Source organism: Bradyrhizobium nitroreducens (assembly GCF_002776695.1).
In the GTDB taxonomy this organism is placed as follows: Bacteria; Pseudomonadota; Alphaproteobacteria; order Rhizobiales; family Xanthobacteraceae; genus Bradyrhizobium; species Bradyrhizobium nitroreducens.
Genome location: NZ_LFJC01000003.1, coordinates 6612671 through 6669410, shown reverse-complemented (window position 1 = coordinate 6669410; position 56740 = coordinate 6612671). Strand labels below are relative to the sequence as shown.

General features: G+C 65.5%; 52 protein-coding genes (1 of these 52 only partly in view). 21 read left to right on the top strand and 31 right to left on the bottom strand.

The window, feature by feature from the left end:
- From TSA1_RS31680 to TSA1_RS40135, 3 genes are all read left to right on the top strand, one after another.
- Positions 1 to 199: the final stretch of a molybdopterin molybdotransferase MoeA gene (locus tag TSA1_RS31680; RefSeq protein WP_100179755.1), read on the top strand. 1013 nt of this gene lie to the left of the window's left edge; the window shows 199 of its 1212 coding nt (coding positions 1014-1212); its start codon lies off the left edge, out of view; its stop codon occupies positions 197 to 199.
- Between the two features lie 175 nt (positions 200 to 374).
- Complete coding sequence (lexA, locus tag TSA1_RS31675; protein ID WP_100181444.1) at positions 375 to 1076, top strand: transcriptional repressor LexA; 702 nt, start codon at positions 375 to 377, stop codon at positions 1074 to 1076.
- 556 nt (positions 1077 to 1632) lie between these two features.
- Positions 1633 to 2067, top strand: coding sequence for a hypothetical protein (locus TSA1_RS40135; RefSeq protein WP_174719157.1), 435 nt, complete (start codon positions 1633 to 1635; stop codon positions 2065 to 2067).
- A gap of 6 nt (positions 2068 to 2073) precedes the next feature.
- Here TSA1_RS40135 and TSA1_RS31665 read toward each other — a convergent pair whose 3' ends face one another.
- Both TSA1_RS31665 and TSA1_RS31660 read right to left on the bottom strand, forming a co-directional pair.
- Positions 2074 to 4353 (bottom strand): ComEC/Rec2 family competence protein, encoded by a 2280-nt coding sequence (locus TSA1_RS31665; RefSeq protein ID WP_100179754.1) that lies wholly within the window; start codon positions 4351 to 4353, stop codon positions 2074 to 2076.
- A 95-nt stretch (positions 4354 to 4448) separates the two neighbouring features.
- Positions 4449 to 4682, bottom strand: coding sequence for a DUF2171 domain-containing protein (locus tag TSA1_RS31660; RefSeq protein ID WP_015685840.1), 234 nt, complete (start codon positions 4680 to 4682; stop codon positions 4449 to 4451).
- 94 nt (positions 4683 to 4776) lie between these two features.
- Between TSA1_RS31660 and TSA1_RS31655 the strand changes: the two genes are divergently transcribed.
- Positions 4777 to 5469: a hypothetical protein gene (locus TSA1_RS31655; protein WP_145984407.1), complete on the top strand. Its 693-nt coding sequence runs from the start codon at positions 4777 to 4779 to the stop codon at positions 5467 to 5469.
- 12 nt (positions 5470 to 5481) lie between these two features.
- Here TSA1_RS31655 and TSA1_RS31650 read toward each other — a convergent pair whose 3' ends face one another.
- Both TSA1_RS31650 and TSA1_RS31645 read right to left on the bottom strand, forming a co-directional pair.
- A complete protein-coding gene (locus TSA1_RS31650) occupies positions 5482 to 5868 on the bottom strand; it encodes a nuclear transport factor 2 family protein (RefSeq protein ID WP_100179752.1) in 387 nt (128 codons plus the stop codon).
- A gap of 8 nt (positions 5869 to 5876) precedes the next feature.
- Positions 5877 to 7553, bottom strand: a complete 1677-nt coding sequence (locus TSA1_RS31645; RefSeq protein ID WP_100179751.1) for a glutamine--tRNA ligase/YqeY domain fusion protein — start codon at positions 7551 to 7553, stop codon at positions 5877 to 5879.
- A 154-nt stretch (positions 7554 to 7707) separates the two neighbouring features.
- Here TSA1_RS31645 and gltX point away from each other — a divergent pair, with 154 nt between their 5' ends.
- The 8 genes from gltX (at position 7708) to TSA1_RS31605 (ending at position 16979) form a co-directional block, all read left to right on the top strand.
- The gene (gene gltX / locus TSA1_RS31640; protein WP_100179750.1) at positions 7708 to 9135 is read left to right on the top strand and encodes a glutamate--tRNA ligase; all 1428 of its coding nucleotides are present in this window, start codon (positions 7708 to 7710) and stop codon (positions 9133 to 9135) included.
- A 146-nt stretch (positions 9136 to 9281) separates the two neighbouring features.
- On the top strand, positions 9282 to 10586 hold the full coding sequence (gene gltA / locus TSA1_RS31635; protein ID WP_100179749.1) for a citrate synthase: 1305 nt from the start codon (positions 9282 to 9284) through the stop codon (positions 10584 to 10586).
- Between the two features lie 214 nt (positions 10587 to 10800).
- Positions 10801 to 11979 carry an ROK family transcriptional regulator gene (locus TSA1_RS31630; RefSeq protein WP_174719156.1) on the top strand — a complete coding sequence of 393 codons (1179 nt, stop codon included), beginning with the start codon at positions 10801 to 10803 and terminating at the stop codon, positions 11977 to 11979.
- Between the two features lie 59 nt (positions 11980 to 12038).
- The gene (locus tag TSA1_RS31625; protein ID WP_100179747.1) at positions 12039 to 13325 is read left to right on the top strand and encodes an ABC transporter substrate-binding protein; all 1287 of its coding nucleotides are present in this window, start codon (positions 12039 to 12041) and stop codon (positions 13323 to 13325) included.
- Positions 13322 to 14245 (top strand): carbohydrate ABC transporter permease, encoded by a 924-nt coding sequence (locus TSA1_RS31620; protein ID WP_100179746.1) that lies wholly within the window; start codon positions 13322 to 13324, stop codon positions 14243 to 14245. Before TSA1_RS31625 ends, TSA1_RS31620 begins: the two co-directional genes overlap by 4 nt.
- The gene (locus tag TSA1_RS31615) at positions 14238 to 15095 is read left to right on the top strand and encodes a carbohydrate ABC transporter permease (RefSeq protein ID WP_174719155.1); all 858 of its coding nucleotides are present in this window, start codon (positions 14238 to 14240) and stop codon (positions 15093 to 15095) included. Before TSA1_RS31620 ends, TSA1_RS31615 begins: the two co-directional genes overlap by 8 nt.
- Positions 15096 to 15105: 10 nt before the next feature.
- A complete protein-coding gene (locus TSA1_RS31610) occupies positions 15106 to 16215 on the top strand; it encodes an ABC transporter ATP-binding protein (protein WP_100179744.1) in 1110 nt (369 codons plus the stop codon).
- Positions 16212 to 16979, top strand: a complete 768-nt coding sequence (locus TSA1_RS31605) for an SDR family NAD(P)-dependent oxidoreductase (RefSeq protein WP_100179743.1) — start codon at positions 16212 to 16214, stop codon at positions 16977 to 16979. The genes TSA1_RS31610 and TSA1_RS31605 overlap by 4 nt, the downstream gene beginning before the upstream one ends.
- A gap of 28 nt (positions 16980 to 17007) precedes the next feature.
- Here the strand turns inward: TSA1_RS31605 and TSA1_RS31600 are convergent, their stop codons facing one another.
- Both TSA1_RS31600 and TSA1_RS31595 read right to left on the bottom strand, forming a co-directional pair.
- On the bottom strand, positions 17008 to 17319 hold the full coding sequence (locus tag TSA1_RS31600; RefSeq protein WP_100179742.1) for a P-II family nitrogen regulator: 312 nt from the start codon (positions 17317 to 17319) through the stop codon (positions 17008 to 17010).
- A 7-nt stretch (positions 17320 to 17326) separates the two neighbouring features.
- Positions 17327 to 18295 carry a sodium-dependent bicarbonate transport family permease gene (locus tag TSA1_RS31595; RefSeq protein ID WP_210248350.1) on the bottom strand — a complete coding sequence of 323 codons (969 nt, stop codon included), beginning with the start codon at positions 18293 to 18295 and terminating at the stop codon, positions 17327 to 17329.
- Between the two features lie 97 nt (positions 18296 to 18392).
- Here TSA1_RS31595 and TSA1_RS31590 point away from each other — a divergent pair, with 97 nt between their 5' ends.
- Positions 18393 to 19250 carry a LysR substrate-binding domain-containing protein gene (locus tag TSA1_RS31590; protein ID WP_245448455.1) on the top strand — a complete coding sequence of 286 codons (858 nt, stop codon included), beginning with the start codon at positions 18393 to 18395 and terminating at the stop codon, positions 19248 to 19250.
- Between the two features lie 261 nt (positions 19251 to 19511).
- On the top strand, positions 19512 to 19976 hold the full coding sequence (locus tag TSA1_RS31585) for a fasciclin domain-containing protein (RefSeq protein WP_100181442.1): 465 nt from the start codon (positions 19512 to 19514) through the stop codon (positions 19974 to 19976).
- 142 nt (positions 19977 to 20118) lie between these two features.
- Here the strand turns inward: TSA1_RS31585 and lpxB are convergent, their stop codons facing one another.
- From lpxB to lpxA, 3 genes are read right to left on the bottom strand one after another with little or no spacing between them, the layout of a single operon-like run.
- Positions 20119 to 21303, bottom strand: coding sequence for a lipid-A-disaccharide synthase (gene lpxB / locus TSA1_RS31580; RefSeq protein ID WP_100179740.1), 1185 nt, complete (start codon positions 21301 to 21303; stop codon positions 20119 to 20121).
- Positions 21300 to 22157, bottom strand: a complete 858-nt coding sequence (locus TSA1_RS31575) for an LpxI family protein (protein ID WP_161497289.1) — start codon at positions 22155 to 22157, stop codon at positions 21300 to 21302. The genes lpxB and TSA1_RS31575 overlap by 4 nt, the downstream gene beginning before the upstream one ends.
- A gap of 20 nt (positions 22158 to 22177) precedes the next feature.
- Positions 22178 to 22969, bottom strand: coding sequence for an acyl-ACP--UDP-N-acetylglucosamine O-acyltransferase (gene lpxA, locus TSA1_RS31570; protein WP_100179738.1), 792 nt, complete (start codon positions 22967 to 22969; stop codon positions 22178 to 22180).
- 175 nt (positions 22970 to 23144) lie between these two features.
- Here lpxA and TSA1_RS31565 point away from each other — a divergent pair, with 175 nt between their 5' ends.
- Positions 23145 to 23468: a KTSC domain-containing protein gene (locus TSA1_RS31565; protein ID WP_100179737.1), complete on the top strand. Its 324-nt coding sequence runs from the start codon at positions 23145 to 23147 to the stop codon at positions 23466 to 23468.
- Between the two features lie 17 nt (positions 23469 to 23485).
- On the opposite strand, the gene fabZ is transcribed toward TSA1_RS31565, so the two are convergent.
- The 15 genes from fabZ to TSA1_RS31490 all read right to left on the bottom strand — a co-directional run bounded on the left by fabZ (position 23486) and on the right by TSA1_RS31490 (position 43952).
- Entirely contained in the window at positions 23486 to 23947 is a 462-nt protein-coding gene (fabZ, locus tag TSA1_RS31560; protein WP_100179736.1) for a 3-hydroxyacyl-ACP dehydratase FabZ, read from the bottom strand.
- Positions 23944 to 25011, bottom strand: a complete 1068-nt coding sequence (gene lpxD / locus TSA1_RS31555) for a UDP-3-O-(3-hydroxymyristoyl)glucosamine N-acyltransferase (protein WP_100179735.1) — start codon at positions 25009 to 25011, stop codon at positions 23944 to 23946. The genes fabZ and lpxD overlap by 4 nt, the downstream gene beginning before the upstream one ends.
- A gap of 128 nt (positions 25012 to 25139) precedes the next feature.
- Positions 25140 to 27668, bottom strand: coding sequence for an outer membrane protein assembly factor BamA (gene bamA, locus TSA1_RS31550; RefSeq protein ID WP_100179734.1), 2529 nt, complete (start codon positions 27666 to 27668; stop codon positions 25140 to 25142).
- Between the two features lie 187 nt (positions 27669 to 27855).
- Positions 27856 to 29007, bottom strand: coding sequence for an RIP metalloprotease RseP (gene rseP / locus TSA1_RS31545; protein ID WP_100179733.1), 1152 nt, complete (start codon positions 29005 to 29007; stop codon positions 27856 to 27858).
- A 44-nt stretch (positions 29008 to 29051) separates the two neighbouring features.
- Complete coding sequence (dxr, locus tag TSA1_RS31540) at positions 29052 to 30275, bottom strand: 1-deoxy-D-xylulose-5-phosphate reductoisomerase (protein WP_100179732.1); 1224 nt, start codon at positions 30273 to 30275, stop codon at positions 29052 to 29054.
- Between the two features lie 4 nt (positions 30276 to 30279).
- Positions 30280 to 31122, bottom strand: coding sequence for a phosphatidate cytidylyltransferase (locus TSA1_RS31535; protein ID WP_100179731.1), 843 nt, complete (start codon positions 31120 to 31122; stop codon positions 30280 to 30282).
- Positions 31119 to 31877: an isoprenyl transferase gene (locus TSA1_RS31530; RefSeq protein WP_100179730.1), complete on the bottom strand. Its 759-nt coding sequence runs from the start codon at positions 31875 to 31877 to the stop codon at positions 31119 to 31121. The genes TSA1_RS31535 and TSA1_RS31530 overlap by 4 nt, the downstream gene beginning before the upstream one ends.
- A gap of 11 nt (positions 31878 to 31888) precedes the next feature.
- A complete protein-coding gene (gene frr, locus TSA1_RS31525) occupies positions 31889 to 32452 on the bottom strand; it encodes a ribosome recycling factor (RefSeq protein ID WP_100179729.1) in 564 nt (187 codons plus the stop codon).
- A gap of 67 nt (positions 32453 to 32519) precedes the next feature.
- Positions 32520 to 33236: a UMP kinase gene (gene pyrH / locus TSA1_RS31520; RefSeq protein WP_097662471.1), complete on the bottom strand. Its 717-nt coding sequence runs from the start codon at positions 33234 to 33236 to the stop codon at positions 32520 to 32522.
- A gap of 60 nt (positions 33237 to 33296) precedes the next feature.
- Positions 33297 to 34220, bottom strand: coding sequence for a translation elongation factor Ts (tsf, locus tag TSA1_RS31515; RefSeq protein WP_100179728.1), 924 nt, complete (start codon positions 34218 to 34220; stop codon positions 33297 to 33299).
- A gap of 133 nt (positions 34221 to 34353) precedes the next feature.
- Positions 34354 to 35349, bottom strand: a complete 996-nt coding sequence (locus TSA1_RS31510) for a 30S ribosomal protein S2 (RefSeq protein ID WP_097662473.1) — start codon at positions 35347 to 35349, stop codon at positions 34354 to 34356.
- A 230-nt stretch (positions 35350 to 35579) separates the two neighbouring features.
- On the bottom strand, positions 35580 to 38072 hold the full coding sequence (locus tag TSA1_RS31505; RefSeq protein WP_174719154.1) for a caspase family protein: 2493 nt from the start codon (positions 38070 to 38072) through the stop codon (positions 35580 to 35582).
- 323 nt (positions 38073 to 38395) lie between these two features.
- On the bottom strand, positions 38396 to 39139 hold the full coding sequence (locus TSA1_RS31500) for a carbonic anhydrase (RefSeq protein ID WP_100179726.1): 744 nt from the start codon (positions 39137 to 39139) through the stop codon (positions 38396 to 38398).
- Between the two features lie 117 nt (positions 39140 to 39256).
- Positions 39257 to 42760, bottom strand: coding sequence for a DNA polymerase III subunit alpha (gene dnaE, locus TSA1_RS31495; protein ID WP_100179725.1), 3504 nt, complete (start codon positions 42758 to 42760; stop codon positions 39257 to 39259).
- Positions 42761 to 43229: 469 nt separating this feature from the next.
- The gene (locus TSA1_RS31490) at positions 43230 to 43952 is read right to left on the bottom strand and encodes an outer membrane protein (protein ID WP_100179724.1); all 723 of its coding nucleotides are present in this window, start codon (positions 43950 to 43952) and stop codon (positions 43230 to 43232) included.
- 254 nt (positions 43953 to 44206) lie between these two features.
- On the opposite strand from TSA1_RS31490, the gene TSA1_RS31485 reads away from it, so the two are divergent.
- The 3 genes from TSA1_RS31485 (at position 44207) to TSA1_RS31475 (ending at position 46229) form a co-directional block, all read left to right on the top strand.
- A complete protein-coding gene (locus TSA1_RS31485) occupies positions 44207 to 44515 on the top strand; it encodes a DUF3551 domain-containing protein (protein WP_100179723.1) in 309 nt (102 codons plus the stop codon).
- Between the two features lies 1 nt (position 44516).
- Entirely contained in the window at positions 44517 to 44789 is a 273-nt protein-coding gene (locus TSA1_RS31480; protein WP_100179722.1) for a DUF3551 domain-containing protein, read from the top strand.
- 132 nt (positions 44790 to 44921) lie between these two features.
- Positions 44922 to 46229 carry an MFS transporter gene (locus tag TSA1_RS31475; RefSeq protein WP_174719153.1) on the top strand — a complete coding sequence of 436 codons (1308 nt, stop codon included), beginning with the start codon at positions 44922 to 44924 and terminating at the stop codon, positions 46227 to 46229.
- Between the two features lie 22 nt (positions 46230 to 46251).
- On the opposite strand, the gene TSA1_RS31470 is transcribed toward TSA1_RS31475, so the two are convergent.
- Positions 46252 to 46890: an HD domain-containing protein gene (locus tag TSA1_RS31470; RefSeq protein ID WP_100181441.1), complete on the bottom strand. Its 639-nt coding sequence runs from the start codon at positions 46888 to 46890 to the stop codon at positions 46252 to 46254.
- Between the two features lie 43 nt (positions 46891 to 46933).
- Complete coding sequence (locus TSA1_RS31465) at positions 46934 to 47395, bottom strand: carboxymuconolactone decarboxylase family protein (protein ID WP_100179720.1); 462 nt, start codon at positions 47393 to 47395, stop codon at positions 46934 to 46936.
- Positions 47396 to 47511: 116 nt separating this feature from the next.
- Here TSA1_RS31465 and pdxR point away from each other — a divergent pair, with 116 nt between their 5' ends.
- Positions 47512 to 48921 (top strand): MocR-like pyridoxine biosynthesis transcription factor PdxR, encoded by a 1410-nt coding sequence (gene pdxR, locus TSA1_RS31460; RefSeq protein ID WP_100179719.1) that lies wholly within the window; start codon positions 47512 to 47514, stop codon positions 48919 to 48921.
- Positions 48922 to 48943: 22 nt separating this feature from the next.
- Here pdxR and map read toward each other — a convergent pair whose 3' ends face one another.
- Positions 48944 to 49693, bottom strand: a complete 750-nt coding sequence (gene map, locus TSA1_RS31455; RefSeq protein WP_100179718.1) for a type I methionyl aminopeptidase — start codon at positions 49691 to 49693, stop codon at positions 48944 to 48946.
- Between the two features lie 198 nt (positions 49694 to 49891).
- Here map and TSA1_RS31450 point away from each other — a divergent pair, with 198 nt between their 5' ends.
- Positions 49892 to 51199 (top strand): hypothetical protein, encoded by a 1308-nt coding sequence (locus TSA1_RS31450; RefSeq protein ID WP_100179717.1) that lies wholly within the window; start codon positions 49892 to 49894, stop codon positions 51197 to 51199.
- Between the two features lie 30 nt (positions 51200 to 51229).
- Here TSA1_RS31450 and TSA1_RS31445 read toward each other — a convergent pair whose 3' ends face one another.
- The gene (locus TSA1_RS31445) at positions 51230 to 52015 is read right to left on the bottom strand and encodes a helix-turn-helix transcriptional regulator (protein ID WP_100179716.1); all 786 of its coding nucleotides are present in this window, start codon (positions 52013 to 52015) and stop codon (positions 51230 to 51232) included.
- 107 nt (positions 52016 to 52122) lie between these two features.
- Between TSA1_RS31445 and TSA1_RS31440 the strand changes: the two genes are divergently transcribed.
- The gene (locus TSA1_RS31440; RefSeq protein ID WP_100179715.1) at positions 52123 to 53202 is read left to right on the top strand and encodes an alcohol dehydrogenase catalytic domain-containing protein; all 1080 of its coding nucleotides are present in this window, start codon (positions 52123 to 52125) and stop codon (positions 53200 to 53202) included.
- 95 nt (positions 53203 to 53297) lie between these two features.
- On the opposite strand, the gene TSA1_RS31435 is transcribed toward TSA1_RS31440, so the two are convergent.
- From TSA1_RS31435 to proS, 3 genes are all read right to left on the bottom strand, one after another.
- On the bottom strand, positions 53298 to 53999 hold the full coding sequence (locus TSA1_RS31435) for an ABC transporter ATP-binding protein (RefSeq protein WP_174719152.1): 702 nt from the start codon (positions 53997 to 53999) through the stop codon (positions 53298 to 53300).
- A 7-nt stretch (positions 54000 to 54006) separates the two neighbouring features.
- Positions 54007 to 55287 (bottom strand): lipoprotein-releasing ABC transporter permease subunit, encoded by a 1281-nt coding sequence (locus TSA1_RS31430; RefSeq protein WP_018642337.1) that lies wholly within the window; start codon positions 55285 to 55287, stop codon positions 54007 to 54009.
- 90 nt (positions 55288 to 55377) lie between these two features.
- On the bottom strand, positions 55378 to 56697 hold the full coding sequence (proS, locus tag TSA1_RS31425) for a proline--tRNA ligase (RefSeq protein ID WP_100179713.1): 1320 nt from the start codon (positions 56695 to 56697) through the stop codon (positions 55378 to 55380).
- Positions 56698 to 56740 lie beyond the last annotated feature (43 nt).

Genomic DNA, 56740 nt, shown 5'->3' with positions numbered 1-56740 from the left:
CAACGACCAGCGCGAGGATTATCTGCGCGCCCGCCTGGAGCCGCGCGAGGACGGCGCGCAGATCGCCATTCCCGTCAACCACCAGGACTCCTCTCTGCTTGCGAATCTCGCTGCGGCACAGGTACTTCTCGTGCGCCCACCGTTTGCGCCGAAGGCCGAAGCCGGCAGCCCTTGCGAGGTGTTGCGGCTCCCCGCCTGAACTGCGTGGCACACGCATTCCGCGAGTTTCGCTTCGTTCACGGTAAATTAAGCAGTTGCGGAACATGTATCGAACATATAGTGTCCGTTCATGATTTGTTTCGAGGATGTAGCGGCTTATCGCTGAATTCATCGTCTCGGAATCGAACGACATCAACCGGGGGACTTTGGTCGAGATGTTAACGCGCAAACAATACGAGCTTCTGCGGTTCATCAGCGAACGTTTGAAGGAAAGCGGCGTGCCGCCTTCTTTCGACGAGATGAAGGATGCGCTCGACTTGCGCTCGAAGTCAGGCATCCACCGCCTGATCACCGCGCTCGAAGAGCGCGGCTTCATCCGCCGCCTGCCCAATCGTGCCCGCGCCATCGAAGTGATCAAGCTGCCGGAGCTGCAAGCTGCCGCCAGCAACCGGCGCGGCTTCACGCCGAGCGTCATCGAGGGCAATCTCGGCAAGGTCCGCGCGAGCTCCAGCTTGCCCGCGGACGAGGGCGAGCGGCCCGTGGCGGTGCCCGTGATGGGCCGTATCGCGGCCGGCACGCCGATCGAGGCGTTGCAGACCCGCAGCCACACCATCAGCGTGCCGCCCGACATGCTCGGCTCCGGCGAGCACTACGCGCTCGAAGTGCGCGGTGATTCCATGGTCGAAGCCGGCATTCTCGACGGCGACATGGCGCTGATCCAGCGTAACGAGAGCGCCGATACCGGCGACATCGTGGTGGCTCTGATCGACGACGAGGAGGCCACGCTCAAACGCTTCCGCCGCCGCGGCGCTTCGATCGCACTCGAACCTGCCAATGCCGCCTACGAGGTGCGTATCCTGCCACCGAACCGCGTGAAGATTCAGGGCAAGCTGATCGGGCTTTACCGGAAGTACTGAGTCCGTAAGAACTCGATACGGAATTCTCCGGCGCCGTTTACGCGCCTTCGGTCGGCAGCGCCGATCAAGAAGATTGGAGCGGATGATGGTCCGCCCCGGCTGGATGGTCGTTCTGGTTCTGCGCAGACTGTCCGGCCCTCCTCCATGGCGACCTCCGCGGCAGGTCGCGCGAAACGATGTCGCATCGCGGCCGAGGCGACCGCCATGCGCCAGATCGTCCTGAAGGGAGCGCGCCGGCGCTGATCGCAGCATCAGCGTCGAGCCGCTCGCTGGTCGGGCCGTTCGCTGCGAGGAGGCAGCGCGCGGGCAAATGCGCATTGCTATCGCAGCCCCGCAATCGCGCCGGCGATATCCGGACACCGCCGCAACGCATGCCTGCAGAATGCACGGAAGCCGGCATTGTTCCCATGCGAGTCGGGAAAGATAATGTGATCGCGGCGCGCGGATTGCAGCCGTAGATTTGCCTACAACCAAGCAGAGCGTTGCGTGCTTCCACTCCGAGGCCTGTGCCTCCAAGTGAGGTGCGGGTCGTCATCTTCGCATGAGGAGCAACCCGATGTGTGACTACAGCCTGCATGCCGTCGCGACGCGCCCCGCTGAAGTCGGCGAGACGATCGTCACGACAACGTTCCGCGGCACCTCGACGCGCGGCTTCGCCTCCGAAGCAGATCTCTCCGTTGCGGTCTGCCTGCTGCCGGGAACGGAGCTCGCCTTCGCCGACAACGTTCGTTACGACAATCGCTGGATCTGGACGCGCACGGTCAATTCCCGCGTCGGCAAGTTCGGCAAGATCGATCCGCACATTCCCGATCGTCATCATGACGCGATCGAATTCCCTGACGGCAAGTACGTGCTGGTGACGCAGCTCGTCGAAGGCCAGCGCGCAACCGTGCTGCAGCTGCCGGTGACGCAGCCGGTCGTCGAGCGCGAGCACAAGCCGCAGATCATCGCCGACAGCCGGTCGCCCATCGCGCCCTTGCCGACGGGCTGACAGGGCTCAGTCCTCGGCCTGAACATCGACCTCCGATGGGGTCGCATCCTTGCTGCGCGGAACCGCCGGCCGCGGCATGAGGCCTGCTTCGAGATCTCCATCGCCGGCGGCCGCCGGCGACCAGGGCCGGTTCGTGCCCCTCGCCCTCACCGCCTCAATCGAAAAGCCGTCGCCGCGCCGCGTCAGAGCCAGCGCGCCCTGACGAACCAGCCGCGGCCGGTCCACCACCATCGCCGCACAATCGGTCGGCGCGGGCCGCGAGCTCACCACCAGGGCAGCGCGGCTGCAATCGTCCACCAACGCGTCGATGCGAAAGGCCAGCGCCACCAGCCGCCCGTCGGCGAGCGGCGTGACGCAACCCGCCTCGTCGCACGATATGCCCACAGCCAGCGAGGCGCTGCCGGCATCGCGCGGATCGGCGTCGGCCGCGAGCCACTCCTTCAGCAGAAAATTGTCCTTGCCCGTCCTGATCAGGTGCAGGCGCCCATCCCCGCCTCGCACGGCGACGCTGGCGCCGTCACCGGCAATCAGGATATCGGGCTGCCGCACCGACAGGCCCCATGCGATGGAGGCCAGCAGCACCACGGCACCGCACCAGCGCAAGGGCGTGCGCAACAGGCCCATCAGGATGATGCCGAGGCTCGCTGCGATCAACGGCGCGATGCCGAACGCCGGGATGCGGCCGACCGCGCCCGGCAATGCCGCCACCCAGCGCGACACCGCGACCATCCAGTCGATGCCGATCCCCATCAGCCACCAGAACACGCCGTCGAGTCCGAAGGGCGCCGCAAGCAGGCCGAGCAGCCCGGCCGGCATCACCAGCGCCGAGACCACGGGCATCGCACCGAGATTGGCGAGCACGCCGTAGGGCGTGACGCGGTGGAAGTGGAAAGCGGCATAGGGCGTGGTCGCAAGCCCTGCGATCAGCGAGGCCAGGAACAGCATCGCGATCTCGCGGCCGCCCCACAGCGCGACGCGCGCGGTCGCCGAATGATCGGGCGCGGCAAACAGGTTCGGCATGCCGATCTGCACCAGCGCAACGAGACCCAGCGTCGCGGCGAAAGACATCTGGAAGCTCGGATGCACCAGCGCCTCCGGCGCAACCGCGAGCACGATCAGCGCCGCCACGGCCAGCGTGCGGAAGGTGATGGCGCGGCGATCGACCATCACGGCAATCAGCACCACGGCGGTCATGAAGAACGATCTCTGCGTTGCCACCTCCGCCCCCGAGAGCAGCAAATAGAACGCGGCCGCAACCAATGCTGCGGCCGCCGACCATTTCTTGATGGCGAAGCCGACGGCAAGGCCCGGGATCAGCGCCAGCAGCGCACGCACCGCGAAGAACACGACGCCCGCGACCACCGCCATGTGATAGCCGGAGATCGAGAGCACGTGTCCGAGCCCCGAGATGAACATGGCATCGTTGACGGGCGCGGAGATTGCATCGCGCCGCCCGGTGAGCAGCGCCGTTGCAATCGCGCGGTTGTCGCCTTCCAGCGTTGCGCGGATGCGCGCGTCGATCGCATCGCGCAGGCCCTGCATGAAGGCGGCGTAGCGCAGCCGCAAGCCCCCGGCGTCCGGCGGCACGGAAGCCGTGATCCCGCCCATCACGAAGCCGGAGGCGCCGATGCCCTGAAAGAACATGTCGCGCGAGAAGTCGTAGCTGCCCGGGCGGACCGGCGAGAGCGGCGGCATCAGCCGTGCCTTGAGCTGCACGAAACTGCCGACCTCGGGCGCGGTGCCTTTGCGCACGGAGAGGCGGACGCGTTCGAGCTTGACGTCGCTGCGCTGCGCCTCCATGGCGGTGACGCGCAGCACGAAGCGGTCGGTGCGCTCACGGATGTCGCGCGTCTCGACGAAGCCCGCCAAGGACACCGAATAAAGCGGTTTTGCGAGCACCGTGTGCGCGATGCGCGCCGTCTTCCAGGTCGCCACGGCAAAGCCGGAAGCGAGCGCTGCAATCATGATCGCAGGCGCGAACAGCCGGCTCCGCCGCAACAGCACCGCGCCAAGCAGCAGTGCGATGGCCGTCGTCGCGACCACCCCCAGCACCGGCTCATGATCGGCAGCAAAATAGAGCGCGATGCCGCCGCCGAAGGCGACCGGCACCCACGGCAGCAGCCGTCCGGGGCCGGCTTCGGCGCGGGCCCATTCCCGTAGCGTTTCGACGATTGCGGGCCAGATGCCGAAGCCCGCAGGGACGAAGCCGCCGGCGGGCGCGGCGCGGCCGACCGGCCACGTCCCGGCAACTCCCTGGGACCGCACTGGCCGGCCCGGCTCCGCCATACCCCTGCACCTAACGCGACGTGATCGTCGCCGAGGCTACCGGAACGTGCGGCGGGGCGAATAGCGGTACAGACCGGGAACGAAGAGGGAGCGCCCTACTTTTCCTCTTCCATCGTCACGGCGACATCCGCCTTGGCGGACAGCCGCACCTTGTTCCCCTCGACACCGGCGACGAGGCCCTTGTCGATGAAGTGATGGTGGCCCTTGTGGCTGCCCTCGCCGCTGTCCTTCTTGGTCAGCTTGATGCGATTGCCTTCGACCTTGTCGACCGTGCCGACATGGACGCCGTCGGCGCCGATGACTTCCATATGCTCTGCGATGTTTTGCATGGGGGGGCTCCTTGGTTGGATGTCGTCTAACGCGTCACGAGTGCAATCGTTTCTCGCTCGCAATCGGCCCCGCCGCGGCGCTTTCGATACTCTTGTGGTTGATGCGATCGAGATTTGGCGTGCAGCCCTGGATTGTGTTGATATGGCATGTCGTGGTTGTAGGGGCATTGGAATGCGAGGGATGGTACGGGGAAGCTTTTTGGTCTTTTTGCTGTTCACCGCCGGTGAAGCATCCGCAGAAACCGACTTCGAACGAAAAATCCGTGAAGACTCCGCCCGACATCCAGGAAAGAGTCTTGTTTTCCTGGAGGTTCGTGTGATCGAGGAGAACGGTTCAAAAAACCCTGGCTGCTCAACGACCAAGGTCGTACTTGGTTCAGATCACGTGACGCTCCCGATCACCACACAGAGAACTGTGGGGATGCTCGGCTTTCCTGTCGAAAACGGAACCTACGGGGGCGCAGCCTTGTTGGCTCCGGGCACATATGCGGTCAGTTATGTCAATTGCTCGCAATATCTGAACTTGAAGGGTGATTTTGCGCGGTTTCGGGTAGGCCCCGACGAGATCGTCAATCTCGGATCGTTAGTCATAGACTTCACGCGCAGTCCGCAATTCTTGCAAAGAACATTTACAAGCCGCACGAAGGTTGAGGACCTCAGCGAAAAGGCCAAGGCATCCCTGACAGAGCGATCGCCGGTCATTTTCCCCAAAGCGACGAAGCGCTACATGACTCCCAACCCGGCCACATCCGGTAGTCAGGCCCGTGCGCCAGAAAAAAGAAACTAATCGAGCCCGCCGCTAGATCAGCGGTGCCTGCGCCGAGGCGTGGTGGTTGACGATCTTCCAGTCGCCGTCTTCGCGGATGATGACCCAGCTCATTTTGACGACGAGATCGTCCCGCTCGCCGGCGAGGTCGAACGAGATGGTCGCGGCCATGTTGATCAGCTCGGGGCCGGCCAGCGCGGCGTGCATGTCGGAGAACACGGCGCTCGGCTTGTGCCACCGCGGCAGGCCGTTGAAATAGTCGGCAACGCCGTCCCTGCCCCGATAGAGTTTTGGGTTGGAGCCGAAGAAGAACGCGTTCTTCGAATAGAGAGACGACAGCGCGGCCGCATCGAGCGCAGAAAAGCCGGCGCACCATTTCGCGATGATGGCGGAAACGATGGCGCCGGCTTCGCTGCTCATGTCATCCCTCAACCTTTCGCGACTTCCTTCGCGAAGGTGTCGCGCAGGCCGATGGTGCGGGAGAACACCGGCTTGCCGGGCGTCGAGTCCTTGTCGCGGACGAAATAGCCCTGGCGCTCGAACTGCATCGGCTCGGTCGCGTTGCTCTCGGCCACCGAGGCCTCGATCCGGGCATCGGACAGGATCTCCAGCGAATTCGGATTGAGATCGGCCGCGAAGTTCGACGCGTCCGGGCTCGGGTTGGAGAACAGCTGGTTGTAGATGCGGACCTCCGCCGGCACGGACGTCGCCGCCGGCAGCCAGTGCATCGTCGCCTTGACCTTGCGGCCGTCGGGCGCGTTGCCGCCCTTGGTCGCGGGGTCGTAGGTGCAGCGCAGCTCCACCACCTCGCCCTTGTCGTTCTTGATCACGCCGGTGCATTTGACGAAATAGGCATAGCGCAGCCGCACCTCGTTGCCGGGCGACAGGCGGAAGAACTTCTTCGGCGGGTTCTCCATGAAGTCGTCCTGCTCGATATAGAGCTCGCGGCCGAACGTGATTTTCCGCGTGCCCGCGCCGGGATCGTCCGGGTGGTTGATCGCCTCGAGCTCCTCGGTCTGGCCCTCCGGGTAGTTCTCGATCACGACCTTGAGCGGCTTGAGCACCGCCATGCGGCGCTGCGCGGTGCGGTTCAGCTCCTCGCGGATGCAGAACTCCAGCATGCCGACATCGACCACGCTGTTGGCTTTCGCGACGCCGATGCGCTTGACGAATTCGCGCAGCGCCGCCGGCGGCACGCCGCGGCGGCGCATGCCTGCCATGGTCGGCATGCGCGGATCGTCCCAGCCGGCGACATGGCCGTCGCGGACGAGCTGGGTCAGCACGCGCTTGGACAGCAGCGTATAGGTCAGGTTGAGCCGCGCGAATTCATACTGATGCGGCTGCGACGGCACCGGCAGCTTCTCGATGAACCAGTCGTAGAGCGGCCGGTGGTCCTCGAACTCCAGCGTGCAGATCGAATGCGTGATGCCTTCGATCGCGTCCGACTGGCCGTGGGCGTAATCGTAGCTCGGGTAGATGTGCCACTTGGTCCCGGTGCGCGGATGGTGCGCGTGCAGGATGCGGTACAGCACGGGGTCGCGCAGGTTGATGTTGCCGGCGGCCATGTCGATCTTGGCCCGCAGCACGCGCGCGCCGTTGGGGAATTCGCCCGCCTTCATGCGGCGGAACAGGTCGAGGTTCTCGGCCACGCTGCGGTCGCGGAACGGCGAGTTCTTGCCCGGCTCGGTCAAGGTGCCGCGCGACAGGCGGATCTCCTCCTGGGTCTGATCGTCGACATAGGCGAGCCCGTCGCCGATCAGCTTCTCGGCCCATTCGTACAGGCGGTCGAAATAGTCCGAGGCGAAGAACAGGTTCTTGCCCCAGTCGAAGCCGAGCCAGCGCACGTCGGCCTGGATGGAATCGATATATTCTTGCTCTTCCTTGACCGGATTGGTGTCGTCGAAGCGCAAATGGCAGCGGCCCGGAAACTCCTGGGCGATGCCGAAATTGAGCGCGATCGACTTGGCATGGCCGATATGCAGATAGCCGTTCGGCTCCGGCGGGAACCGGGTCACGATCTCCCTGTATTTGCCCTGGTCGAGGTCGGCCTGGATGATGTCACGAATGAAATCGCGCCCAACCTCAGCTGCCACCGGTTCTGTCATTACGAAAATCCTGTCGGGAAATCAGCGGTCCTTCTGCCAAATTCGCTGGGCTGAGCCAAGGGCTTAAGCGAGGTCTGGCGGTCCGCCACCGGGCTTTAGTTATGCTGCGGTCCTGTTATATACCACCGCCTCCAATGCATAGGCCCTGCCAAGAATGACCTCCCCCGTCGTCACCCGCTTCGCCCCCTCGCCGACCGGCTTCCTCCATATCGGGGGCGCCCGCACGGCGCTGTTCAACTGGCTCTATGCCAAGAAGCACGGCGGCAAGATGCTGCTGCGGATCGAGGACACCGACCGGGAGCGCTCCACCGAGGCCGCGATCGGCGCCATCCTCGACGGGCTGAAATGGCTGGAGCTCGGCTGGGACGGCGAGGTCATCTACCAGTTCAGCCGCGCTGCCCGTCACCGCGAGGTCGCCGAGCAACTGCTTGCCGACGGCAAGGCCTATCGCTGTTACGCCACCGCCGAGGAGCTCACCGCGATGCGCGAGAAGGCGCGCAGCGAGGGCCGCACCCGCCTCTACGACGGCCTATGGCGCGACCGCGACCCGGCCACGGCGCCGAGCGACGTCAAGCCCACCATCCGCCTGCGCGCGCCGCAGACCGGCGAGACCGTGATCGAGGACCAGGTGCAGGGCCGCGTGGTCTGGCAGAACGAGAACCTCGACGACCTCGTACTGTTGCGCGGCGATGGCAACCCGACCTACATGCTCGCGGTAGTCGTGGACGACCACGACATGGGCGTCACCCACGTCATCCGCGGCGACGACCATCTGATCAACGCCGCCCGCCAGAAGCAGATCTACGATGCGATGGGCTGGACCCTGCCGAGCATGTCCCACATCCCGCTGATCCACGGGCCGGACGGCTCCAAGCTGTCGAAGCGGCACGGCGCGCTCGGCGTCGATGCCTACCGCGCCATGGGATACCTCCCCGCCGCGCTGCGCAACTATCTCGTCCGGCTCGGCTGGAGCCATGGCGACCAGGAGATCTTCTCGACCGAGGAGATGATCGCGGCCTTCGACCTCGCCAGCGTTGGGCGGGCGGCGGCGCGCTTCGATTTCGCCAAGCTGGAAAACCTCAACGGCCATTACATCCGCCACGCCGACGATCAATCGCTCGTGAAGATGTTCGAGGACGTGCTCGACCATCTCGTGCCCGCGCGCGACGAGCTTAAGGCCAAGTTAAACGGCACCACGCGCGCGCAGCTGGCGAAGGCCATGCCAGCCCTGAAGGAGCGTGCCAAGACGCTGATCGAGCTGATCGACGGCGCCTACTTCATCTTCGCGGACCGGCCGCTGCAGCTCGATCCCAAGGCGCAGGCGCTGCTGACGCCAGAGAACCGCAAGTTGATCGGCCAGCTTCATTCCGCACTGGAGAAAGTCGAGACGTGGAGCGGCGCCACCACGGAAGCTGCGCTGCGCGCTTTTGCCGAGGAAAATAGTCTCAAACTCGGCGCGGTCGCCCAGCCCTTGCGGGCCGCGCTGACCGGACGGACCACGTCGCCTGGTATATTTGAGGTTTTGGACGTCCTGGGACGCCAGGAGAGCCTTGGGCGGCTTAAGGATCAGTCTACGACGTAAGTCGATCATGCGTGCGGCGATCTTGCAGCGCACACAGCAATAATATACCCATCTCCCCGTACATTCTGGAACTTCCGGCCTGCCCCCAATGATCTTCCGCGGGGCCTCCGGCACCGGCCCGTTTCACCACACATCGGGGACCTACGATGGACGCAAAACCAAACAACAAGACCGCCACGCTGACGGTCGGAAACAAGAATTACGATCTTCCGATCCTCAGCGGCAGCGTCGGGCCTGATGTCATCGATATCGGCAAGCTCTACGGCCAGTCGGGCCTGTTCACCTACGATCCGGGCTTCACCTCGACCGCGAGCTGCCAGTCCAAGATCACCTATATCGACGGCGACGCGGGCGTGCTGGAATACCGCGGCTACCCCATCGAGCAGCTCGCCGAGCACGGCGACTTCCTGGAGACCTGCTATCTCCTGCTCTACGGAGACCTGCCGACCGCCGCGCAGAAGAAGGATTTCGACCACCGCGTGACCCATCACACGATGGTGCACGAGCAGATGGCCCGCTTCTTCCAGGGCTTCCGCCGCGACGCCCATCCGATGGCGATCATGGTTGCGGCCGTCGGCGCGCTCGCCGCGTTCTATCACGACAGCACCGACATCAACGATCCGAAGCAGCGCATGATCGCTTCCATGCGCATGATCGCGAAGATCCCGACGCTGGCGGCGATGGCCTACAAGTACACCGTCGGCCAGCCCTTCGTTTATCCGAAGAACTCGCTGGGCTTTGCCGAGAACTTCCTGAACATGTGCTTCGCGGTGCCGTGCGAGGACTACAAGGTCAGCCCGGTGCTCGCCGACGCGCTCGAGAAGATCTTCATCCTGCACGCCGATCACGAGCAGAACGCCTCGACCTCGACCGTGCGCATCGCCGGCTCCTCCGGCGCCAACCCGTTCGCCTGCATCGCGGCGGGCATCGCCTGCCTCTGGGGCCCGGCGCATGGCGGCGCCAACGAAGCCGCGCTCAACATGCTCTATGACATCGGCACGGTCGACAAGATCCCCGAGTTCATCGCCAAGGTGAAGGACAAGAACTCCGAAGTCCGCCTGATGGGCTTCGGCCACCGCGTCTACAAGAACTACGATCCGCGCGCCAAGATCATGCAGAAGATGTGTCACGCCGTGCTCAAGGAGACCGGCCATGGCGACGATCCGATGCTGAAGGTGGCCCTCGAGCTCGAGAAGATCGCGCTGAGCGACCAGTACTTCATCGACCGCAAGCTCTACCCGAACGTCGACTTCTATTCGGGCATCACGCTGAAGGCGATGGGCTTCCCGGTCTCGATGTTCACCGTGCTGTTCGCGGTCGCCCGCACCGTCGGCTGGATCAGCCAGTGGAGCGAGATGATCGAGGACCCGCAGCAGAAGATCGGCCGCCCGCGCCAGCTCTACACCGGCGTCGCCAAGCGCGACTACGTGCCGATGAAGGATCGCAAGTAAAGTCTGACGAAATAGGTCAGCGGAACGGCGCCATCGCAAGATGGCGCCGTTTTTGTTTCGCGCAGATGCCGCAGGGTGGCCCCCCCACGACACCAATCGCGCCGTTCCACGTTGCTGCCGCGCACAACAACAAGTCCAAGCATCACGCCGGCAAACGCTTGACAGTCCAAATGCCCCGCGCGCATTCTTACACTAAGTAAGAATGACGACGGGGATGGAAATGCCGGAGCAGCCGAGAAGTCGGCGGCAGACGCGCGCTGCCATTTTGACTCATCTGCTTCAGTCGGGCGGCTCGTTTCGCCCGCCTCTGGCCAAGGCCGTGCGGCTGTCGGAAGCGAGCCTGTCGCGCATCCTATTCGACCTGAAGGCCGAAAGCCTGATCGAGGAGGTGCGGCGCCCTGCCCCTTACGTCGGCGGCCCGACCGGCCTCGTGTCGCTCGACGGCTCGGTCGCGCTTGCGGCCTTCGAGCTGACCGCTCAGCACCTCAGCGTCGGCGTCGGCGGCCTGTCGGGCGAGTTGCGCTACACCGAACGCGTGCCGCTGCCGAAGAAACCGACCACCGAGACTGTCGGCGGCGTGTTTCGCGAAGCCATGGCGTTGCTGCGCGATTGGACGCGGCGCCGCCGGATCACGCTATCGCAGATCGGGGTCTCCATTCCCGGCCTCGGCCGTCTCAGCATCTCGGCCAATCCGATCATCCCCTGCGACGTCGGGCGTATCAACGGCATGTTCGCCGAGATGTTCGCCGACGTGCCGCTCGAATTCACCAATTCGGTCGTCGCGCACGCCACGTTCCACCGCTGCCGCACGGAAAATTATCCGTTCAACGACGCCCATCTGTTCGTCCTGGTCAGCCAGGGCGTTGCGGGCACCTGGATGGACGATCCGACCGAGACCGACGCTCTCCAGCCGGTCGAGCTTGGCCACATGGTCTTCGGCCCCGATGGGCCGCGGTGCCGCTGCGGCCACCACGGCTGCGTCGAGGCGTACACATCGCTTCCTGCCGTGGCCGGGCTTCTCGGCGTTGCCGAAACCGAATTGCTCCAGCTCGGCAGCGACTGGGTGAGCACGATTCCGATGTCCTCGCGCGTGCGGCAGGAGCTGCGACGACGCCTGTTCCGCCTCGGCCTTGCGATCGGCAATACGCTGAACGTGAAGCCGTGCGGCGGCGTTGCGATCAGCGGCTGGCCGTCGATGCTCGCCGAGGACGATCGCAACGCCGTGGTCGAAGGCATCGACGCGTGCCTCTTGGGCGGACGCAAACTGGCGCAGGTGTCCCTCGCCTTCGTTCCGCCGTCGACCGGCAACGATCCACAGGCCGCGCTCGCCTTCGCCGCCTTCTGCCTCGCCAGCCGTGGCGGCATGCCCGCCACCTCGACGGAGGCCGCCTGACATGCACTGAACCTGCACGTTCCACACGCGCGAAAGACTTCACACCGGGAGGAACTGAAATGCCGATCACAACAACAAGGCGTCGTCTGCTCGCTGGATCCGTGGCCACGCTCGCATTGCCGGCATTTGCCCGTGCGCAAGGCGCCGTCAAACCGCGCCTCACCGCAATCTCGCAATGGTCCGCGGGCAGCGATGGTGCGGCCATCACTGCGCTCGGCAAGAAGTTCGAGGAGAAGGGCGGCGTCTGGCAGCACTCGCCCGTCCCCGGTTTCACCACCGAGATGATGAACAAGCTGCGCGCCCAGATCATGGCCGGTGATCCGCCGGCCTGCTCGCAGCTCAAGGGCCCCGAGATCGCGGCCTGGTCGAAGATTGCCCCGACCGTCGATCTCGACGCCGTGGTCGCCGCCGCCGGCTATGAGAAGGTCGTCGCGCCGGACCTTGCAAAACTGCACAAGCCGGGCGGCAAATGGATCGCACTGCCGCTGCAGATCTACAGCACCAACATGCTGTTCCTGTCCAAACGCGCGATGGACAAGGCCAAGGCCGACAAGATCCCCCTCACATGGGCTGACTTCAACGACCTCGCCGAAAAGATGAAATCAGGCGGCGTCGCCTTCCCCATCGCCAATGGCGGGACCCGTCCCGACGACGGGCAGAAATTCGAGGCTGCTCTCGCCGGCATCAGTCCGCTCGCATACCGCGCCGCCATCATGAATCTCGAGAAGAAGGCCCTGGAGGGCCCCGAGATCAAGGCTGCGTTCGCGCAGGTGCGCAAGATCGCCGATTGGATGGACCCCAATGTCGGCGCCCAGCACTTCTCGACCAATCTGAAGCGCTTCGTCGACGGCGACATGGGCATGATGATCATGGGCGGCTGGGCGCAGGGCGTGTTGCGCAATGCCGGTTTCAAGTTCGAGGACTTCACGATTGCGCCGGGCCCGAGTGATAACGGCAAGCCTGTGTTCCTGCTGAATGCCGATGCCTTCATCTTCTGGCAGCGCAAGGAGCCCGACCTGCAGGCCGGTCAGACGTTGATGGCCCAGCTCGTCATGGATCCGGCGATCCAGACCATGTATTCGCAGATCACGGGATCGATCCCCGTGCGCACCGACGTCGATCTGTCCGGCGAAGGCTGGTCGGAGGGTCAACGGACCACCGCGGCCGCCCTCAAGAACGCCATCGCCAGCAACCAGGCCGTCCTCAGCATGGCGCACAACATGGCGCAGGAAAATGGCATGACGGCCGCGATGATCGACGTGATCACGGAGTACGTGAAGAACAAGACGATCAAGCCCGAGCAGGCCGCCACGCGCCTCGCCGAGGCCGTCGAGGGCGCGCGTTGAGCAATGCCGCCGCGATCAGACCGGGCCGGCCGGCGCTCCCTGAATGGGTGCGCCGGCTGCCCGAATATCTGACGATCTGGGTGCCGCTGCTGCTGTCCGCAGCGCACCTCGTGTCGTTCTCGCTGTGGACGATCTGGATCTCGTTCACGCCGTCGACGCTCATTCCCGTTACGGGCTGGGTGGGACTGCGCAACTACACGGCGGTCGCGGCATCGCGGAACTGGCAGATCGCCTTCGACAATCTGCTGCTGTTCGGCTGCGCTTTCGTGGTGTTGAGCGCGGCGACCGGCCTCATCCTCGCGATCCTGCTCGATCAGCGCATCCGCGGCGAGAACGTGCTGCGATCGATCTTCCTCTATCCCCTCGCGGTGTCGTTCGTCGTCACCGGCACGGTGTGGAGCTGGCTGCTCAATCCTGGCCTCGGGATCCAGAAATTGGTCCACGATCTCGGCTGGACCTCCTTCAGGTTCGACTGGCTGATCGACCGCGACATGGCGATCTGGACCATCGTCATCGCTGCGATCTGGCAATCCTCCGGCTTTGCCATGGCGTTGTTCCTGGCCGGCCTTCGCTCCGTCGATGCCGACATCATCAAGGCCGCACAGATCGACGGCGCCGGGCCGGTCCGAATCTACCGGCGCATCATTCTGCCGTCGCTGTGGCCGATCACCATCACCGTCGTCGTGATCCAGCTGCAATTCGCGATTTCGACCTTCGACCTCGTCCGCGCGCTCACCAATGGCGGGCCGGGAATTGCGACCCAGCTGCCGGCCCTGGTCGTCTACGATTTGATGTTCCAGCGCAGCCTGCTCGGCCGGGGCGCGGCGGCGGCGGTGCTGATGCTGCTCATTCTGCTCGCGGTGCTGCTGCCATATGCAGCCTGGCGATATCTCCAGCGACGGCGGGCCGCCCATGCCTGACCGTACCTTCGCTCCGAGCCGGATCTGGATCTATCTCGTCGTCTCGCTGATCGCCGCAGCCTGGCTCGCGCCGCTCGCCGTTGTCGTTCTGAACTCGCTGCGGACCAACGAGGAGATCGCGCAGGGGTCGATGATCGGCTGGCCTCAGCATCTGGCCTGGAGCAACTACGCCGCAGCCTGGAGCGGCTTCTGCGTCGCCGAGACCTGCGCCGGCATCCGGCCGTACATGCTGAACTCCGCGCTGATCACGATCCCCGCAACGATCTTCTCGACCCTGCTCGGCGCTGTCGCCGGTTACGCCGTGTCGCTCTGGCGCTTTCGCGGCGACACCTGGATCTACGGCATCGTCACGCTCGGCCTGTTCCTGCCCCAGCAGATGCGTCTTCTGCCCTGGACCATCGTGCTGCGGGACATCGGTCTCATCAACACGCTGGCGGGCCTCGTGCTGATCCACACCATCCAGGGGCTGTCCTTCACCACGCTGTTCTGCCGCAACTATTATGTCGCCATTCCCCATGAATTGATCCGGGCCGCGCGGATCGACGGCGCTGGTTTCTTCCGTATCTTCTGGCGCATCATCCTGCCGCTATCGGGGCCGATCCTGATCGTCACAGTGATCTGGCAGTTCACCCATATCTGGAACGAGTTCCTTTATGGCGTGACGTTCACGACCGGCCAGCAGCAGCCGGTCACGGCCGCCCTCATCGCGCTATCCGCCGCCGTCGCCGATATCCCGCAGCATGGCGTGCAGAGCGCAGCGGTGATCATCGCCGCGCTGCCCACGCTGCTGATCTACCTCCTCGGCGGCAAATACTTCGTCCGCGGCCTGACTGCCGGGGCGGTGAAATGATGGAGACGTCATGGCAGCACTGAGCATTCGCGCCCTGTCCAAGCGCTACGCCAATCTGGAGGTGCTGAAGGATATCGCTCTCGACATCGAGAGCGGCGAGTTCACCGTGCTGGTCGGGCCGTCCGGTTGCGGCAAGTCCACGCTGCTCAACATCGTCGCCGGGCTCGACCGCCCCAGTGCCGGGACGATCGAGATCGGCGGACGCGTCGTCAACGATGTCGCGCCGAAAGACCGCGACATCGCCATGGTGTTCCAGTCCTACGCGCTTTATCCCTCGATGACGGTGCGACAGAACATCACCTTCGGCATGGAATGCCGTCACGTGCCCAAGACCGCGCAAGACGCCGCGGTCGCGAATGTCGCAAAACTGCTCCAGATCGAGCCGCTGCTCGGCCGCAAGCCGTCGCAGCTCTCCGGCGGCCAGCGCCAGCGCGTCGCGATGGGGCGGGCCCTGGTGCGCGATCCCCTGCTCTTCCTGTTCGACGAGCCGCTGTCCAATCTCGACGCCAAGCTGCGCGTCGAGATGCGGATGGAGATCAAGCGGCTGCACCAGCGCATCGGCGCCACCATCGTCTATGTCACCCACGACCAGATCGAGGCCATGACGATGGCGACGCGGATCGCCGTGATGCATCAGGGCCGCGTGCAGCAATTCGCCGACCCCGACACCGTGTACCGCTATCCCGCCAATCTGTTCGTCGCCCGCTTCATGGGCTCGCCGCCGATGAACACCATGCCGGCCCGGCTCGAGAGCGACAAGGACGGGCTGGTGGCGGTGATCGGCGCGGGCCGGCCGGACGAGGTCCGCCTGCGCCTGAGAGATTATGACGGCGCTGCGCCCTTCGTCGGACGCGACGTCGTGGTGGGCATCCGGCCGGAATGCATTGCCGAGGGCAGCCGCGCGTTTTCAGGAGAAGCGCCTGTCCTCGTCGAGGCACCGGTGGACATGGTCGAGCCGACCGGTGCCGAGACGATGGTGTCGCTGCGGCTCGGGGGCGAACCCGCGATGGCGCGCATCTCGCCCGATATCCGCCCTGCGCCGGGCGCATCCGCCTCTTTCGCGCTCGACACCCGCCGCATTTGCCTGTTCGACCCCGAGACGGAGCGACTGATCGCATGACGAAGACGACCTATTCGAGCCTCGCGGACCGCGTGGTGCTGATCACCGGTGGCGCCAGCGGCATCGGCGCCGCCTTCGTGCGTGCCTTCGCCGCCCAAGGCGCCCGCGTCGCGTTCCTCGATATCGATGAAGCCGCCGGCGCCGCGCTGGCCGCGGAGGTCGCGGCCGCATGCGGTGCGACACCGCTGTTCGTGCCCTGCGACCTCCTGGATATCGAGGCCCTGCGCGCCGCCACGGCGCAGGTTCAGCAAAGGCTCGGCGACGCCGCGGTGCTCGTCAACAACGCCGCCAATGATCAGCGACAGGTGCTGACCGAGGTGACGCCCGCCGAGTTCGACTGGATGATGGGCGTCAATCTCAAGCACGTCTTCTTTGCCGCGCAGGCGGTGGTGCCGCAGATGCGGGCGCGCGGCGGCGGCTCGATCATCAACATGTCGTCGATCGCCTGGATGCGCGGCGCGCCGGCGCTGCCGGTCTACGCCGCGGCGAAGGCGGCCATCGTCGGCTTCACCAACTCGCTGGCGCGATCGGTCGGCCCCGACCGCATCCGCGTCAACGCGATTGCACCGGGCATGGTCATTACCGAGCGGCAGCGGCGGCTATGGTATCCGGACGAACGGGTCATTGCCGAAATGCGCTCGCGCCAAGCCGTTCCGGACGCGGTTACGCCCGAGGACATCGCGAATATGGCGCTGTTCCTCGCCTCCGACGAAAGCCGGCGCATCACCAGCCAGTGTTTCCGTGTGGACGCAGGGCTCGCGTAGGGCGTGCAGTCGGGCCGCTACCGGCGGCTCAGAAACGCTCGGGCCGCACCACTTCCACGTCACCGACGGAGACGAGGCCTACCTGCTGGGCTACCACGGCAAACACAGCCTGCAACAACTCGTCCAGCCGAACCGGATCGACGATGCACCAAACAACGAACATCCCGGCGGCGGCGCCGACCTGGCCATCCGCTTCCCATCGGCCGGCTCGCCCGCGACCGCCCACGACCGGGGCGACCGAATATCCACTCACACCCGTGCGCTCGAGTTTCTCGGTCAGCCGCTTCAGCAGTGCCCGTTCGATGAGAATCTCGATCCGCTTCTTGGCAAACGTCTGCATGCAGTCCTCACCGCGCGATCATCTGAGCGGCAGCAATGTAGAGCGGGATGCCGACGATCAGATTGAAGGGAAATGTCAGGCCAAGCGAGAGCGTCAGGGCGATCGCCGGGTTTGCCGCAGGAAGGGCGAGCCGCATCGCAGCCGGGACTGCGATGTAGGAAGCGGATGCACCGAGCGTCATCAAAACTGCAGTGCTGCCGGCCGATAATCCGATGAGCCAGGCAAAGAGCGCCGCAAACGCCGCGCCGATGAACGGCATTATCCAGGCAAAGCCTGCAACCGGAACGGACAGCGACTTCCAGCCGTCCCGCAGGCCGCGGCCGGCGATCAGGCCCATATCGAGCAGGAAGACGCACAGGAAGCCGGGGAAGGCATCGAGCAGGAAAGGCTTGAGCGAGGTCATGCCGCGTTCACCCGTGATGCATCCAACCGCGAACGCACCGAGCAAGGCAACGATCGAGCCGTTCAGTGCGATCTCGCGCAAGAAGTCTCCGGACATGTCACCGCTCCCTCTCCCTTCACGGCTGCGGGCGATCATCAGCGCCGAGAAGATCGCCGGCGTCTCCATCGCGGCCGCGACCGCGATCATATAGCCGTCGTAAGGCAAGGCGAGCTGCGTGAGTGCGCCGGTGACGGCCACGAAGGTCACGGCCGATATCGATCCGTAATGACCGGCAACGGCGGCAGCATTGATGTGGTCCAGGCCGGCGCCGCGCAGGAAGGCGTACGCAATGAATGGCAAGCCGGCCGACAACACGACGCCGGCCAGGATCGTCAGCGCCAGCGCAGGCGTCAGACCCTGATGGGCCACTTCGGCGCCGCCACGGAAGCCGATCGAGATCAGCAGATAAAGTGACAGAAAACGTGCAATAGCCTCTGGCACCGAGAGGTCCGAGCGTCCGAGCGAGGCGCCGAGCCCCATGCCGAAGAACAGCACCGAAGGCGAGACGAGATTCTGGGCGGCGAGCGCAAGCAAGGTATCCTCCATCCGGTGGGGCGAATGGAGGGCTGGATAGCTTTCCGCGGACGTTTGACAAAATTGATTGTCTCAAGCATCATGATTGAAATTTGCAATGATGATGCCCCGCTCTCGCCTGAACCTGGATATCGACCTCGTGCGATCCTTCGTGACGATCGTCTCGCTCGGCAATTTCACGCGCGCCGCTCAGTCGCTAGGCCTGCAGCAATCGACGGTGTCCCTGCAGATTCGCCGGTTGGAGCAACTTGTCGGCGGCACGCTCCTCGAGCGCTCGCCGCAATCGGTCGCACTGACTGCCGAGGGCGAGACGTTTTTCGACTACGCGCGGCGCCTGCTCGATCTCAATGACGAGATCGTCGCGCGCATCCGGGAGCCCGCGATACGGGGGCTCGTGCGCCTCGGCGCGCCCGAGGATTTCGCGACCCGCCACCTCCCCGACGTGCTTGCACGCTTTGCCCACGCCTATCCCCAGGTCGACCTGGAAGTGACCTGCGATCTGACTATGAATCTGATCGAGCGCTTTCGCAAAGGTGCTTTCGATCTGGCGCTCATCAAGCGTGAGCGTTCCATCGAAATTCCCGGCACCCGTGTATGGCGTGAGCCGCTGGTCTGGGTCACGGGTGGGGTTGATCTCAGACAGGGGGTGCTGCCGCTCGCGGTCTCGCCCAAACCCTGCGTCTATCGGAAGCGGGCGACCGAGGCGCTCGATCGTGCCAAACGATCGTGGCGGATCGCTTACACCTGCGGATCGCTGGCTGGAACGCTCGCCGCGGTCCGCGCGCGACTCGGCGTCACGGTGCTTCCGAAGGACATGGTACCTCTCGATCTTCACGTCGTGGACGGAAAGCCGATGCCCGACTTGAAGGACACCGAAGTGGCGATCCTGGAGCGCGATCGCCTTCCGCTCCCCGCGCAGCGACTTAAGGACTTCGTGGTCAAGACCCTCAACTAAGTCCATCATGCGTGACCTTCGAGAGCCGGAATCTTGCACGGCCGATGAGGCCGGGCGCGGCATTGGGACGCGGCATTTCGGCGGAAATCAACAACCCGCAGTGATCCGGCTATCGGGACGCGTCGTTTCGTGAAGGTAGATCGCAACTGATCGCACGGTGCGGTGCGCCCCTTGGGTGCATCCGTCGCTTCTGCATGGATGGAACCATAGTTGGAGAACATGATGACGCCCGCAATTCGTTCGTTCGTGGCCGGAGCCGCCATGGTCGCTGGCCTGCTAGGCCCTTCTGTCGCGCGCGCCGGCGACATCGTGGACACTGCCGTTTCCGCCGGTTCGTTCACCACGCTGGTGACAGCCGTGAAAGCTGCCGGTCTCGTGAATACGCTCAAGGGCAAGGGACCGTTTACGGTGTTCGCACCAAACGACGCAGCATTCGCAAAGCTGCCCCCGGGGACCGTCGAGTCGCTCTTGAAGAACAAGGCCAAGCTCGCGGCCGTTCTGAAGTATCACGTCGTTCCGGGCCGCGTGAAGGCGGCCGACCTCGCCGGGAAGTCGCTGAAGGTCGCGACCGTTCAGGGGCAGCCAATCAGCGTCGACGGCAGTCTTGGTGTCCGCGTCAATGACGCGCACGTTATCCAGCCGGACATAGAGGCGTCGAACGGCGTCATTCACGTCATCGACACGGTGCTTCTGCCGCCGGCGCGTGCGAAAAAGATGCACCACTGAGATCGGCGGGACTGCTCGGCCGCGGGCAGCACCGAGCGTTCAAGTCGCGGCATGAGCTGCGCTCGGTCTGGCCGGGGACGACGTCCCCGGTCAGCACTTGACGTCTGAGCTCCGCGCTGCAGGCAAGAGTTGTGAGGAGATTCTAGCTCGCTCGCCTGCCCTTCCGCATCGTGGCCAGCACGATGTCGGCCGCGAGCACGCTCGGCGACTTGTTGCCGGTCGACATGATCTGGTCGAGCTGGGCAAAGGCCTCGACCTGCTGCCGCCGCAGCGGGGACTCCGTCAGCACATCATGAAGCGCAGGCGCCAGCTTGTCCGGCGTGCAATCCTCCTGCAGGAACTCCGGAATGACGTCCCTGCCGATCACGAGATTGGCGAGGATCACCGAGGAGACGCGGATCGCGCGGCGCAGGATGAAGGCCTCGATCGCGCCGACGCGATAGGCCGTCACCATCGGAATGCCCGACAGCGCGAGCTCCAGCGTCACCGTGCCGGATTTGGCCAGCGCTGCGCGCGCGATGCGGAAGGCGGCGCGCTTTTCGTTCTCGCCGATCACGATCTGCGGCTTGACCGGCCAGTTCGCGATGCCCTCGCGGATGGTGGCTTCGAGATGCGGCATGGTCGGCAGCATCAGGTCGAAGGCGCGGCCTTCCGCTCGCAGGCGGGCGAGCGTCGCGCCGAACACGTCGAGATGGTGCCTGACCTCGCTGCGGCGGCTGCCGGGCAGCACCAGCAGCACCGGCGGCTCACTGTTGCGGCGTGCCTGCTCCTCTTCGTTCGGCCGCAGCGAGGGCAATTGCTCGATCAGGGGATGGCCGACATAGCTGCAGGGCGGCCCGCCCAACTTGCGGTATTCCTCGGGCTCGAACGGCAACAGGCCGAGCACATGGTCGACATAGCCGAGCATGGTCCGCGCCCGGCCCGGCCGCCACGCCCAGAGCTGCGGCGAGACGTAATCGACCACTGGGATCGCGGAATTCTTTGCGCGAACGCGGCGGGCGACGCGGTGGGTGAAATCCGGGCTGTCGATGATGACGAGCGCGTCGGGCGCGCTCTCCAGCACGGAATCCGTGGTCTTGCGGATCAACCCCAGGATCTTCGGCAATTGCTGCACCACCGCGGCAAAGCCGACGATCGACAGCTCCTCGATCGGAAACAGCGATTCGAGCCCCTCACGCGCCATGGTGCGGCCGCCGACGCCGACGAACTGCACGCCGTCGCCGAGGCGCTGGCGCAGCACCTTCATCAAGGCGCTGCCGAGCCGGTCGCCGGATTCCTCCGTGGCGATCAGGAAGATCTTGCGCTGGGGATCGCGCGACTGCATCAAGCCGGCAGGCCGATGATGAAGAGATATTTCGCGTCGGCAAGCGCGATCATCGCCTGCGGCTCGGCGGCGATGGTGTTGCCGGCGATGACGGCAATGCCCGCGAGCCCGGCGGCCGCGACGCCCTCGATGGTGCGCGGGCCGATGGTCGGCAGATCGAAGCGCAGATCCTGGCCGCTCTTCGGCGCCTTCACCAGCACGCCGCGGCCGGCAGCCGCGCGAATGCGGCCCTCCTCGCGCAGCCGCGCGACGCGCGCGAGCAGTGCATCCGTGCCCTCGATGTCCTCGACCGCCACCACATGGCCGTCGATCACCACCGCAGCCTGGCCGATGTCGAACGGGCCGAGCGCCGTCAGCACCGCGCGGCCGCGCGCGATGTCGGTCTTGCTGTTGTCGTTCGGCCAGGCGCGGCTGATACAGCCCTCGGGCATCAGCAGATCGGGCGCGACCTCCTTGATGCCGACCATGCGAAAGCCGCCGTGCTCTAGGATACGGCCGACACCAGACAGCAGATGATCGTCGCCACCGCGGAAGGCGCGGATGACGTTGCCGAGCAGGCGCAGCGTCGTGACGTCGAACCTTATTTCGGTGAGCGAAGGCCGTACCAAGGTGCCGATGAAGATCAGGTCGCGGCAGCCTTCCTCGCGAAACAGCCGCATCGCGCGACCGAGCTGGCCGACCGAGATCCAGCGGTGACGGAATTGCTCCACCCGCGCCGGATCGCAGGCGCCCCGAAGGGGAAACAGCACCGGCGTGATGCCGCGGGCGGCGAGCGAGTCGGCGACCGCGAACGGCATCGCGCCGCCGCCGGCGACGATGCCGACCGGCGATGAGAGCTCCGCAGCCGCTGATGTCATGCCCGCGGCCATATCCAAGATCACTTCGTGATGGCGGGAAGGCAGAGCGGGCGCTTGCCCTTGCCGATGAAGTCGAGAATCTCGGCGATCGCCGGATCTTCGCCCGCGAGCGACCTGGATGCCTCCAGCCGCTCGGCGAAGGTGCCGGGGCCATGGAAGAGCTTCTGGTAGAACGCCCGCACGGTCGCCAGCCGCTGCTTGGTGAACTTGCGCCGCTTCATGCCGATCAGGTTGAGGCCTTCCAGCACCGCGTACTGGCCGTTGACCAGGCCGAACGGAATGATGTCGTCGCGGACACCGCACACGCCGCCGACCATCACCTGCGGGCCGATGCGGGTGAACTGGTGCACCGCGGACAGGCCACCGATGAAGACGAAGTCGCCGATCTCGCAATGACCGCCGAGCGTCGCCGACGTCGCGAAGATCACGTCATTGCCGACATGGCAATCGTGGCCGACATGGCCGCAATTCATGAAGTAGCCGCGATCGCCGACGGTGGTGATGCCGCCGCCAGCGACAGTGCCAGCGTTCATGGTCACGGATTCCCGGATGGTGCAGCCCGAGCCGATCTTCAGCTGCGTCAGCTCGCCCCGGTAGCTGAGCGACTGCGGCGGCGTGCCCAGCGAGGCAAAAGGATAGATGGTGCAATCGTCGCCGATGGTCGTCTGTGCGGTGACGTGCACATGCCCGATCAGCTTGCAGTTCGCACCGATCACGACGTTCGGGCCGATGATGCAAAAGGGGCCGATCTCGGTGCCCTCGCCGATCACGGCGCCGTCCGCGATCCGTGCGGTGGGATCAATCTTGCTCATCAAGCAATCTTACTCGTTAGGAAGCTCTGATTATGTATTGAAGTCGCTCGGTTTTCCGGTGGTTAGCGCGACTTTGCCCGATCTGTCCAGTGACGTATCATCTCGCCGTGTTTCAAGTATCGGATGAGGCGGCCGTCCCGGTTCGCCAGCAAGTTCATGCGGAGCTTCAGCACTCGTGGTCAGGGCCCTGGCACTTCTGCTCGCACAGCTTGCCGCCGCGCCGATCGTGTCCGAGACGGTCGCGACCGGTGATCGCGGCGCCATCGACCTCGCGACATTCGAATGCCGCGACATCGATCGCAGCACGGTGCTTCAGCGCGTCTGCTACGACCGCGCGCGGCACGATCTCGTCGTCGCGACCAGCGGCGGCTATGCGCGCTATTGCGGCGTCGCGGCCGAGACGGTCGACCGCCTTCTCGGCGCGCCGTCCATGGGCCAATTCTTCAACCGGCATATCAGGCGCGAGGCCGCCGGCGGCCGCTACGATTGCAGCGCGTGAGCCTGGCCTGCGGCGCTCTAGTCCGTCAGCATGGCGCCGACGTCGGCTTCCGCAACCACCTGCCCGTTGACCTTGGCGTCGCCGTGAAACCACCACATGGTCTTGCGGCGGCCGAGCGAGCGCATGTGATACTCGATGGTATCACCTGGAAGCACCGGCTTGCGGAACTTGCACTTGTCGATGGTGAGAAAATACACCGCCCGCGGCTTCTCGGTACCTTCGACCGACTTGATGCCGATCACGCCCGCCGTCTGCGCCATCGCCTCGATCATCATGACGCCGGGATAGACCGGGCGCTCCGGGAAATGTCCCTGGAAGGCCGGCTCGTTGAAGGTGACGTTCTTGATGCCGATACCGCTATAGTCGGCGCGGATGTTGATCACGCGGTCGATCAGCAGCATCGGAAAACGGTGCGGCAGGGTCTGGAGGATGGCGTTGATATCGACCAGCTCGAACTTAACAGGTGATTCCGACGTCATTCCCGTCCCTCGTCCTTCGGATCGGCCTTGCTGTCACGCACGAGGCGCTCCACCGCGATAATTTCCTTGAACCACTGCTTGGTCGGCTTGGCAAAGAAACCACCCCAACGACCGCCAGGCGGGATGTCGTCCTTGACCCCGCTCATCGCGGTGACCTGGGCGCCGTCGCCGATCTTGAGGTGGTTGTTGATGCCAACCTTGGCTCCCAGCGCCACGTTGTCGCCGATCGTCAGGCTGCCCGCGAGGCCGATCTGGGCCGCCAACAGGCAATTCCGGCCGATCGTCACATTGTGGCCGATCTGGACCTGATTGTCGATTTTGGTGCCCTCCCCGATCACGGTGTCGCGCAGGGACCCGCGGTCGATGGTGGTGCCAGCGCCGACTTCCACATTGTTCTGGATCAGCACGCGGCCGGTCTGGGGCACCTTCAGATGGCCCTCGGGGCCGAAGAAGATGAAGCCGTAGCCGTCCTGCCCGATCGAGCAGCCGGGATGGATCAGCACGTTGTTGCCGATCAGGGCGCACTGGATGGCGGTGCGGGCGCCGACATTGCAGTCCCGGCCGATCTTGACGCCGGGGCCGATGACCGCACCGGCGCCGATCACGGTGCCGCTCCCGATCTCGACGTCCGGGCCGATGACCGTCAGCGGCTCCACGATGACGTCGTCCTCGATCCGGGCCGAGGGATCGATGATGGCCGACGGCGCGATGCCCTCGATCCCGAACCAGGACTGCGGGCGCAGCGCATCGCCGTGCCATTCCCGGGCGATCCCGACGAAGGCGCGGAACGGCTGGGCCACCCGCAGCACGGCCACATGGGCAGGCACCTGCGCCTCGAAGCGCGGGCTCACCAGGCACGCCCCGGCCCTGGTCGCCTTGAGCTCCTCGGCATATTTGAGGTTGTCGAAAAACGCCAGATGCATCGGGCCGGCTTCGTCGAGCGAAGCAAGGCCCGTGATGACGTGGTCGCCCCTTGCCGGGTCGACCAGCTGCGCCTTGGTCTGCGCGGCGATCTCGGCCAGCGTAGAAGCCGGCGGCTTTTTGAAGAAGGTCGGCTGCGCCATTCCACCCCGTCGCGGTCCGGCTTCGGCATGAAGCGGTCGGGCCGCATCATGCCTAATCTCATGGATTGAGCACGATCTTTTTGAGCACCGGCCCCAATCGGGGGCCGGCTCATGCCCAGCTGATCGAATTAGAACGTGGTACCGCCGCCGAACCGGAATTCCTGCGTACGGTCGTACTTGCCCTTGCTGAGCGGCACGGCGTAGTCGAAGCGCAGCGGACCGAACGGGGACTGCCAGATCAGGCCGACACCGACCGACGACCGGATGACCTTGCTGTCGTCATAGACGAGGCCGGTACAGGTTCCCGTGACCGTCGGATTGACCGACGACGGAATACATCCAGGCGCATTGACCTCGTTGGTCGCCGTCCAGCTCGTCGGGCCCTTGTAGTCATAGAGGCCGCCGGCATCGGCATAGACCGCGCCCTTCAGACCGACTTCCTTCGGCAGGAACCAGAACGGCATCTGCAATTCGAGCGAAGCGCCCCAGTACTTGGTGCCGCCCAGCGCGTCCCGCGAACCGAAGGGGTTCAAGTCACGCGGACCGATACCGTTCGGAGCAAAGCCGCGGACCAGGTTCGGGCCCATCTGGAAATGGTCGAGCATCCGCAGATCGTCGCCCATCTTGGTCAGGATGCCGCCCTGGAGACGGACGAGACCGACGATGTCCGACACCAGCGGGGCATAGTACTTACCGTCCGCCACGGTCTTCAGATAGGAGACGTCGCCACCGACGCCGGCGAAATCCTGACGGAAGTCGATGAGCAGACCGTCGGTCGGGTTCTTGTTGTTGTCCAGCGTGTTGTAGGTCAGCGTGTAGCCGAGCGCCGAAGTCAGCGTCTTGCCGTTCGCCAGCTCCTTGCGCACCGGCAGCGAGGCTTCGCCGTCGCTGTAGCAGCCGAGGCCGTTGGTGGAGCTGAGATCCGGAACGCCGCCATTGGCATTGACGAAGGCCGGGCTCGGGTTGAACGCGGACGAACCGACGACGTTGTTACAGTTCGCCAGGTAGTACGGCAGCGTGATCTGCTGCTGGTAGATCGAGTAGCGCAGCTGCAGCGACAGGTCCTCGCGCAAGGCGAAGCCGAGGCGCGGCGAGAAGCCGAGCGTCTTGGTGCCGTAGGAGATGTAGCTGTTGGACTTCTGCTCACGCTGATAGAGGTCGAGGCCGAGCGCGACGCGGTAGTCGAGCAGATAGGGCTCGACGAACGACAGCGAGTAGCCGCGGGCATACTGGCCATAGGTCACCGACGCCTTGGCGAACAGGCCCCGGCCGAGCAGGTTGCGCTCGGAGATCGAGACTTCGGCCAGCGCGCCGTCCGTGGTGGAGTAACCGCCCGAGATCGAGAAGTCGCCGGTCGATTTCTCTTCCATGTCGACGATCAGGATCACACGATCGCTCGAGGAGCCCGGCTCCGTCGTGATCTTCACGCTCTTGAAGTAGTCGAGGTTCTTCAGGCGCCGCTCGGCGCGGTCGACCAGGGCGCGGTTGTAGGCATCGCCCTCGGAGATGTCGAACTCGCGGCGGATCACGTAGTCACGCGTACGCGTGTTGCCGCGCAGGTTGATGCGCTCGATATAGGTGCGCGGGCCTTCGTCGATGTTGAACACGACGGAGACGGTGTGCGCCTCGAAATTGCGGTCCCCGCCCGGCCGGACCACGGCGAACGCATAGCCGCGGCGCGAGGCCTCGATCTGCATCTCCTCGACCGACTTCTCGACCGATTCGACGTTGTAGAGCGAGCCGACATTGACGCGCGAATAGGCGCGCAGCGACGAGGGGTCGAAGTTCGGGATGCTGGAGCGGAAGTCGATCGCGCCGACGCGGTACTGCGATCCTTCCTCGATCTTGAAGGTGACGTTGAAGCCCTTCTTCTCCGGATCGTATTCGGTGAGCGCGGCCACGACCTGGACGTCGGCGAAACCGTTCTTGAGATAGAAGCGGCGGATCAGGTCGCGGTCGGCTTCGACGCGGTCGGGATCGTAGATGTCACCGCTGGCCAGGAAGCTCAGCAGGTTCGATTCGCGGGTCTTGATGACGTCGCGCAAGCGGTAGGACGAGAACGCGTTGTTGCCGACGAACTCGATCGACTTGACGCCGGTCTTGGCGCCCTCCTCGATCGTGAAGATCAGGTCGACGCGGTTGTTCGGCTGCTCGATGATCTCCGGCGTGACGCGGACGTCGTAGCGGCCGGAGCGCCTGTAGATCTCGGCGATTCGCAGCGTGTCGGACTGCACCATGGCACGCGAGAAGGTGCCGCGGGCCTTGGACTGGACCTCGGTGGTGAGCTGCTCGTCCTTGATCTTCTTGTTGCCCTCGAAGGCAATACGGCCAATCACCGGGTTTTCCACCACGGAGACGATGATCTGGCCGCCGGAGCCACGGTTGATTCTCACGTCCTGGAACAGGCCGGTCTCGATCAACGCCTTGAGGCCGTCATCGATGGCGCCTTGATCCAGGCGGCCGCCCGGGCCCGGCTTGAAATAGGAGCGAATCGTCTCCACCTCGACCCGGCGATTCCCTTCGACGGAAATCGACTGAACGGTCTGAGCGAACGCAGACGAAGACACGAAAACAGCCCCGACCGGGGCAATTACCGGCGCGCCGAACATGATCAGGGTTGCGAGCAAGCCCCCCCGGAGTCGCAGTCCAAACTTCATGCGCAACGCGCCCTTATCATTCCGTGCCAGACCCAACCCCAAAGCCGGTCCGGAGATTCCCCAAGTTCAGGCCGCTTGTAGCCAATTTCACCGACGCCGCAAACGGCCGAAAGCGCCGTAATTCCAATTTCATTCCAAGACGTTGCTGATCAGCAACGCCATAAGGCACGCCACAAAAAAGCCCCTATCAGGAAGCCGCCATGCGCAGGATGTCGTTGTAGGTCGCAAACACCATCAACATCAGCACCAGACCGAGCCCGATTCGGAACCCCATCTCCTGGGTCCGCTCGGAAAGGGGCCGGCCGCGGACCACTTCCGCCGCGTAGAACATCAGATGGCCGCCATCGAGCAGCGGGATCGGGAACAGGTTCAACAGGCCGATCGACACCGACAGCACCGCGCACAGATTGATCACGAACTGGAACCCGGCGCTGGCCGCCTGCCCGGACATCTTAGCGATTCCCAGCACGCCGCTGACCTCGTTGGGATTTCCCTGCCCGACGAACAGCGAGCCCAGGAACTTGAAGGTGCTGGTAATAATGAACCAGACCTGCTCGACCCCGATCTTGAGCGCCTCGCCGACGCCGACCGGCGCGGTCGAAGCCTCACCGGCCTGCGACTTGTGCTCGACGCCGAGCACACCGAGACGGTGGCTGTTGCCGAACGGATCCTTGCGCTCGAGCAGCGCCGGCGTTGCGGTCAGCGAAACGATCGCACCGTCCCGCTTCACCTGGAAGGCAAGCGCCGAACCGGCATTCATCGCAACGATTCGCTGCATGTCGGCAAAGCTCTCGATCGGCTTGCCGTCGATCTGGACGACGACGTCCCCGATCTTGAACCCGGCCGCCGCCGCAGCCCCATCGGCGACGACGCCGTCAACCCGGGCGATCGTGCTCGGCTTGCCGTAATACAGCGCCATGCCGGCGAAGATCAGCGCACCCAGGATGAAATTGGCAATCGGGCCCGCCGCGACGATGGCGGCACGCGGACCGACCTTCTTGTGGTGGAAGCTGCCGGCGCGCTCCTCGGCCGTCATGGCCGCGAGCGTCTGGGCCGATGGGGTCGAGGCCTCGCTCTCGTCACCGAAAAACTTGACGTAGCCGCCGAGCGGGATCGCCGAGATCTTCCAGCGGGTCCCATGGCGATCGTTGAAACCGACCAGCTCAGGTCCGAAACCGAGCGAAAAGGTCAAGACACGAACGCCCGCCCAGCGCGCGACCAGAAAATGGCCGAGCTCATGGAAGAACACGACGATCGTCAGGACGAACAGGAAGGGAACCGCATAGCCTAGCACCCCATGGCTCAACGCATTGAAACTATGGGTAAAAAAGTCGATCATCGAATTCCCTCATCCAGCGCCGCAAGGCCCTGGCCCCGAACCATCTAGGATGCCTTTAAGGCAATTTGAGGCAATAGGGCGGCAGCTTTATTTCGCGCAACATGGTCAACAGAGATTGCATCATCGGCTGAGGTCATCGGCGCCTGGTTCCCGCCACGGACCCAGTCGTCCAGTGTCGCCTCCACCAGCCGGGCGATCGCGCCGAACCGGATCTTGCCGGCGATGAATGCGGCAACCGCGACCTCGTTGGCGGCGTTGTAGACGGTGGTCGCTCCCTTCCCGGTCCGGAGCGAATCGAAAGCCAGGCGCAGCCCGGGGAAGCGCTCGAAATCGGGCGCCTCGAAGGTGAGCTGACCGATCTTGGCGAGGTCCAGCTTTGCGGCCGGCCCCTTGATCCGGTCGGGCCAGCCGAGGCAATGCGCAATCGGTGTGCGCATGTCGGGGGCGCCGAGCTGGGCCATCACCGAACGGTCGGAGAACTCGACCATGCCGTGGATGATGGACTGCGGATGCACGAGGACGTCGATCTCGTCGGGCGACAGGGCGAACAGATAGGAGGCCTCGATCACCTCGAGACCCTTGTTCATCATCGAGGCGGAATCGATCGTGATCTTCTGGCCCATGCTCCAGTTCGGGTGCTTCAGGGCCTGCTCCAGCGTGGCCTGCTCGATGTCGGCGGGCTTCCAGGTTCGGAACGGGCCGCCCGAGGCCGTGATGATGACGCGGACGAGCTCGTCACGATTGCCCGATGCCAAGGCCTGGAACAGTGCGTTGTGCTCGGAATCGGCCGGCAGGATGCAGGCGCCGGCCTTCGCAGCACGCTGCATGAAGAAATCACCGGCGCAAACCAGGCATTCCTTGTTGGCGAGCGCGACATGCGCGCCGCGATCGACCGCGGCCAGCGCCGGCTTCAACCCGGCAGCGCCGCTCACGGCCGCCATCACCCAATCGGCCGGACGCGCACCGGCCTCGATCACCGCGCTTTCGCCGGCGCCGCATTCGGTGCTCGTTCCCGCCAGTGCGGCCTTGAGCTCGGCAAGCTTGGAGGTATCGGCGACCGCAACGTAACGCGCGGAAAACTCCTTCGCGAGTTTTGCCAGCGCAGCGACGTTGCTGTTCGCGGTCAGGGCTTCGACGCGATAGCGCTCGGGCGAGGCGCGCAGCAGGTCCATGGTGCTGTCGCCGATCGAGCCGGTGGCACCGAGGACCGTGACGCTGCGGACGCTCGACGCCGCAGCCTTGTTATTACGCAATGGGACCGCGCTCATATCCTCACCAAACCATAAGACCGCTTCCGGCGCTATGCACACCATGGCGGAGAAAGCCGATAATCCATGCCGCCAGGATGGCGGCGACAAAACCGTCCAGGCGGTCCATAAGCCCGCCATGGCCGGGAATTAAGTGACTGGAATCCTTGACGCCGAAGCGCCGCTTCACTGCCGATTCGAACAGATCGCCCGCCTGCGAGACGACCGACAGGACCGCGCTGATCAGCAGCAGCGGAACCGCCTTCCCGATCCCGCAAGCCGCAAAACCGGCGGCAACCACAAGGCTCGCCACGAAGCCCCCGAGCGCTCCGGCCCAGGTCTTCTTCGGGCTCACGCGCGGCCAGAGCTTCGGCCCGCCGATGCTGCGGCCGGCGAAATAGCCGCCGATATCCGTCGCCCACACCACGAGCAGCACGAACATCAGCGCGGAGAAGCCGTTGACGAGATCCTTCCGGACCAGGATCGAGGCCAGCAGCGCAGCCGCGGCATAGGCGAATCCAGTCGCCGCCCAAACGAACTTGCCGCGCGCGATCAGCGTCACGATCGCGCCGCCGACGAGGCCGACGACGACGGAGGTCTTGAGCCCGCCGAAGGCGACGGCGGCGCCCATCATGGCGATGACGACCGTCCCTGCCCCGGTCAACGCAGCGGAGCCTGCGCCGATCACCGTCAGCCATTCCGCAAACAGCCCGATCGACACCAGGGTGACGAGCAGCACCCACAGCCAGCCACCGGCGTAAGCGATCGCAATGGCGAGCGGCGCCAGCACCAGCGCTGCGAGGACCCGCATCACCAGATTGCTCGGGGCAGGCTTGGCGCCCGCCGGTGCGGAATCGTGTTCGCTCACGAGGCGGTTTTCGCGACCAGGCCGCCGAAACGGCGCTCGCGCCTGGCGAATTCGGCGATTGCGCCCTCCAGCGCCGCCTTGTCGAAATCCGGCCAGTGGATCGGCACGAACACGAGCTCGCTATAGGCGGCCTGCCACATCAGGAAATTGGACAGGCGCTGCTCGCCGCTGGTGCGGATGATGAGATCGGGATCGGGAATGTCGGGCGCATCGAGATGCGCGCCGAGCGTCTCGGCATCGATCGTCGCGGGATCGCGCGTGCCTTCGGCAACTTCGTGCGCCAGCTTCTGCGCCGCCTTCGCGATCTCCTGCCGCGAGCCGTAGTTGAAGGCGACCACCAGCGTGAGGCGCGTGTTGTCGCGCGTCAGCTCCTCGGCCTCGTTGAGCAGCGCGCAGATATCGCTTTCCAGCCCCTCGCGCTCGCCGATGATGCGGACCTTGACGCCGTCACGGTGCAGGCTGGCCAGATCGTTGCGGATGAAGCGGCGGAGCAGGCCGAAGAGATCGCCGATCTCGCTCGCCGGGCGCGACCAGTTCTCGGAACTGAAGGAGAAGATGGTGAGATAGCGGATGCCAAGCTCGTGCGAGGCCCGCACCACGCGGCGCAGCGCCTCGACGCCGCGGCGATGCCCCTCCGCACGCGGCAGACCGCGCGCGGCCGCCCAACGCCCGTTGCCATCCATGATGATGGCGACATGCGCAGGCGCCTCGGACCGATCGGGTCCTTCCGTGGCAGGCGCGGCGGCGTTGGACATTGAAGGTGGCCTTAAACGGTGAGAATTTCTTTTTCCTTGGCGGCCAGCAACTGGTCGATCTCGGCGATGGTGCCGTCGGTCGCCTTCTGCACCTCGTCGGCGTGTCGCTTCTGGTCGTCCTCCGACATCTCGTGATTCTTCTCGAGCTTCTTGAGGACGTCGAGACCGTCGCGGCGGACGTGGCGCGCCGCGACCTTGGCAGCTTCCGCGTATTTATGCGCGACCTTCACCAGCTCCTTGCGCCGCTCCTCGTTGAGCTCGGGAATGCGCAGGCGCAGCACCTGGCCTTCGGTCGCGGGCGACAGGCCGAGATTGGAATCGACGATCGCCTTCTCGACCGCCTTGACCATCGACTTGTCCCAGACCTGCACCGAGATCAGACGCGGTTCGGGCACGCTGACGGTCGCGAGCTGGTTGAGCGGCATGTGGCTGCCATAGGCATCGACCTGCACCGGATCGAGCATCGAGGCGGAGGCGCGCCCCGTCCGCAGGCCGCCGAGCTCGTGCTTGAGCGAGGCGACGGCGCCCTGCATGCGGCGCTTCACTTCGTTGAGGTCGAAATTACCCGTGGGCATCACGCTTCTCCTTCAAAATCCCGGCGACCGCTCCGCGCCCTTCCCTTCGGGCGCTCCAGATGAGCCATCAGCCGGCGACAATGGTTCCGTGGCCGACGCCGCGCAGAATCGCGCCGATCGACCCCGGCTCCGCGATCGAGAATACGATGATAGGCAGCGACGTCTCGCGGGCAAGCGCGAAGGCGGTCGCATCCATCACCTTGTAGCCACCCTCGATCGCCTGCGAATGGGTCAGCCGGTCAAACCGCGTGGCGGACGGGTCCTTCTTCGGGTCGGCCGAGTAGACGCCGTCGACATTGGTCGCCTTCAGCACCGCCTGGGCGCCGATCTCGGCGGCGCGCAGCACCGCGGTCGTATCGGTGGTGAAGAACGGATTGCCGGTCCCGCCGCCGAGCAGCACGATGCGGCCCTCGGCGAGATATTTGTGCGCCGCAGTGCGGGTGAACAGCTCGGAAATCTCCGGCATGACGAAGGCCGACAGCGTTCGCGCCGGCGTGCCCTTACGCTCGATCGCCGCTTCCAGCGCGAGACAGTTCATCATGGTGGCGAGCATGCCCATGGTGTCGCCGGTCGGCCGCGACACGCCGCGGGCGGAGACCTCGACGCCGCGCACGATATTGCCGCCGCCGATCACGACCGCAACCTCGGTGCCGAGCTTGCGGGCCGCGATCACATCGTCCGCAACCCGGTCGACGGTCGTCTGATCGATGCCAAAGCCTTGCTGCCCCGCGAGATATTCGCCGGACAGCTTGATCACGACGCGACGGTAGACCGGATCAGTCATGAGCACTTTCCTTGTCCGGGCGCCGCTTCCGGCGGCGCGCCGGAAGGATCGTTCCGGCGCTTACTTCTTGCCGCTGGCTGCGGCGACTTCGGCGGCGAAGTCGCTTTCCTGCTTCTCGATTCCCTCACCGAGAGCATAGCGCACAAAACCGGCGATCTTCACAGCGCCGCCGACCCTGCCCTCGGCCTCCTTCACCGCCTGCGCCACCGACTTGCCGGTGTCGTGGATGAAGGCCTGCTCGAGCAGGCAGACTTCCTTGTAGTAGGTCTTCAGACCGGACTCGACGATCTTCTCGATCACGTTCTCCGGCTTGCCCTGCTGGCGATACTTGTCCGCGAGCACGTCCTTCTCGCGCTTGACGACCGCCGGATCGAGACCGGACGGATCGAGCGCCAGCGGATTGGCGGCGGCAATGTGCATCGCGATCTGGCGGCCCAGGCCAGCGAGCTCGTCGGCCTTGCCGGGCGATTCCAGCGCCACGATCACGCCCATCTTGCCGGCACCGTCGACGACCGCACCATGGACGTAGCTCGACACCACGCCCTGGCTCACTTCGAGCGAAGCGGCGCGGCGCAGCGTCATGTTCTCGCCGATGGTGGCGATCGCGTCGTTGATCGCGGCTTCCACCGTGACGTCACCGACCTTGGCGGCCTTGATCTTCTCGACATCGGAGCCGGTGTCGAACGCCACCTGGGCGATCATCTTGACCAGACCCTGGAACTGGCCGTTGCGCGCGACGAAGTCGGTCTCGGAATTGACCTCGACCACGACACCCTTGTTACCCTTGGTGAGCGCGCCGATCAGGCCTTCCGCCGCAACGCGGCCGGACTTCTTGGCGGCCTTGGACAGACCCTTCTTGCGCAGCCAATCCTGCGCCGCTTCCATGTTGCCGTCGTTTTCGGTCAGCGCGGCCTTGCAGTCCATCATGCCCGCGCCGGTCGACTCGCGCAGGTCCTTGACCATCGCAGCTGTGATCGTTGCCATCGTTGAAAATCCTTTGTGCCTGCCGGTTTGCCGCGGCGTGGCATCCAATTGCCCCGCCGCGGTCCATCTCAGGAATTCGCGTCAACTGAAATGGTGGCCGGATCCTATCCGGCCAACCCATCGCTCTTTTTGACTATTCCGCTTCCGCGGTCAGCGCCTTGGCCTTGGCTACCCAGGCATCCGCGCGGCTCGGCAGACCGACTTCTTCGCCGATCGTGTGCGCGGTGTCGTGGTCGAGCTCGGCGAGCTGCCAATAGTGGAAGATGCCGAGGTCGTTGAACTTCTTCTCGATCGCACCCGAGACGCCCGGGAGCTTCTTGAGATCGTCGGCGGTGCCGCGGGGACCCGCAAGGCCCTGGAAGCCGCTCGAGGACGCCGCCGGCAGCTCTTCGGCGAGCGGACGGGTCGAGGCACCGATGTCGATGCCCGAATCGCCCTGGGCGCGCGAGATGCCGTCGATCGCGGCACGCGCAATCAGGTCGCAATAGAGCGCGATCGCACGGCCGGCGTCGTCATTGCCCGGCACCACATAGGTGATGCCCTTCGGGTCGGAATTGGTGTCGACGATCGCGGCGACCGGGATGTTGAGGCGCTGGGCCTCCTGGATCGCGATGTCTTCCTTGTTGGTGTCGATCACGAAGATCAGGTCGGGCAGACCGCCCATGTCCTTGATGCCGCCGAGCGAGCGGTCGAGCTTGTCGCGCTCGCGCTGAAGCGTCAGCCGCTCCTTCTTCGTGTAGGAATTGGCTTCGCCGCCGGCCAGCACGTCATCGAGGTGACGCAGGCGCTTGATCGAGGCCGAGATCGTCTTCCAGTTGGTCAGCGTGCCGCCGAGCCAGCGCGAATTGACGAAATACTGCGCGCAGCGCTTGGCCGCGTCGGCAACGCCGTCCTGCGCCTGGCGCTTGGTGCCGACGAACAGGATGCGGCCGCCCTTGGCGACGGTGTCGCTGACGGCCTGGAGGGCCGTGTGCAGCATCGGCACGGTCTGCGCCAGATCGACGATGTGGATGTTGTTGCGCGCGCCGAAAATGAACGGCGCCATTTTCGGATTCCAGCGGTGAGACTGGTGGCCGAAGTGCACGCCAGCTTCAAGCAGCTGACGCATAGTGAAATCGGGCAGTGCCATAGTTCTAATTCTCCGGTTGGTTCCTCCGGAAGCGTGTGAGCAAAACGGAGCGTCGTCGCCCCGGTTGCCACCGGACGGCCTTGCGAGCCATGCTTCCGTGTGAGATGGCGCGCTGTATAGCGCGATTTCGGCCAGAAGCAAGGAAATAAGGGCCTTTCCGGGGCGGTTTTCGCCCGCTCAAGGCCCCTGCTCCCAAAAGCCCCGCAAACCCCGCGCCGACGGGTCCCCGGCTAGCATTTGGGCTGGTTGGGCGGGCACTTCTTTGCCGCGGCCGGCGGCGGCGCCGGGGGCCGCGGCGGAGGTGGTGCCGGGCGCGGCGGGGGCGCAACGGCCATCCGCGGCGGCGGTGGCGGGGGTGCCGGTCGGGCGACAGGTGGCGGCGGCGCCGGACGCGCCACTGGCGGAGGAGGCGCCGGCCGCGCAACCGCCACGGGCGGAGCCACCCGTGCCGGCGGAGGCGATGCGACGCGCGGCGGAGGCGGTGGCGCCGGCCGCGCGACGGCCGCAGGCGGCGGCGGTGTCGGTCTCGCCACGGCTTGGGGACGCGCAGGCGGCGCGGACGGACGGGACGCCTGCGCCGGCGCAACCGAGGGCAGATTCTGCGGCCTGACCGGCTCGCGCGCGGCCGAGGACGGCGGTGGGACCGGACGTCCCGCGACGCCGGGGGCTGCGCCGGGTGGTGTTTGGGCAACCGGCGGCTTCGGCGCCTGGCCGGGCGCGGCGGCAGGGTTTGTCGCAGTGGGCGCAGCGGTTGCCGGCGCAGCCGCCGTCGGCGCATTGGGGTGTGCCGGCGGGGGGGCGCCGGGCGTCGCGGTGACAGGTGCCCCCGGGTGGGTCGGCGCGGTCGGCGGAGCGGTCGCCGTCGGAGCGACCGCTCCAGGTGCGGGCTTGCCGCCCGGCAGGGTCCCTGCCCCCGCCGGTGGCGCTGGCGGTCCACCATGGGCACCAGGAACCGGCAGCGTATTGGCCTGCGGCAGCTTGGTCTGTGGCGCTGGTGCGATCGGCGGCGCTGCGGTCGGCGCGACAGCTGCCGGCGTTGCCGGCGGGGTACCGGGCTTCGCCATCGGCTGGATCGTCCCCGGGAGCGTGCCGGGCTTCGCCGTCGGTTGGATTGTCGCGCTCGGCGGCATCGGCGCTTTGCCCTGCTGAATCAGGGCGGCGCGCTGGATCGCGGCCTGCGGCATCGCCGGGCCTGCCGGATTGGCGCGCCCGGCAATCGCCGGCGCCAGATTGCCCGGTCCGGCCCCTGCCCCCGCAGCCGGTGCTGGGGCCGGCGGACGGTTGATCACGGTATTGATGACCGTCGTATTGTGGATGTTCTGGTAGATGATGTTGTTCGGCGGCGGCGCGACATAGATCGGTGGCCTGACGAACACCGGAATCGGCACGAACACCGGCTGCGGCAGCACAAACAGGCCAACCACGGGCATCGGCGGCGTCAGAACGACGAAATCCGGCGGCGGCGGCGGCAAATAATAGACCGGCGGCGGCGGTGGCGGTGCGAAGCCGAAATCGGGATCGCTGAAATACAGCAACGGACGATCGACATAGACCACCTCCTCCGGCGGCGGTGGCGGCACGTCGTAGTCGATCATCGCGAAGCTCGGCGGCGGCTCGGCCGGCGCGGTGAGGATGGCAAGCCGCCGGCGCGCATCTGCCGCATGCGGCCCGCGCGGATAGCGGCGCAGATACGACCAATAGGCCTCCGGCGTGTCGGTCCGGTAGGTCCGCCGCCAGGTGATGGCTTCGCGGCGCGCCGCCACGATCGCCATCACGCGCTTCGCCAGGGGATCGCCGGGATAGGCGGCGAGAAACTCCTCATAGGCCGGCAGCGTGTCGCGCTCGAGCGCGGCGGCGTAGGCATCCTGCACGCCGAGATCGCGGATCGGCTTGTTGCGGATCGCGGCGACCTGGTCGGGCGTCGTCTCCGGCGGCGGCGCGTCGGGTCCGCGCTCGAAGAACGAGAACGGCGCCGAGATCTTCTGCTCGTTCCAGGGCACCTGCGCGCCCTTGCTGGCCTCGTTGACGCGCAGGCGGACGCGGTCGAACACCTCAGGCAACGGCAGGCCGCCGGTGCGGATCATCTCCGCCAGCGACTGCGCATAGATGCCGTACGGCCCCGGCTCCTCCGGCGCGACGGTACCGGGCGCAGCGTTGAAGGCGATCAGCATGTTCGGCTCGGGCTCGACCAGCGCCAGACCGCCCGCGATCTGCTGGCCGCCCTCGACGAAGGGCTGCGCGCGGGCCGCGTCGAGCACGACGATGTTGGCCTTGAGCGGGATGGAAGCGAGCTGGCGCGCATAATCGCCGATGCGCAGGGCCTCGGTCGGAATGTCGGTGTCGCGGGTGATGTTGGAATCGACCGGGATGAAATAGTTCTCGCCGGCCAGCTGCACGCCGTAACCGGCAAGATAGACCATCGCGACGGTGCCCGGCCCCGAGGCCTGGGCCTTCTGGATGAAGTCGCGAAAACTCTTGCGCAGCGTGTCGCCGTCGAGATCGCGCGCCCCGACGACGTCGAAACCGGCCGCCTGGAGCGTCTGCGCGATCAGACCGGCATCGTTCGCGGTCGTCGCCAGCGGCGACTTGGCATAGGCGCCGTTGCCGACCACGAGGGCGATGCGCTTCTCCTGCTGCTGGGCGCGCGCCCCGCCCGGCGCGCCGGCGGCAAGGGCCACGATCGGCAGGAGAAGGTAAATGAAGAGTCTGAACGTCCCACGCATGGCTTGCTTGCCCGCTATGTAGTTGAGGAGCCACCACGCATGAGGCGCGCAGCCAGCTGAACGGCGATTGAACGAAAGGCTCGGATTGAGGCGGTGGCGTGGCCACGCCGCTGCCGGCGTCAGCTCCAAGTCAGCTCCAAGTCAGCTCCAAGTCAGCTCCAAGTCAGCTCCAAGTCAGCTCCAAGTCAGCTCGGCCTGGAAACCGCGCAAGGCTCCTTCGAGTCCCTGCCCAGCGCGATTGCGCGGATCGCACAGACCGGATGGATGGCGGCCGGCCTCTTGCCGAGGCCGACCGCCTGGCTCTGGTGTTCCCGAAGCCGGGCTCAGCCCTGCGCAAGCAACTCGACGGTCCCGGTGCTCAGCCGATAGATGCCGCCGACCACCTTGAGCTTGCCCTGCTCGACCGCCGCGTTGAGGATCGGCGCGGCCGATTTCAGCTTGGCGACGTTGTCGATGACGTTCTGGCGAATGGCGTTGTCGAGCGCGTTGCCGCCCTGCCCGGCCGCCGTCTTCACCGAAGGCGCAATCGCGGCGACCAGCGAAGGGATGTGTCCCGGCAGCGGCTTGTCGTCCTTCAGCGACTTGATCGTGGCATCGACCGCGCCGCAATTGTCGTGGCCGAGCACCAGGATCAGGGGCGTGCCGAGCACCGCGACGGTGTACTCCATGCTCGCAACGGTCTCTTCGCCGGCAAAATTTCCGGCGACGCGGCACACGAACAGATCGCCGCGTCCGCTGTCGAAGGCATATTCGGGTGCGATGCGGGAATCGGCGCAGCTTAAAACAGCCGCGTACGGATTCTGGCCGCCGACCAATGCCTCGCGCTCGTGCGTGAAGTCGTGACGGCGCGACACGCCCGACACGTAGCGTGAATTGCCCTCCATCAGCCGCTTGAGCGCCGCATCGGGCGACAGCACGTTCTGGGGTTTCGGCGGCGCCTTGGCGTCCTTCGCCGAAGCGGCCCCGCCGAACGCCGCCGCCCCGAGCGCGGAGGCGGCAAGAAGCATCATCGAGCGGCGGGAGGGTGCAAGCGATTGATGCGGATTTTCAGAGCATTTGTCACACATGGTTGTTCTTCCTTGGTTTTCGCGCCGGACGACTACTGATAGCTGTGCCGGGCAGACTTCGAAACCATGCGTGAGCTGATTAGTTAAGCTTTGGTTTGCAGCCGCGCTGCACCGGCGTCAGAGCTGCTGCACGTCCACCACGCCCGCGACCGCCTTGATCGCGCCGGCGATCTGCGGCGAGACCTTGAAGCGGCCGGGCAGCTTCATCTCGACCTCGGTCTCGAGGTCGAGCATCATCACCAGCGAGACCTCGCCGTCGCCGCTCCCGCGCGGCGCGATACCGGGACTGCCGACCCTTGGCGCGGCGCCGTTCGCGACGGCCACGTCGGGACCGGCCAGACGCTTGGCGATCGAGTCCAGCGGCTTGGTGTCGCGCACGAAGATGCGCAGCCCCTTCTGCGTCTTGGCGGCGGCATCGTCGAGCGGCTCGGCATGCAGCACGCGGGCGCGGACGTCCTCGCCCTGCAGCTCGGCCCCCAATTGCAGCAGCACGGCAGCGCCCGGCTCCAGCACGTCGCGATATTGCGCGAGGCCTTCGGAGAACAGCACCGCCTCGAAATGGCCCGTGGGATCGGAGAGCCCCATGATGCCCATCTTGTTGCCGGTCTTGGTGCGCCGCTCCATGCGCGAGACCACGGTGGCCGCGACCTTGCCGGCGGTGGCGCCGGTCTTCACCGCACGCGAGAACTCCGCCCAGCTCTGCACCCGCAGCCGCTTCAGCACGGTGGCATAGTCGTCGAGCGGATGGCCCGACAGGAAGAAGCCGACGGCGTCGTATTCGCGGCGGAGCTTTTCGGCGGGCAGCCACGGCTCGATCTGCGGCAGCATGATGGTCGGCGCGTCCGCCGACATGCCGAACATGTCGTTCTGGCCGATGGTCTCGGCCTGATGCGCGCGCTGGCAGGCGGCGAGGATCGAATCCGCGCCGGCGAAGACGCGGGCGCGGTTCGGCTCCAGCGTGTCGAAGGCGCCCGCGGCGGCGAGACTTTCGATGATGCGCTTGTTGATCGCGCGCGGATTGACGCGCGCGGCGAAGTCGGCGAGCGAGGTGAACAGCCCGCGCTTGGTGCGCTCCTCGATGATCTGCTCGATCGCCTGGATGCCGACGCCCTTGAGCGCCGCGAGCGCATAGTAGATGACCTTGTCGCCGACCTCGAAGGTCGCGCCGGAACGGTTGATGTTCGGCGGCTCGACCTTGATGCCGAGGCGCTGCGCCTCGGAGCGGAATTCGGAGAGCTTGTCGGTGTTGTTCAGATCGAGCGTCATGGACGCCGCGATGAACTCCACCGGATAATGCGCCTTCATGTAGGCGGTGTGGTAGGACACCAGCGCATAGGCCGCCGCGTGGCTCTTGTTGAAGCCGTAGTCGGCGAACTTCGCCAGCAGCTCGAAGATGGTCTCGGCCTGTCCCTTCGGCACGCCGTTCTTCACCGCGCCCGCGACGAAGATGTCGCGCTGCTTGTCCATCTCGGCGCGGATCTTCTTGCCCATGGCGCGACGCAGAAGGTCGGCGTCGCCGAGCGAATAGCCCGACATCACCTGGGCGATCTGCATCACCTGTTCCTGATAGATGATGACGCCGAAGGTCTCCTTCAGGATCGGCTCCAGCACGGGATGCAGATATTCCGGCTCCTCGTCGCCGTGCTTGCGCGCGCAATAGGTCGGGATGTTCGCCATCGGGCCCGGGCGATACAGCGCCACCAGCGCGATGATGTCCTCGAAACGGTCGGGGCGCATGTCGACCAGCGCGCGCCGCATGCCCTGGCTTTCAACCTGGAACACGCCGACCACCTCGCCGCGCGCCAGCATCTGGTAGCTCTCGGCATCGTCGATCGGCAGCGTGGCGAGATCGACGTGGATGTTGCGCGGCTTGAGCAGCTTGCAGGCGACGTCGAGCACGGTCAGCGTCTTCAGGCCGAGGAAGTCGAACTTCACGAGGCCGGCCGGCTCGACCCATTTCATGTTGAACTGGGTCACCGGCATGTCCGACTTCGGATCGCGGTAGAGCGGCACGAGCTCGCTCAGCGGACGATCGCCGATCACGATGCCGGCCGCATGGGTCGAGGCGTGGCGGGTCAGGCCTTCGAGACGCTGGGCGATGTCGAAGGCGCGCGCCACGATCGGATCTTCGTCGCGGAATGCCTGCAGCTTCGGCTCGCTCTCGATCGCGGCGGCGAGCGTGACCGGCGCGGCCGGATTCTGCGGCACCAGCTTGGTCAGCTTGTCGACCTGGCCGTAGGGCATCTGCAGCACGCGGCCGACGTCGCGCAGCACGCCGCGCGCCTGCAGCGTACCGAAGGTGATGATCTGCGCGACCTGGTCGCGGCCGTAGCGCTCCTGGACGTACCTGATCACCTCGCCGCGGCGGTCCTGGCAGAAGTCGATGTCGAAGTCCGGCATCGAGACGCGTTCCGGATTGAGGAAGCGCTCGAACAGCAGGCCGAACTTGATCGGATCGAGGTCGGTGATGGTCAGCGCCCAGGCGACCAGCGAGCCTGCGCCGGAGCCGCGGCCCGGCCCGACCGGAATGCCCTGGCTCTTCGCCCATTTGATGAAGTCGGACACGATCAGGAAGTAGCCCGCGTATTTCATGCGCATGATGACGTCGAGCTCGAACGCCAGGCGCTTGTTGTAGTCTTCCTCCGTGGTGCCCTGCGACAGGCCGTGGACGCTGAGGCGGTTGGCAAGCCCCGCCTCCGCCTGGCGCTTCAATTCCGCCGACTCGACCGCCGCGGCGTCCGAACTCTGCGCGGCGCCAACGGTGAAGAACGGCAGGATCGGCTTGCGCGTCATCGGCCGGAACGAGCAGCGCTCGGCGATCTCCACCGTGGAGGCCAACGCCTCCGGAATGTCGGCGAACAGCACCGCCATCTCGGCGCGGGTCTTGAAGCGATGATCGGGCGTGAGCTGTTCGCGCTCGGTCTCCGCGATCAGCCGCCCGCCGGCGATGCAGAGCAGCGCGTCATGCGCCTCGTAGTCGTCGGTCGCGGCGAAATACGGCTCGTTGGTCGCGACCAGCGGCAAGCCCTTGGCATAGGCGATGTCGATCAGGCCGCTTTCGACGCGCCGCTCCTTCTCGGTGTTGTGGCGCTGCAATTCGACGTAGAGGCGGTCGCCGAACAGGCCGGCTAGGCGCTCGCAACGCAGCGCGGCGAGCTCGGCATGACCGCTGGCCAGCGCCAGCGAGATCGGCCCGTCCGGCCCGCCCGTCAGCGCGATCAGGCCTTCGGTCTCGCCGTCGAACCAGTCGAACTTGATGAACGGCGCGTGGCTATCAGGCGATTCCAGGAACGCGCGCGAGTTCAGCCGCATCAGGCTGCGATAGCCGCGCTCCTGCGCCGCCAGCAGCACCACGCGCGAGGGCCCCATCGCGTTGCGCGCGTTCGGATCCTGGTCGCCGAAATCGATCGCGAGCTCGCAGCCGACGATCGGCTGGATGCCGGAGCCCGCCATCTTGTCCGAGAATTCCAGCGCACCGAACAGATTGTCGGTGTCGGTCAGCGCCAGGGCCGGCTGGTGATCCTTCTTGGCAAGCTCGGCGAGCTTGCCGATCTTGATCGAGCCCTTGAGCAGCGAATAGGCCGAGTGAACGTGAAGGTGAACAAATCCGGCGCTCGGCATGGTCGCGTGACGGCCTCTTGCAGATGGGATGGAGCGGTCGCCGGCTCCTCGAGGCATCATGCACTCGCCATCTGCCCTCGTTTGCCGACTCGCCTCGCAATGGTGGGGTGTCGCAGCCTGAGAGTCCACGCCAGACCGGCCGATCCGCCGCGTCGTCCCGCTTTTCCCCAGGCCGGGCCTGTACCGGCTGGCAGGAATCAGAGCTGCGGTATGACCTGAGCCCAGATCGCGATCATCCCGACGAACAGCGTGATCGACGCCAGCGCGGCGGCCTCTTCCACGAAAACCCTGAACATGGCTTGCTCCCTTGTTGGAACGTATGAAGAACATTGTTCTCATTTCGTTCTCAGGAGTCAAGGGCAGCCTGGCGCCTCCAAGGACAATGGTTAACTCGCTGAAATCACCCAATAAAAAAGCCCCGGCCAAGGCCGGGGCTTTTCCAGGACGCTCGAAAGGCGAGCGATCCGTCTCAGTAGCGGCCGAGGATCGGGCCGCCGAACTTGTAGTTCAGGCGGACGAGACCCATGTCGACGTCCTGCTTGATGCGGTCCGTACCCGCGAGGCCCGCGAAGGTGACGTCCTTGTCCGACAGGAAGATGTGGTTGTACTCGACGCCAACCGACCAGTTCGGCGCAAAGCCATATTCGAGGCCGGCACCGACCGTGCCGCCCCAACGGGTCTGGTCGTTCGAGGACAGCAGCGCGCCCGAGGCCGTGCTGAACACGTCGTACTTGACGCCGACCACAGCCGCACCGCCCTTGACGTAGAGCAGGACGTTGTTCCAGGCGTAGCCGACCTGACCGGTGATCAGACCGAACGAGTCGATCTTCGAACGGTTGCGGGTGGCAAACAGTGCGCTGACGTTGTCGCCCGAGAAGTCGGCCCAGTTGCCCTGACCTTCCACGCCGAACACCCACTGGCCGGACTGCCAGCGATAGCCGATCTGGCCACCGACCGTGCCGCCGGTCGCATCGTGCGAACCCTCGCGGCCGCCGCCGACGAGATCCCAGGTCGAGTGCGACGAACCGCCGCCGCCGTTGATACCGATGTAGAAGCCGCTCCAGTCATAGATCGCGGCAACCATCGCGGGCGCCTTGGTGTAGGGCCGTGCTGCGAGGTCGGCAGCCAGCGCCGGCGCAGTCGCGCTGAGCGCGACGAGGCTCACAGCAGCAAGCAACAAATTCTTCTTCATTTGAGTCCCGTTCCAGTTTCGTCGTTAGGCCCCCTGGCCGTGCAGTGGTCATAACAGCGATCGACGGAATTGCTGTAACCACGACGCAACAGTTCGCTCGAAAGGCCCGCGCTTCATTAATGAAGATTTATCAGAGCGTGCTAGAAGCCCTTTGAAACAAGTGTTTTCTGTAGTTCCAATGTCGGCGACACGAGATAAATTGCATGCGCGCGTAACAACGTCGCGCGCACATTCGCGTGATGGAGAATTGAAAAATGCGCGGCCGCGTCACTCACCCCATTGTCGCCACACTTTCGCTCGCATTCATCACATTTGCACTCTCGTCAATTGCAAGCACGCCAGCGCGCGCATTCGGCAAGAATCATCCCTTCTGCCTCACTGGCGATGAATGGCCGGGGCTGAGCAATTGCAGGTTCGACACCTACGCGCAGTGCCAGGCGAGCGCGTCGGGGCGCGCACTCACCTGCATCGCCAATCCCTATTTCGTCGGGCAGAGCGACGATCCCTACGCATATCAAAATCGTCCGCGCACACTGGCGCCGGGCTACTACCTGCCGCGCTGAGATGCGCAGCGCCCGCCGCGCACTCGTCGTGGCCGGCCTGCTCCTCGCGGGCGGCTCTGCACGCGCGCAGACCTATGACCCGAGCTATCCCGTGTGCATGCAGATCTACGGCCCCGTCGGCTATTTCGACTGCCGTTACGGCTCGCTCGAGCAGTGCCGATATCTCGCCGTCGGACGTTCGGCGAGTTGCATGGTGAACCCGTATTTTCCACCGAAGAAACCCGCTCGCCGTTCGAGGCCGGCGGGCCGGGGGCTCGTACATGCGGGACGCTGATATGCAGTCGGCTCTTCGCCGGTGCCGGGGTGTTGACGCGGACTGATCCCGGTTTAAGTACGACGGACAAAGCTTGCAGGGGTGGCGACGTTCGCTGGGCTGGTTCCCGTTGACGCCACCAATGCAGGACTCATGACGACTTCGCCCCAAGCGACCTCGCGCCGCGCAAGATCGACTTCAGCCTCCGCGCCCCCTCACCTCGCCATCGTCCTGTTCTCGCTCGCGATGGGCGGCTTTGCGATCGGAACCACCGAATTCGCATCGATGAGCCTGTTGCCGTTCTTCGCCGCCGATCTCGGCATCGACGAGCCGACCGCGGGCCACGCGATCAGCGCCTACGCGCTCGGCGTCGTGCTGGGCGCGCCGCTGATCGCCGTGCTCGGCGCGCGGTTCGCGCGGCGCACGCAGCTCCTGGCATTGATGGCCGTGTTCGCGCTCGGTAATGCGCTGACCGCGCTCGCGCCCGGCTATGGCGCGATGATCGCGGCCCGCTTTCTCTCAGGACTGCCGCACGGCGCCTATTTCGGCATCGCTGCTCTGGTTGCAGCCTCCCTGGTTCCCCAGCATCGTCGCTCGCAGGCGGTCGGCCAGGTGATGCTCGGCTTGACCTCCGCCACCATCATCGGCGTGCCGCTCGCCAATCTGATCGGACAGGCGGTTGGCTGGCGCGCGAGCTTCGGTCTCGTCTCGATGCTGGCATTGCTCACGATCGTGCTCTGCGCGCTGTTCGCGCCACGTGACCAGGCCGGCAGGTCCGATCCGCTGCGCGAGCTCGGCGCCCTCAGGAGCGGCCGCGTCTGGATCACGCTGGCGATCGGCGCCATCGGCTTCGGCGGCATGTTCGCGGTCTACACCTATCTTGCGACGACCTTGATCGAGGTTACCAAGGTCAGCACCGCGGTCATCCCGTTCTTCCTGGCCGTGTTCGGCATCGGTGCGACGCTTGGCAATCTGTTGGTTCCGCGCTTTGCCGACCGCGCCTTGATGCCGACGGCAGGCATCATCCTGCTGTTTGCCGCGGTCGCGCTGCTGCTATTCCCCGTTGCCGCCGGCAATCCCTGGCTGCTTGCGGCCGACATCTTCGCCATCGGCGCCAGCGTCTCGCTCGGCGCCATCCTGCAGACGCGGCTGATGGACGTTGCGGGAGAGGCACAGGCGCTCGCGGCCGCGCTGAATCATTCGGCCTTCAATACCGCCAATGCGCTCGGCCCGTTCCTCGGGGGCCTCGCGATCCGCGAGGGGCTGGGCTGGACCTCCACCGGTCCCGTCGGCGCCGCGCTGGCGCTTCTCGGATTCCTGATCTGGATCGTCGCCTGGCGCGACAGCCGGTCCGCCTCGATCGCGCCCGCTTGGCGCAGCGATACCGCATCGCTGGCGAACGCGCCGCCGCTGGCGCCGGACAATAGCCGCTCAGATCCTGCCAGAAATCCGGTGGGCTAGAGCCTGAAGCAGACGCGTCCGCTCAGCTTTGCCAAGGCGTGTTGCGGATGCGCGTGCACGCGTTCGGCTTGCGGAAGCTGGGATCGTGATCCTCGATGTAGTCGAAATTGACCGTCCCGAATGTGGTCTGCGGCTTCTTCAGGGCTGAACACGTCTGAACCTTGAGGAAGTCGTTCTTGAAGTCTCCGCGCGGAAACGCTGATATCACCTGGTCACGCTGCTCCGGCGTGTAATCGTCGTATCCAATGCCGACGACGTCCACCAGAACGCCTGCGTTGGTGAGAGCGATCTCCGGCCTCATATATTGCGGAATGCCCGGCGTGGTGTGCAGCGCGATGGCTTCCCAGACCAGATCGGCCTGCGGCTCGGCGATGCCGCGCGCCCGGAGAAACTCACGCGCAGCGTCTGCTCCGTCGACCTCAAATCGCTTTGTCTGCGTGTGGTAGTGATCGACAAGGCCGAGATCGTGAAACAGCGCTGCGACATAGAGCAATTCCGAATCGAACTTCAGCTTCTGACGCAGCCCCTTCATCGCGCCGAACACGTAGACGCGAACCGAATGGTTGAACAGCATGTCGTCTTCGTAGCTGCGCACCAGCTCGGCGGCCTCGCGCGCCAACTGACTGTCCGGGATCCGGACGCCGGAAATCACTCTCATCATCTTCAAGCTCCTGGTCTGCGTTCGGTTGATGCCGCGTGAGCCATCAGGCGGCCTTCTCGAGCGCCGCGTGAGGCGTATTTCGGAAGCTGATCGACATGCGATTGTACGCATTCATCAGACTGATTGCGATCGTGAGATCGACGAGTTCGCGCTCGCTGAAGACTTTGCGGGCGGCTTGATAGGCTTCATCCGGAACGTTGGTCTCGGCAACACGGGTGACCGTCTCGGCCCATGCAAGGGCTGCGCGCTCGCGTTCGTCGAAGAGATTGCCGGCCTCGGCCCATGCCTGCAGCAGCGCGAGCTTTTCGACCTTCACGCCGCTCTTCAACAGATCGCGCGTATGCATGTCGAGGCAATAGGCACAGTTGTTGATCTGCGAAATGCGCAGGTAAACGAGCGCGACCAGCGTTCCGGGCAAGCCACTCTGCGTGACATAGCCGTAGACTCCGCCGAGCGCCTTCGCGCCGGCCGGTGCGATGTGGCTGTAGTTGAGACGTTCACTCATCTGATGACTCCCTGATGATCGGAGGAGATCAAAGCTCCCTCCTCATTCCCTCAGATGCCCCTCGCATGGTTCACAAAAAAGCACCAAGAACGCACAAAAATTCTGTACCATGAGGCATGACGAAACCGCTGCGCCTGGAGCTCGATCGGTCCGCGAAGATGCCCCTCGCGGAGCAGATCCATAGAGGGATCAGGGCCGCCATCGAGAGCGGTGTGCTCGCCCCGGGCGCACGCCTGCCCTCGTGGCAGGATCTCGCGGCTCAGCTCGGCGTCGCGCGCGGCACCGTGCGCTCAGCCTATGAGAAGCTCTCATCCGACCAAATGATCGTGGCAGCCCGTGCGACCGGCACGCATGTCGCCGACCGCCAGTCCTCCCCAGTGCGGCCTGACAAGGCCCCCGACCCCGGCTCGTTCATGGAGATGTACCAGGAGCTCACGGCTGGACCGGCGATCTTCCAGATGGGCGTGCCGTCGCAGGAAACTTTTCCTGCGAAGTTGCTGGCGCGAATGCGGGTAAGAGCGGTTCGCGCCGAAACGAGCGCACCCGCGATCTACCCGGATCCGCGCGGCGAGCTGGACTTGCGACGTGAGATCGCGGCCTACCTTGCGCTGGCCCGGGGAATAGAATGCGCGCCGTCCCAAATCATCGTCACCAGCGGTTTCACCGGCGGCCTCGGCCTCGCGCTCCGTGTCCTCTGCCTCGGGCCAAAGAAGAAAGCCTGGATGGAGGACCCCGGCTTTCCTTTCACCCGGCACGGTCTCGAACTCGCGGGATTATCCATCGTACCGATCGCGGTCGATGCCGACGGCATCGACGTCGATTTCGGCATGAAACATGCGCCAGACGCCGCGCTGGTTGTCGTGACGCCGGGGCAACAGGCGCCGCTCGGATCCACGCTGTCACTGGCACGCCGCTCCCGACTGCTCGAATGGGCGACCCAGAACAAGGCATGGGTGATCGAGGATGACTATCTCAGCGAACTGCAGCTCAAGGGCCGCGCCACGCCGGCGCTCGCCTCGCTCGACCGCGTCGGCCGCGTCATCCACATCGGCTCCTTCAGCAAGACCATAAGCCCGGCCTTGCGGCTCGGCTTTGTCGTTGCACCGGCGGCTCTTGCATCGCGATTTGCAGAGACTGCGGCTTGCCTCGCGCCGGCACCGGGGCCCGCGGTGCAGCTAGCCACGGCCGACTTCATGCGCGACGGCCACTATCTTCGGCATCTGCGGCGCACGAAACGTGCCTACACCGCGCAAGGCGATGCGTTGCTGAAACAGCTCCGCACGCGCCCTGCGAAGGTTGCGATTGCCGGTCTGGCCGCGGTGCTGCGATTGCCGGACGGAGCACCCGATCTCGCTATCGCCCGGGACGCAGCGTCGTTCGGACTGGCACCGACGCCGCTATCGCTTTGGTACGCTCCGACCGCTTCGGCATGCTCAGGACTGTTGCTGGGCATCGCGACGTCTCCGCTCAAGAAGATCGAGGCGTCCTGCGAGCGGCTCCTTGGGATCATCGACCGCTTGACGTGATCCGTACCCGGCCTCGGCCGCCTCAGCCGGCCAACGTCACGATCAAAGGTCCGTTGCGCGTGGCGATCACGGTGTGTTCGTACTGGACGGTCGGCGCCTCGGGGCTGCTGTAGAGCGTCCACGCATCGTCGCCATTCTCCGCCCACTCGGCGCCCATGGAGAGAAACGGCTCGACGGTGAAGACCAGGCCATCGGTCATGATGCGGCGCTCGGAGCGATCGGGCCATGTTGCGATCTCCGTCGGCTCCTCATGGAGCGACAGGCCGACGCCGTGACTGGCGAGGTTGCGCACCAGGCTGTAGCCGTTCTTCCGCGCAAAGGTCCCGATGGCCTGGCCGATCCCGGCAATCGGCTTGCCGGCGCCGACCTGCTGCAGGCCGGTCCACATCGCCCGCCGGCCGTCCCGGCACAGACGCTCGATCCGGCGCGTCGCGGGCGGAACGGCAAACGAGGCGCCGGTATCCGCGAAGAAGCCGTTCTTCTCGGCCGACACGTCGATGTTGACGAGGTCGCCGCGCGCGATCCGCCGCTCGCCGGGGATGCCGTGAGCGATCTCCTCGTTCACGCTGATGCAGGTCGCGCCGGGAAAATCGTAGGCCAGCTCCGGGGCCGACCGCGCCCCGGCGGCCTCCAGGAGCTTTCGCCCGATCTGGTCGAGCTCGGAGGTGGTCATGCCCGGCTCGAGCGCTTTCCCCATCGCCTCCAGCGCATTGGCGACGATGCGCCCGATCTCTTTCAGGCGCGTCAGGTCGTTGTCGTCGGAAATCGTCATATCGGGGCTCTCTACGAAAGCCGGGGCATAGCGCCTGCGAGGACGGCTTGCAAATCGGAACGCGCCGGAGAATCCTGCCGCAATCGCAGGGCCGTCCCGGCGAAACATATGTGGGCCGTCACGCCACTCCAAGTTGTGATGGCGGCGATCGTCGTATAACGTCGGTCAGGTTGCTCACCTCACCCAGTCGATCGCTTCATGCGCTTGCAAATATTGCTTCTCCTGGCCTTCCTATTCCTTCCCGACGCATTGCGGGCCAAAGAAGCTCCGGCCGCGAAAGCCGGCTTTGCTTCCCGCCTGACGATCTATCTGGCCAAAGGCGCGCCCGATGCGTGCGGGCCGGGCTGCAACCGCTGGATCGCGATCGAGGGCGAGATCGATCAGGGCGCCGCCCCGCGCATTCGCCGCTTCCTTGCCGGCGTCAAGGATTTGCAGCGCCCGATTTACCTTCATTCGCCCGGCGGGAACGTGGAGCAATCCTACGACATCGGGCGGTTGCTCCGCAGCCGCAAGGCCATCGCCCGGGTGGGGCGGACGATCGCGACGGCATGCGCGGCAGGCACCCAAGTGGATGACGCTTGCCTGAAGATCAAGAACACGACCGGAGAGGTCGATGCCGAGCTCACCACCTACCATGCGATGTGCAACTCGGCCTGCGGCTACCTGTTTCTCGGCGCGACCTCGCGCGAGGTCGCCCCAGATGCCGCGCTGGCGGTGCATAACTCCAGGCTGATCCTCAAATTTAGCGGCAATCCACCTCCGGAGGTGGTCGCCGAAGCGCGGCGGCGCCGGATCGCCGGCGCCGACCGCGACCGGACCGCGTTCATCGCGGCAATGGGGATCAGCCGCGAGCTCGATGCGCTGATCCGCACCGTGAAATTCGAGAACCTGCACGTGCTGACGCGGCCCGAGCTCTACCGCTTCGGCATCGACACGCGGCCGCTGGCCGAGACGATGTGGCGGCTTGAGAAGGGATCACGGCCGTTCATTAGCAAGGTCGCCGCGGTGAGGAAGGAGAGCGACGCTTCGTTCCGGACCATGGAATGGCGCCTCTATTGCGAAAACAAGAAGCGCGTGCCGCTGGTGTTCGCGGGCGAGATCGATGCAGCCGCCACCGGCAAGAAATCGATCCTGATGGCGGCCAGCGCCGACCTGAGCAAGGAAGCCGGCGGGCCTCCGGTGCGGTTCGGAAAGTACGAGGTCTGGAACGGCGCCGTCGATCCCGACATGGTCAAGGCGGTGCTGGCCTCGCACTCCCTGCAGGTCCGGGAGACCACGCCGGAGCCGGAGGGAAAGGCTGACGCCACGAGCTTCAACATCGACACGACCGGCCTGACGTCGGTGTGGACCCAGCTCGGGACGTCGTGCACGGCGGCCGCAGCAGGCCCGGCAAGATCCTGGCCGGCGAATTCCCTGCAGCCGACGCCCTGGACGGATAGTCCATGGACAGCGAGTGGTGCCCTGCCGGACGTGAGGGCAACGCCTGCGGCCACGCCCGCGCCGTAGCGTGCGGCGAGCTGAAGCCTGCCCCGTCCGTCAGCCTCCGCCTTCGACCGGCGTGTAGATCACCAGCTTCAGCGCGGGATCGTCGTTGGCCTGAAAGCTGGTGTGCTCGAAATGCAGGACGCCCTTGGTGGGATGGGTCATGGTCTTGCGGCCCGACAATGTGCCGTGCACCTCGTGCGCGCCCCACCATTTGACGAATTCCGGACTGCCCTGGCGCAGCCGCGTCAGCAGCTCCGCAAAGGCGGGATCGCCGGCCCAGACGTCATGAGTGGCGCGAAACATCGCGACCATGCGCTTGGCGACGTCAGCCCAGCCCGCCCCGTAGGATCTTCGCGTGCGCTTGTTGGTCATCATCAGGAGCAGTGTGTTGCGGTCCTCCTCCGGCAGCCGGCCGAATGCGAAGACCTCCTCGGCCGCCGCGTTCCAGGCCAGCACGTCCCAGCGCCGCCCGGTGATGTAGGCCGGATGCGGCAGGCTCTCGACCAGCCGCAGGATCGGCGGCGGCACGATCTCGCGCGTGAACGCGCCCCTCGCCCCATCGCGCGCGAGGGCCTTCAGATGCGCATGCTCGGTCTTGCTGAGCCGCAGCGCGCGCGCCAGCGCATCGACGGTGGTGACCGAGGGGCTGACGGTGCGACCCTGCTCGAGGCGGATGTACCAGTCGACACCGATGCCGGCGAGCTGGGCGACCTCCTCGCGGCGCAGCCCCGCGGTGCGGCGCCTCGCCCCCGGCGGAAGGCCGACGGCCTTCGGCGACAGCTTCTCGCGGCGGGACCGCAGGAAGTCGCCGAATTCGACGCGGCGTGGATCGGCCATGGTGTCGCTCCCGCATGGAGGGCTCAGGGAATACTAGGATAATACCAGGCCTTCCCGCGCCTTCCAAGGCGGCTCATATCGGCCTCACCCGACCTTGAGGTGAATACATGAAAGCCGCCGTACTCAAATCATTTGGATCGAAGCTGGCCATCGAGGACGTGCCCGAGCCGACCCTCGGCACCGGCGAGGTGATCGTCGAAATCGTCGCCACGCGCGTCCTTTCCTACATGAACGAAGTTTTCGACGGGACACGCAATTATGCGCTCGACCTGCCTGTTATCCCCGGCCCCGGCGGCATCGGCCGGGTGCGCGCGATCGGCCCGGACGCCACCAAGCTCAGCGTCGGAGACTGGGTGTTCTGCGACCCCACGGTGCGCTCGCGCGATGATGTGGTGGCGCCCGATATCGCCCTGCAGGGGCTCACCGCCGCCGGCCCCGGCGGCATGCGCCTGCAGCAGCATTTTCGCCACGGCTCCTATGCCGAGCAGATGCGCGTGCCGACCGAGAATGTGAAGCGGCTCGGCGCGATCACGCCCGAGGAGGCGAGCCGATGGTGCGCGCTGGGCACGCTGCTGGTGCCCTATGGCGGCTTCCTCGCCGCCAACCTTCAGCCCGGCGAGACCGTGCTGGTGAGCGGGGCGACCGGCAATTTCGGCAGCGCCGCCGTCTCGGTCGCGCTCGCGATGGGCGCGGCCTGCTTGGTCACCCCGGGCCGCAACGAGACCATCCTCGCCGACCTCGTCCGCCGCTTCGGCGCCCGCGTGCAGCCGGTCAAGCTCACCGGCGATGAAGAGCACGACCGCGAGGCGATGAAGCGCGCGGCACCCGCGCCGATCGATTGCGTGCTCGACATCATGCCGCCCTCGGTCAGCCCGACCGTCGTGCGCGCGGCGATCATGACGGTGCGCCCCTACGGGCGCATCGCACTGATGGGCGGCGTCGGCATGGCCGGCGGCGCGGGCCTTGAGCTGCCCTACCCCTGGATCATGCGCAACTGCATCAGCATCCACGGCGTCTGGATGTATCCGCCGGATGCCGCGAGCCGGCTGATCGCGCTGGTGCGCGCGGGGCTGCTGAGGCTGGAGGAGTATGAGACGACATCCTTCGGCCTCGACCATGCTAACGAGGCCGTGGCCCATGCCGCGGCCAATGGCGGGCCGTTCAGGTTGACGGTGATCAGGCCTTGAGAAATTCAGACGACGGCGTGCCCGTCGTCGCCGATTTTTTCGTCAGTCGGTCCAAGCACTTGGCTACTGTGCATGGGGTTGTTTTCGCGATTTTGCTATTCGAGCTCGACCACCTGGCCGTTCGACAGCGACACGCGCCGGTCCATGCGGCCGGCGAGCTCCATGTTATGGGTCGCGATCAGCATCGACACCTTGGTCGCCTTGACCAGCTGCATCAGTGCCTGGAACACGTGATCCGCCGTGTGCGGATCGAGGTTGCCGGTCGGCTCGTCCGCGAACAGCACGCGCGGCGCGTTGGCCACCGCGCGCGCGATCGCGACGCGCTGCTGCTCGCCGCCCGACAGTTCGGCGGGGCGATGGGTGATGCGGTCGCCGAGGCCGAGATAGCCCAAAATCTCTTTCGCGCGCTTGACGCTCTCGGATTTCTTCAGGCCGCGGATCATCTGCGGCATCATCACGTTCTCCAGCGCGGAGAACTCCGGCAAGAGCCGATGCGACTGGTAGACGAAGCCGATATCGGTGCGGCGGAGCTGGGTGCGCTCGATATCGGGCAATTGCGAGGTCGGCGCGCCGTTGACATAGACCTCGCCGGAATCGGGCGCCTCGAGCAGGCCCGCAATGTGCAGCAGCGTCGACTTGCCGGAGCCCGATGGCGCCACCAGCGCGACCGACTGGCCCGCCCACAGCGCCAGCTTGGCGCCGTCCAAAATCGTCAGCGGCACCTCGCCCTGCAAGTACTGTCGCTTTATCTCGTGGAGATAAATGACCGGTACATCCTCAGCCCCCTGCTGCTCCATCAGCCCCTCACTCGTACCGGAGCGCTTCGACGGGATCGAGGCGCGCGGCGCGCCACGACGGATACAGCGTCGCCAGGAACGACAGCGTCAGCGCCATGATGACGACCGCCGTGGTCTCGCCGATGTCGATCTCGGCGGGCAGCTTCGACAGGAAGTACAGCTCCGGCGAGAACAGCTCGGTCGAGGTCAGCCAGGACAGGAACTGCCTGATGGACTCGATGTTGAGGCAGATCACGAGGCCGACGACGAAGCCGACCAGCGTGCCGACCACGCCGATCGAGGCGCCCGTGATCAGGAATATCCGCATGATCGATCCCTGCGAGGCGCCCATGGTGCGCAGGATGGCGATGTCGCTGCCCTTGTCCTTCACCAGCATGATCAGGCCGGAGACGATGTTGAGCGCTGCGACCAGCACGATCATGGTCAGGATCAGGAACATCACGTTGCGCTCGACCTGGAGCGCGTTGAAGAAGGTCGAATTGCGCTGCCGCCAGTCCACCAGGAACACCGGCCGGCCCGCAGCTTCGGTCACGGCCTGGCGGAAGGCGACGATCTGATCGGGATTGGTGGTGAACACCTCGATCGAGGTGACGTCGTTGCTGCGGTTGAAATAGGCCTGTGCCTCCGCGAGCGGCATGAAGACGAAGCCGAGATCATATTCGGACATGCCGATCTCGAACACCGCGACGATCTTGTACGGCTTGATGCGCGGCGTGGTGCCCATCGGCGTGACCGCGCCCTTCGGCGCCACCAGCGTGATGCTGTCGCCGGCATGCAGCGACAGCTGGTCGGCGAGACGGCGGCCGATCGCGACGCCCTGCCCTTCGTCAAACCCCTCGAGCGAGCCCTGCTTGATGTTCTTGGCAATCGAGGTGAGATTGTTGAGGTCGTCGGAGCGGATGCCGCGCACCAGCACGCCCGAGGCGTTCCACGGCGAGGACGCCAGCGCCTGGCCGTCCACCACGGGTGCGGCCAGCCGGATGCCTTTGACCTGGCTGAGGCGGTCGGCGACGTCCTTCCAGTCGGTCAGCGGCGATTCCAGCGGCTGCACCAGGATGTGGCCGTTCAGCCCTAGGATCTTGTCGAGCAGCTCTTTGCGGAAGCCGTTCATCACGGCCATGACAATGATCAGCGTCGCCACGCCCAGCATGATGCCGAGGAAAGAGAACCCGGCGATGACCGAGATGAATCCCTCCTTGCGGCGCGCCCGCAAATAGCGCGCCGACAGCATCCACTCGAATGGCGCAAAAGGCGCGGTTTGCACGGTTTCTGTCATGGTTTCATCCATCGCTCGATAATCCCATGATTCGGGGTCAATTGTGGCCGGATTGGCGGCCGCGATCTCGGGCGATGAACAATATTCAGCCGACCGGCCTTATCAGCCCACAAGTCTTGCGACCGCGTCCGCAGGCGACATGGTCTCGCGGGAGCCGTCACTGCGCCGCTTGATCTCGACCTTGCCATCGGCGAGCCCCTTCGGCCCGATCATGATCTGCCAGGGGATGCCGATCAGGTCGGCGGCGGCAAACTTTGCGCCGGCGCGCTGGTCGGTATCGTCATAAAGCACGTCGACGCCCTTGGCGGTAAGCTCCGCATAGAGCTTCTCACAGGCCGCATCGACGGCCGCATCGCCCTGCTTGAGATTGAGGATCGACACGCGGAACGGCGCCACCGCCTCCGGCCATTTGATGCCGGCATCGTCATGGCAGGCCTCGATGATGGCCCCCAACAGCCGCGAGACGCCGACGCCGTAGGAACCGCCATGGATCGGCACGTCGACGCCGTCGGGCCCCGCCACCATCGCCTTCATCGGCTCGGAATATTTGGTGCCGAAATAGAAGATCTGGCCGACCTCGATGCCGCGGGTGTTCACCCGCTTGTCGGCGGGCACTTCCTGCTCAAAGCGCGCGGCATCATGGACATCCTCGGTGGCGGCGTAGAGCGAGGTCCACTGCTTGATGATCGGCGTCAGGTCGCTCTCATAGTTCACGTCCTCGCCCGGCACGGGCAGGTCCAGCACGTCGCGATTGATGAACACGCCGGACTCGCCGGTCTCGGCCAGCACAATGAATTCGTGGCTGAGATCGCCGCCGATCGGGCCGGTCTCGGCGCGCATCGGGATTGCCTTCAGCCCCATCCGCGCGAAGGTGCGCAAATAGGCGACGAACATCTTGTTGTAGGCAACGCGCGCGGCGGTCTCGTTGAGGTCGAACGAATAGGCGTCCTTCATCAGGAACTCGCGGCCGCGCATCACGCCGAAACGCGGACGCTGCTCGTCGCGGAATTTCCATTGAATATGATAGAGATTGAGCGGCAGGTTCTTGTAGGACTTCACATAGGCGCGGAAGATCTCGGTGATCATCTCCTCGTTGGTCGGCCCGTACAGCAGCTCGCGCTTGTGGCGGTCGGCGATACGCAGCATCTCCGGGCCGTAGGCGTCGTAGCGGCCGCTCTCGCGCCAGAGGTCGGCGAGCTGAAGCGTCGGCATCAGGAGCTCCAGTGCGCCGGAGCGGTCCTGCTCCTCGCGCACGATCTGCTCGATCTTCTTCAGCACGCGGAAGCCAAGCGGCAGCCAGGCGTAGATGCCAGCCGCCTCCTGCCGGATCATGCCGGCGCGCAGCATCAGCCGATGCGAGACGATCTCCGCCTCTTTCGGATTTTCCTTCAGGATGGGCAGAAAGAACCGCGACAACCGCATGGCAATACTCGTGGAATCAGTGGTGGCCTGCAGTGAAACCGGA

Bases quoted from the DNA above. Each gene is read 5' to 3' on its own strand.
- pyrH (WP_097662471.1), bottom strand. From the start codon at position 33,236: ATGACTGATCCGGTCTACCGTCGCGTCGTGATCAAGCTGTCCGGCGAA.
- frr (WP_100179729.1), bottom strand. From the start codon at position 32,452: ATGCCCACGGGTAATTTCGACCTCAACGAAGTGAAGCGCCGCATGCAG.
- TSA1_RS31440 (WP_100179715.1), top strand. From the start codon at position 52,123: ATGAAAGCCGCCGTACTCAAATCATTTGGATCGAAGCTGGCCATCGAG.
- TSA1_RS31575 (WP_161497289.1), bottom strand. From the start codon at position 22,157: ATGACATCAGCGGCTGCGGAGCTCTCATCGCCGGTCGGCATCGTCGCC.
- rseP (WP_100179733.1), bottom strand. From the start codon at position 29,007: ATGATCGACTTTTTTACCCATAGTTTCAATGCGTTGAGCCATGGGGTG.
- lpxA (WP_100179738.1), bottom strand. From the start codon at position 22,969: ATGAGCAAGATTGATCCCACCGCACGGATCGCGGACGGCGCCGTGATC.
- TSA1_RS31430 (WP_018642337.1), bottom strand. From the start codon at position 55,287: ATGGATGAAACCATGACAGAAACCGTGCAAACCGCGCCTTTTGCGCCA.
- TSA1_RS31630 (WP_174719156.1), top strand. From the start codon at position 10,801: ATGGAAATGCCGGAGCAGCCGAGAAGTCGGCGGCAGACGCGCGCTGCC.
- pdxR (WP_100179719.1), top strand. From the start codon at position 47,512: ATGACGAAACCGCTGCGCCTGGAGCTCGATCGGTCCGCGAAGATGCCC.
- TSA1_RS31645 (WP_100179751.1), bottom strand. From the start codon at position 7,553: ATGACAGAACCGGTGGCAGCTGAGGTTGGGCGCGATTTCATTCGTGAC.
- gltX (WP_100179750.1), top strand. From the start codon at position 7,708: ATGACCTCCCCCGTCGTCACCCGCTTCGCCCCCTCGCCGACCGGCTTC.
- TSA1_RS31470 (WP_100181441.1), bottom strand. From the start codon at position 46,890: ATGATGAGAGTGATTTCCGGCGTCCGGATCCCGGACAGTCAGTTGGCG.
- proS (WP_100179713.1), bottom strand. From the start codon at position 56,697: ATGCGGTTGTCGCGGTTCTTTCTGCCCATCCTGAAGGAAAATCCGAAA.
- TSA1_RS31500 (WP_100179726.1), bottom strand. From the start codon at position 39,139: ATGTGTGACAAATGCTCTGAAAATCCGCATCAATCGCTTGCACCCTCC.
- TSA1_RS31445 (WP_100179716.1), bottom strand. From the start codon at position 52,015: ATGGCCGATCCACGCCGCGTCGAATTCGGCGACTTCCTGCGGTCCCGC.
- TSA1_RS31480 (WP_100179722.1), top strand. From the start codon at position 44,517: ATGCGCAGCGCCCGCCGCGCACTCGTCGTGGCCGGCCTGCTCCTCGCG.
- TSA1_RS31590 (WP_245448455.1), top strand. From the start codon at position 18,393: ATGATGATGCCCCGCTCTCGCCTGAACCTGGATATCGACCTCGTGCGA.
- TSA1_RS31650 (WP_100179752.1), bottom strand. From the start codon at position 5,868: ATGAGCAGCGAAGCCGGCGCCATCGTTTCCGCCATCATCGCGAAATGG.
- TSA1_RS31435 (WP_174719152.1), bottom strand. From the start codon at position 53,999: ATGGAGCAGCAGGGGGCTGAGGATGTACCGGTCATTTATCTCCACGAG.
- TSA1_RS31510 (WP_097662473.1), bottom strand. From the start codon at position 35,349: ATGGCACTGCCCGATTTCACTATGCGTCAGCTGCTTGAAGCTGGCGTG.
- TSA1_RS31585 (WP_100181442.1), top strand. From the start codon at position 19,512: ATGGTCGCTGGCCTGCTAGGCCCTTCTGTCGCGCGCGCCGGCGACATC.
- TSA1_RS31465 (WP_100179720.1), bottom strand. From the start codon at position 47,395: ATGAGTGAACGTCTCAACTACAGCCACATCGCACCGGCCGGCGCGAAG.
- TSA1_RS31475 (WP_174719153.1), top strand. From the start codon at position 44,922: ATGACGACTTCGCCCCAAGCGACCTCGCGCCGCGCAAGATCGACTTCA.
- TSA1_RS31600 (WP_100179742.1), bottom strand. From the start codon at position 17,319: ATGCAGACGTTTGCCAAGAAGCGGATCGAGATTCTCATCGAACGGGCA.
- gltA (WP_100179749.1), top strand. From the start codon at position 9,282: ATGGACGCAAAACCAAACAACAAGACCGCCACGCTGACGGTCGGAAAC.
- TSA1_RS31450 (WP_100179717.1), top strand. From the start codon at position 49,892: ATGCGCTTGCAAATATTGCTTCTCCTGGCCTTCCTATTCCTTCCCGAC.
- TSA1_RS31665 (WP_100179754.1), bottom strand. From the start codon at position 4,353: ATGGCGGAGCCGGGCCGGCCAGTGCGGTCCCAGGGAGTTGCCGGGACG.
- lpxD (WP_100179735.1), bottom strand. From the start codon at position 25,011: ATGGCGCAGCCGACCTTCTTCAAAAAGCCGCCGGCTTCTACGCTGGCC.
- TSA1_RS31530 (WP_100179730.1), bottom strand. From the start codon at position 31,877: ATGTCCAACGCCGCCGCGCCTGCCACGGAAGGACCCGATCGGTCCGAG.
- bamA (WP_100179734.1), bottom strand. From the start codon at position 27,668: ATGAAGTTTGGACTGCGACTCCGGGGGGGCTTGCTCGCAACCCTGATC.
- TSA1_RS31615 (WP_174719155.1), top strand. From the start codon at position 14,238: ATGCCTGACCGTACCTTCGCTCCGAGCCGGATCTGGATCTATCTCGTC.
- map (WP_100179718.1), bottom strand. From the start codon at position 49,693: ATGACGATTTCCGACGACAACGACCTGACGCGCCTGAAAGAGATCGGG.
- fabZ (WP_100179736.1), bottom strand. From the start codon at position 23,947: ATGACGTCGGAATCACCTGTTAAGTTCGAGCTGGTCGATATCAACGCC.
- TSA1_RS31490 (WP_100179724.1), bottom strand. From the start codon at position 43,952: ATGAAGAAGAATTTGTTGCTTGCTGCTGTGAGCCTCGTCGCGCTCAGC.
- TSA1_RS31485 (WP_100179723.1), top strand. From the start codon at position 44,207: ATGCGCGGCCGCGTCACTCACCCCATTGTCGCCACACTTTCGCTCGCA.
- TSA1_RS31605 (WP_100179743.1), top strand. From the start codon at position 16,212: ATGACGAAGACGACCTATTCGAGCCTCGCGGACCGCGTGGTGCTGATC.
- TSA1_RS31610 (WP_100179744.1), top strand. From the start codon at position 15,106: ATGGCAGCACTGAGCATTCGCGCCCTGTCCAAGCGCTACGCCAATCTG.
- tsf (WP_100179728.1), bottom strand. From the start codon at position 34,220: ATGGCAACGATCACAGCTGCGATGGTCAAGGACCTGCGCGAGTCGACC.
- TSA1_RS31660 (WP_015685840.1), bottom strand. From the start codon at position 4,682: ATGCAAAACATCGCAGAGCATATGGAAGTCATCGGCGCCGACGGCGTC.
- dnaE (WP_100179725.1), bottom strand. From the start codon at position 42,760: ATGCCGAGCGCCGGATTTGTTCACCTTCACGTTCACTCGGCCTATTCG.
- lexA (WP_100181444.1), top strand. From the start codon at position 375: ATGTTAACGCGCAAACAATACGAGCTTCTGCGGTTCATCAGCGAACGT.
- TSA1_RS31625 (WP_100179747.1), top strand. From the start codon at position 12,039: ATGCCGATCACAACAACAAGGCGTCGTCTGCTCGCTGGATCCGTGGCC.
- TSA1_RS31505 (WP_174719154.1), bottom strand. From the start codon at position 38,072: ATGCGTGGGACGTTCAGACTCTTCATTTACCTTCTCCTGCCGATCGTG.
- TSA1_RS40135 (WP_174719157.1), top strand. From the start codon at position 1,633: ATGTGTGACTACAGCCTGCATGCCGTCGCGACGCGCCCCGCTGAAGTC.
- dxr (WP_100179732.1), bottom strand. From the start codon at position 30,275: ATGAGCGCGGTCCCATTGCGTAATAACAAGGCTGCGGCGTCGAGCGTC.